Here is a 57,671-nt window from a genome sequence, read left to right on the forward strand (position 1 = left end):
AGACGGCCAGCCCGACGGCGGTGAACACCGGCGGCCAGATCCGGAGAGACGGGGCCGGCCCGAGCAGCGCCGCCACCCGGCGCGGCACCGGCCCGGCCGCGCCGGCGAAGTGTGCCAGCGTGGGAACGGGCGAACCCCGGGAGATCAGCGCCGACTTGCCGACCGCCCGTGCCACGGTCCGCCGACTCCCCACGGCCTGCGCCGCCTCCTCGTCCGCCCACCGCTCGGTGGAGTAGACGACGGCCGTACGTAGCGGCCGTAGGAAGGGATTGGCCCGGGCCGCGAGCTGGACGGCCAGCAGGAAGCGGTGATGGCGGCGCGCCAGATGCGCCCGCTCGTGCGCGAACAGCGCCCGCCGCTCACCCGCGTTCAGCCCGGCCAGCATGCCGGTGGTGACGACGATCCGGTCCCGCCTGGCGGGCAGCGCGTAGGCGTACGGGGTGGGGTCGGGCAGCACCGCCACCGGTGAACCCGGCAGCCCGGCGAGGGCCCGCTCGGCCCTCCGGCGCACCCGCAGGTGCCGCCAGGCGGTCCCCGCGCACGCGACCAGTACGGCGACGAGGGCGGGGATCGCGATCCGGCCGGCGACCTCGTCGTAGGGCACGGCCGCGCGGACCTCGGGATCCGACCAGCCGTCGGGCAGCGGGTTCCCGGGAAGCTGGGCGGTCCCCACCACCATGAGCAGCCCGAGGCACAGGGTGCTGCACACGGCGAGCACCGCCGCCACCGCGCTCAGCAGCCACGTCGCGGCCCTGGGGTGCAGATGGTGCTCGGCGAGTCGGGCGACGGGCCAGGCCGTCAACGGCAGTACCAGCGGCAGGAAGACGAAGACCCCCATGGCCCTAGTCTCCCTCCTCCGAGTCCTCCGTGGCGTCCAGCAGTGCACGCAACAGCCGCTCGTCGCCCGGAGACAGAGTGCTCACGAAACTCGCGAGCACGGCCTCGCGGTCGGCCTCGGAGTCGAGCACCCGCCGCATCCGCAGCGCGGCCAGCCCTGCCTCGTCCGCGACGGCGGTCCACTGGAACGAACGCCCCGACCGCTCCCGCGTGACCGCTCCCTTGACGTGAAGCCGGGTCAGGATGGTCACCACCGTGGTATAGGCGAGATCGCCGCCGAGCCGCTCCTGCACCCACCCGGCGGGGACCGGCCCCGGCGCCGCACGCAGCGCGGCCAGCACCTGAGTCTCCAGCTCCCCCTGCCCCCGCCTGCGCGGAGCCGCCCCGCCGGCGCCCCTGTGGTCCGTCATGCCATCGGCCTCCCACCGTCCAGGCGCCGCCTACCGCCGCGAGCGCGGTTCATCGTACTGACCACCCCGCGTTTCCCCGCCGTCCACGGACGACTCCGGAGGGGAGGCGACGCGTCGAGCCAGGCGACCTCCAAGGACCGGTTCGCCGACGGCGGACGAAGAACAACCCCACGGGCCTGGGGATCGCGGCCTGGCGATGTCGACGTGGACGACCGCCCAGCTCCCCGCCCCAGGAGGAACACCTGCACCCTGAGCACTCCCACGCTTCACCCGCCCCCGAACCGGCCTTCTGGGCCCCCTCGCTACCTGGCCGTCGACGACGACGCCCTCGCCGACCGAGTGGGCCGCACACTCGCCGCCATGGGCCGGCGGATGCGGCCGACCGCTCGCGACACCCTTCTCCACACGAGCCCCGACGGGCTGTGCGGCGCCGAATGAACACGCGCCGCCTGCTCCTTCGAACCGGGAGACCTACCGGTGGCCTGGCAGATCTCCGCGCGCTCGCATCCCGCCGATGTCCTGCCGGAGCGGAACGCGTACTTCACCACCTGCGTCCCCCACGAGGCGCCGACCGACTTCCTTCTCGCCCTCGACGCTCGCGTGGTACCCGCCTTCTCCTTCGGCAGCCCCGAGACCGTTCTCGCGGCGGTCTGTGCCCAGGGACGGGCCCGCGACATCGACCGTCCGCATACCGCCGCCCTCGCCCCCGGACTCTCCGCCGGCATCTCGCTGGAGGAAGCGCCCCGCTCGTTCGCGATGCCGACCCGGGGCCGGGGAGGTCCGGCCGGCAGGCGTGGGCCGAACCGGCCGTCGGTGATCCGTATCCGCGGTGTGCGACCTTCAGCGGCAGCACACCGCACGACCTGGTTGCGGTCTTCGCTTCCTCCCTCGCGTCGCCGCACCCCGTGCGGCGTTCCTGCCCGCCCTCTGGAGTCGAGGGGCAGCTCACTGCCATCCGTCCGGGAACCCGACGGCAGAGGAAAGCGCGCGGACCGGAGTCGAGGCAGGGCAGCGGGCGCCCCGAGGACTTCGGGAAGCTTTCGGGAGAACCAGCCGCCAGAGACCGCCTCCGACCGGATTCGACCGGACAGACCCAGCCATCGGGGTGGCCCCTCCGGCCCCCTGAACCCCGACCGAGAACCACCCCTGACCAGCAAAAAGGACCCTCCCGAAGGAGGGTCCTCGATCGTGCGCCCCCGGCAGGACTCGAACCTGCGGCCAAGTGCTTAGAAGGCACCTGCTCTATCCGCTGAGCTACGGGGGCCCGGTGGGCCTGGGGGCCCGGGTGGGTGGGGTGGGCTTGTGGGGACAAGGATAGGGGTCTTGTCGCCGCGGCCCGGTTGCTTCGCCTGCGTGGCACGATGTGGAGGTTCGGTGAAGCGAACCGATAATCGCAGGCAGGTGCGATTCGCGCAGCGCTTTTCGCATCGCTCACGGCGGGTGTTGTGCAGTCGTTATGCCCGGGGCTGCGAACGCCCTCCCCTTCTTCGGCGCGCAGGGTCCTCATACGCTTCAAAAATGCTCATAAATTGGGCATTCTTCGCATGTGGTGACCTTGGACGAACGGCCTCAGTTGATCGACGCACTCTCCGCCCTGCGCGACCGAGTCGCGGCCGTGCGTCTTCCGCTGCCCCTGCCCGACGCGCCGCGTGCCCGGCAGACCCGGGCGGAGTTGCTCGCCCAGCTCGACGACTACCTGGTGCCGCGGCTCAAGGACCCGGACGCGCCGTTGCTCGCCGTCGTCGGGGGGTCGACCGGGGCGGGGAAGTCCACGCTCGTGAACTCGCTCGTGGGGCGGCGGGTGAGCGAGGCGGGGGTGTTGCGGCCGACGACCCGGACGCCGGTGCTCGTCTGCCATCCCCAGGACCACCACTGGTTCGCGGGGCTGCGCGTGCTGCCGCAGCTCACCCGTGTCTGGCTGCCGCAGGCCGACGAGGCCGACGAGGATCATCCGGGCCGGGACGTCGACAGTGAGGACAACGCGTTGAGGGTGGAGACCGCCGGCACCTTGCCTCGTGGGCTCGCGCTTCTCGACGCTCCCGACATCGACTCCCTCGTCGTCGAGAACCGGCTGCTCGCCGCCGAGTTGATGTGCGCCGCCGACATCTGGGTGATGGTCACCACCGCGTCCCGGTACGCCGACGCCGTGCCCTGGCACCTGCTCCGTACCGCCAAGGAGTACGACGCCACCCTCGTCACCGTCCTCGACCGGGTGCCCCACCAGGTCATCGGCGAGGTCTCCCGGCAGTACGCGGCGCTGCTCGACAAGGCCGGGCTCGGGGACGTGCCGCGGTTCACCATCCCCGAGCTGCCCGAGTCGACCGGGGGCGGGAGCGGGCTGCTGCCCGAGAGCGCCGTCGCCGGGCTGCGGGGGTGGCTCGCGCACCGGGCCGAGGACCCCGCCGCGCGCCAGCAGGCCGTCTCCCGTACCGCCACGGGAGTCATCGACTCCCTCGACACCCGGCTCCCCGAACTCGCCGGGGCCGTCGCCGCGCAGTACGCCGCCGCCGTACGGCTCGGGACCGCCGTCGAGGACGCCTACCGCCGGCAGGGGGCACGCGTGCGCAAGGAGCTCGGGAGGGGGGCCGTCCTCGCGGGGGACGCCCGGGCCCGCTGGCGCGCCTATCCCCGCGACAGCACCGCCGACGAACTCCTCGACGCCCTCACCGAATCCCTCGCCGCCCTCCTCCACTGCGCCGTCTCCGCCGCCGAGGAGGCGATCCGCGAGGTCCACCGCCGCGAGCCCGCCGCCGGCGCCCTCCGTGCCGCCCCCGTCGTCGGCGACCGCGAGGTCGCCGAGCGGATCGGTCTGGAGGCACGGCGCTGGCGGCGGGTCCTGGAGGAGCTGGCCGAGGAGGAGGTGCGGAACGTGGAGAAGCCCGCGGGCCGCGGCGCCGCCCGTACCGCCCTGCCCGACGCCGAGACCGTCGCCGCCCTGCTCGCCGCCTCCCTCCTCGGCGGCCGCCGTGCCCGCCCCGCCGGCGAGCGCCTCGCCGAACTCCTCGGCGCCCAGGCCGCCCTGCGCCTGCGCGACAAGGGCGGCGACCTCGTCCTCACCCACGTCGACCGCGTCCTGCACGCCGAGCGCGACCGCCGTCTCGCGCCCCTCGACGCCCTCGACGTCACCCCCGAGCCGCAGGCGGAGCTGATCGCCGCGCTCTCCGTACTGCAGAAGGAGAAGTGACGTGGCCCTGAAGCCGGAGAAGGTCGCCCGGGAGCGCGAGCGGGACCGGGTGCGCGAGCGGGAGCGGGAGAAGGAGGGGGGTGGCGGGCCGGAGCGGTGGGACGACGGGCTGATCGCTCGGCGGGCCGCCCAGCGGGTCGTTCCGGAGGCTTCGCCCGTGGGGGAGAGCGGGGGAGGGGCGGAGGACTCCGAGGGGTTCGGGGGGAGTTACGGGGGCGGGCTGCGGACCCGGCTCGACGCCCTCCACGAGCTCGTCGGCCTCTCCCGTACGCGGGTCGAGAGCGACGCCCTCGCCGAGGCCGGGCGGGTGCTCGACGAGGCCGCCGCCCGCCAGCGGCTCTCCTCCCGGCACACCGTCGTCGCCCTCGCCGGCGCCACCGGCAGCGGCAAGTCCACCCTCTTCAACGCCCTCGCCGGCGTCGCCGTCTCCGAGACCGGGCTGCGCCGGCCCACCACCTCCGCGCCGCTCGCCCTCACCTGGTCCGAGGGGGCCGCGGGCCTCCTCGACCGGCTCGGCGTGCCCGGCCGGCTGCGACGGCGCCCCCTCGCCGGCGGGGCCGCCGACGCCGAGCTGCAGTCCCTGGTCCTCATCGACCTGCCCGACCACGACTCGGCCCTCACCGCCCACCGCGACCAGGTCGACCGGGCGCTCGGCCTGGTCGACGCCGTCATCTGGGTCGTCGACCCCGAGAAGTACGCCGACGCCGCCCTCCACGAGCGGTACCTGCGGCCGCTCGCCGGGCACGCCGAGGTCACCTTCGTCGTGCTCAACCAGATCGACCGGCTCGGCGCGGAGGCCGCCGAACTCGTCCTCGACGACCTGCGCCAGCTCCTCGACGAGGACGGCATGGCCCTCGGCGAGCACGGCGAACCCGGCGCCACCGTCCTGCCGGTCTCCGCCCTCACCGGCGAGGGCGTGCCCGAACTGCGCGAACTCCTCGCCCGGTTCGTCCAGGAACGCACCGCCCCCGAGCGGCGCATCGCCGCCGACATCGACGCCGCCGCGGCCAAGCTGCGGCCCTCCTACGTCGCCGACGGGCGGCCGGGCCTCGGGGAGCGGAGCCGCGAGCAGTTCGCGGCCCGGCTCGCCGTCGCCGTCGGCGCCCAGGCCGCAGGCGAGGCCGCCGAGCGGGTCTGGCGGCGGGGCGCCATCCGCGCCTGCGGCTCGCCCTGGCTGCGGCTCTACCGGTGGTACGAGCGCCGGCGCGCGCACGGCTCCACCGACCCCCGGCTCACCTCGCCCGTCGAGGACGAACTGACCGCCCGGCAGCGCGTCGAGCAGGCGGTGCGGATCGTGGCCGACGAGGCCTCGCGCGGCCTCCCCGCACCCTGGGCCCACGCCGTACGGGAGGCCGCCACGCGCGGCGCCGAGGGGCTGCCCGAGGCGCTCGACGAGCTGACCGTCACCCTCGGCGACCCGGCCGCCCGGCCGCCCCGCCCCGCCTGGTGGCCGGCCGCCGTCCTCGCCCAGGCCCTGATGACGCTCCTCCAGCTCTTCGGCGCCCTGTGGCTGGTGGGCCAGATCCTCGGCGTCGTGGAACCGGGGCTGCTGCCGCCGGTACTGATCATGGTGGCCGGGATCGCCGGCGGTCCGCTCATCGAATGGGCCTGCGAGAGCGCGGTGAAGGGACCGGCCAGGAGGTACGGGCAGGAGGCCGGGCGCAAGCTCGCGGAAGCGGCCGCCGCCTGCGGCCGGGCCCGGGTCCTCGACCCCGTCTCGGCCGAACTGCTGCGGTACCGCGAGGTGCGCGAGCAGTACGCGAAGGTGGCCGGGCCCCGGCCCTCGCCGCGGATCGTCGGCGTGGGCGGCCGGCGCTCCGGCGGTGCCCGGCTGGGGGCGACCAGGACCGGCGCCCGGCTGCGCTAGCACGGTCCGGCGCCCCTGCCGATCCCTCTGTCGGGTGGGCGAGTTGTCCACAGCCCGTCGGCCGTCCACAGGCGCCGGCGGGCTTTGCTTCGTCCCGTCAGCATGGGTCTCACGAAGAGGGGCCGCAGGAGTCGGAGAGGGGCACGGAGATGAACGACACGACGGTGACGCTGGTGGGGAACGTGGCGACGGCGGTGGAGTACCGGGACACGGTGGCCGGGGCCGTGGCCCGGTTCCGGTTCGCGGTGACCGCGCGGCGGTGGGACCGCGAGCGCGCGGTGTGGGTCGACGGGGCCACCAGTTTCTACACGGTCTCGGCCTGGCGGACGCTCGGCGCCAACCTGGCCGCCTCGGTCTCGGTGGGGGAACCCCTGGTGGTGCACGGACGGCTGAAGGTCCGTGAGGACGAGCGCGAAGGACAGCGCAAGACCTTCGTCGACATCGACGCGCTCGCCGTCGGCCACGACCTGACGCGCGGGACCTCGGCCTTCCGCCGGACGGTGCGGAACGAGACGGCGCGGAACGAACCGAGGCCCGCCGCGCAGGCTCCTCCGGGGGCGGGGGGAAGCGGCTTGGCGGAGGGTGACCTGACGGATCGCGAGGAGACGCCGGGACTCGTCCCGGCGGACGTGAAAGACCCCTGGACGGCCGCCGCTCACCAGCTGGTAACCGCTTCCTGACCTTGAGTTGTGGGGATTTGTCGACCAACTCGCCGGGGACATAACGATTCCGAGACGGAATGGTTGTCTCACCGCTGTACCGGAGACCGGGCTCTTCCGCCTCCCTAGGATTCCCGAATACTCATGAGGCACGTGAGAGGCACGTGAGCCCATCGAGTCAGTGAGTCTGCAGGCGGGCGCTCCCCCCACGCGAATCGACCACGTTCGCGGAGCGGCTCGCCCGGAGGGGAAAGCAATGTTTTCAGTTCGTGGGCGCGGTGCTGCCCGCTTGACCGCCGCGACGCTGGTGTCGGCTCTGGCCGTCTCCGGAGCGATAGCCTTCGCGGGCCCCGCGACGGCCGATGACGGCGGCGCCACCGCGACGCTGGGCGGCCTCAAGGAGTCCGGCAAGATCTGGATCGGGGACGAGAAGGGCAAGCCGATCAACGGCGGTCTCTTCGACCTGTCCGTGGACGGCGGCGGCTCGCTCCAGGCGTACTGCATCGACCTGCTGACGCCGACCGACGCGGGGACGAAGTACCGGGAGACCGACTGGGACAAGTCGACCCTCCACGACAACCCGAACGCCGGCAAGATCCGCTGGATCCTGCAGAACTCCTACCCCGAGGTGAACGACCTCAACATGCTGGCCGGCAAGGCCGGCGTCGCCGCCCTGACGGGCGACGAGGCCGCCACGGCGACCCAGGCCGCGATCTGGAAGTACTCGGACAACGTCAAGGCCACCCCGGTGGACCCGGAGGCCAAGGCGCTCGCCGAGTACCTGGTCGCCGAGGCCGCCAAGGCGCCCGACCAGGAGGAGCCGAAGGTCTCCCTGGCCGCCGCCCCGGCCTCCGTCGCGGGCAAGGCCGGCGACAGGCTCGGCCCGGTCAAGGTGAGCACCACGGCCGCCGACGGCGCCGTCAAGGTCTCCCTGCCCGCCGACGCCCCGGCGGACGTCAAGGTCGTGGACAAGGACGGCAAGGCCGTCACCTCCGCGAGCAACGACACCGAGCTCTTCCTGGACGTCCCGGCGGGCACCCCCGACGGCACGACCAAGATCAGCCTGCAGACCGAGACCGAGGTCGCGATCGGCCGCGTCTTCGGCAGCGTCGAGGGCCACGAGCAGACCCTGATCCTGGCCGGCAGCAGCAAGTCCACGGTCAACGCCGAGGTCACCGCCGCCTGGGCGAAGAAGGGCGCCATCCCGGCCGTCACCGTCACCGAGAACTGCGCCAAGGGCGGCCTGGACATCACCGCCTCCAACGAGGGCGACGAGGACTGGACCTTCGAGGTGAAGGGCGTGTCCTTCACGATCGCCGCCGGCGAGTCCAAGACGGTCACGGTCCCGGTCCCCGAGGACACGGCGTACGACTTCACCATCACCGGCCCGAACGGCTTCTCGAAGACCTTCGAGGGCGTCCTGGACTGCAAGACCGCCCCGAGCCCGGAGCCGTCCACCGCCACGCCGTCGGAGACCCCGGCCACGTCGGCCACCCCGTCTGAGACCCCCTCCACCGGCACCCCCTCGGAGACCCCCTCGGCGAGCCCCTCCACCCCGGCCCCCAGCACCACCACGGAGGCCGGCACCACCGGCACCACCGGCGGCGGCCTGGCCGAGACCGGCAGCTCCAACGCCACCCCGATGATCGCCGGCATCGCCGTCGCGCTCGTCCTGGCCGGTGGCGGCGCGGTGTTCTTCCTCCGCAAGAAGAAGGCCGCCGGTCAGTGACCACCCCGCGGCATGACGTCACGGGGTGACCACACCCCGTGACCCCGACGGCCCCGGACGCACCCGCGCCCGGGGCCGTCGTACGTCGGAGGGGCCTTCCGGGGGCGCCGGACGGCACTGGTTTCCGTCGGGGGGTGGCGGTGCGGCAAGATGGGTGTATCTGCCCACTCACTCTTTGCCGGACGGTTTCCTTTGGCTGAGTACATCTACACGATGCGCAAGACGCGCAAGGCGCACGGCGACAAGGTCATCCTCGATGACGTGACGCTGAGCTTCCTGCCCGGTGCGAAGATCGGTGTGGTCGGCCCGAACGGTGCCGGTAAGTCCACCGTTCTGAAGATCATGGCCGGTCTGGAGCAGCCGTCCAACGGCGACGCCTTCCTCACCCCCGGCTACTCGGTCGGCATCCTCATGCAGGAGCCGAAGCTCGACGAGTCCAAGACCGTCCTGCAGAACGTCGAGGACGGCGTCGCGGAGATCAAGGGCAAGCTCGACCGGTTCAACGCCATCGCCGAGGAGATGGCCACGAACTACACGGACGAGCTCATGGAGGAGATGGGCAAGCTCCAGGAGGCCCTGGACCACGCCGAGGCGTGGGACCTGGACGCCCAGCTGGAGCAGGCCATGGACGCCCTGGGCTGCCCGCCCGGCGACTGGCCGGTCAACAACCTCTCCGGTGGCGAGAAGCGCCGCGTGGCGCTCTGCAAGCTGCTCCTTGAGGCCCCCGACCTGCTCCTCCTCGACGAGCCCACCAACCACCTCGACGCCGAGTCGGTGAACTGGCTGGAGCAGCACCTCGCCAAGTACAAGGGCACCGTCGTGGCCATCACCCACGACCGGTACTTCCTCGACAACGTGGCCGAGTGGATCCTGGAGCTCGACCGCGGCCGCGCCCACCCGTACGAGGGCAACTACTCGACCTACCTCCAGAAGAAGGCCGAGCGCCTCAAGGTCGAGGGCAAGAAGGACGAGAAGCGCGCCAAGCGCCTCAAGGAAGAGCTCGAGTGGGTGCGGTCGAACGCCAAGGGGCGCCAGGCCAAGTCCAAGGCGCGTCTCGCCCGCTACGAGGAGATGGCCGCCGAGGCCGAGAAGATGCGGAAGCTGGACTTCGAGGAGATCCAGATCCCGCCGGGCCCGCGCCTGGGCTCCGTCGTCGTCGAGGTGAACAACCTCAACAAGGCGTTCGGCGAGAAGGTCCTCATCGAGGACCTGTCCTTCACCCTGCCCCGCAACGGCATCGTCGGCATCATCGGCCCGAACGGCGCCGGCAAGACCACGCTGTTCAAGATGATCCAGGGCCTGGAGACCCCCGACTCCGGCGAGATCAAGATCGGTGAGACGGTCAAGATCTCCTACGTCGACCAGGGCCGCGCCAACATCGACCCGAAGAAGACCCTCTGGGCGGTCGTCTCGGACGAGCTGGACTACATCAACGTCGGCCAGGTCGAGATGCCGTCCCGCGCCTACGTCTCCGCCTTCGGCTTCAAGGGCCCGGACCAGCAGAAGCCGGCCGGCGTGCTCTCCGGCGGTGAGCGCAACCGCCTCAACCTCGCGCTCACCCTCAAGCAGGGCGGCAACCTGCTGCTCCTCGACGAGCCCACCAACGACCTCGACGTCGAGACCCTCTCCTCGCTGGAGAACGCGCTCCTCGACTTCCCCGGCTGCGCCGTGGTCGTCTCCCACGACCGCTGGTTCCTCGACCGGGTCGCCACGCACATCCTGGCGTACGAGGGCGACTCCAAGTGGTTCTGGTTCGAGGGCAACTTCGAGTCCTACGAGAAGAACAAGATCGAGCGGCTCGGCCCGGACGCCACCCGTCCGCACCGCGCCACCCACAAGAAGCTCACCCGGGGCTGAGGTCGGTCGTGGCGAGGCACATCTACAGCTGTCCCCTCCGCTGGTCGGACATGGACGCCTTCGGGCACGTCAACAACGTGGTCTTCCTCCGCTACCTGGAGGAGGCGCGGATCGACTTCATGTTCCGTCTCGCGCCCGGGGACGGCAGCCCGTCCTTCTCCGGCGGGTCCGTCGTGGCCCGCCACGAGATCGACTACCTGCGCCCGCTGGTCCACCGGCACGAGCCGGTGACCATCGAGTCGTGGGTCACGAAGATCGGCGCGGCCTCGCTGACGATCGCGTACGAGATCAAGGACCCCGGCGTCACCTACGTCCGGGCGTCCACGGTCGTCGTGCCCTTCGACCTGGAGGCACAGCGGCCGCGCCGCATCAGCGAGGAGGAGCGCTCCTTCCTCCAGGAGTACGTCGACGACGGGATGACGTCCGCCGCATGACCGTGCTCGCCCCGCTGCACTTCGCCGACCCCAGGGAGGCGGCGGCTCTCGCCGCCTTCCTGACCCGGCTGGTGCACTACGACCGCGCCGCCGCCGTCCGCCTCCAGGCCGGGGGCGGCGCGCTCGCCGTGTTCGGACGCCCGCCGTCCTTCGAGGTGCTCGCGATCCGCACGGCCCGGCTGGTGGACGCCGTCGACCTCGACGTCACCGTCTCCGCCGGGGAACTCCTCGACGGCATCGAGGAGGCGGCCGGCAAGGCCGTCGTCCCCGCCGCCGTCACAGGCCCGCCCTGGGCCGGCGTCCTCCCGCCCCGCTCCGGCTGGCGGCCCGTCGAGGGCCTGCCGGGCGCCGGCGAACTGCGCGGGGCGGTCGCAGCGGCCGTCGCCGAGTTCCGCCGCCGCGACGGGGAGCTGCCCGAGGAGCGGCGCACCCGCGCCGAGCGCGACCGCATCGGCCGCGAGATCTGGTCCCGTACCCTCGGCGCCACCGGGCTGCCGCTGCGGGCCGTGCACGCCGCCCAGTCCCTGGGCTTCCTGCCCCCGGGGGACGCGCCGGTCGCCCTGATGGCCGCCGGACCGTGGCTGCGGCTGCGCACCCCGTACGGCTCCGTCGCCCTGCGTACGGCCCCGGCCTCGCTCCTGGTGACCCCCGCTTCCTAGAGCCGTCTCACCAGATCCGTCTGCCCGTCCCCTCGTACCGGACCGAGGCCGCCGAGAGGCCCGCCGCGAGCAGCAGCAGGCCCGCCGGGACGTAGGGGGCGCCCCGGGCGGTGTTCTCGTCGGCCGGGACCGGGTCCATCCGCCCCGCCGGGTCGTACGCGATCCGGACCGGCGACCCCGTGTCGCCGAGCCGCCGCTCCCAGGAGAACTCCTTCGGGCCGCCGTCCGGGCAGTCCAGCGTGTGGTGGTGGAGCCGTTTCGCCCGCGGGGCGCCCTCGCCGAAGGTCGGATGGTCGGTGACCCGTACCTTCCCCACCACCACACAGCTCGCCGTCGCCCCGCGCACCCGCGCGTCCCGGGCCTCGACCCACACCGCGCCCAGGCCCGCCAGCAGCACGAGCAGGGCCAGGATGCTGCCGCCCTCGCGGAAGAGCGCGTTGTGCGCCACCACCGCCAGGCCGGCGAGGAGCAGCCCGACGAGGACCGCGAGCGCCGTCGGCGTGCCCAGCGGGCTCCGCAGCGACCAGCCCGCCCACCAGTGCAGCAGGACGCCGGAGCCGAGCGGCACGGCCACCGCCCCGGCGTACGGGAGAGCCCTCCCGAACTTCCCGGTCCCCATCCCGACCACCCCCCTCGGAGGGGACGAGCCTGTCGCGCGCGCCGGTTCCTCAGCGCCCGGTGTCGTCCGGCCACACCCCGATGTGGTCCTGCTCCAGTTCGAGCGCCACCCGGTGCTCCATCCCCAGCGCCTTGGTGTAGTCCGCCGGGAGCTGGAGCCGGCCCGCGCGGTCGAGCATCGCGTACTCCCGCGCCACCAGCGACTCCCGGCCCGCCTCGTCCACCTCGGTGCGGCGCAGCACCTCGGAGGAGGTGCGGCCGTCGCGGATCGCGACCGTGCGGCGCACCTCGGTGGCGACCGCCTGGTCGTGGGTGACGATCACGATCGTCGTGCCCAGCTCCTCGTTGGCCCGGCGGAAGGCGGCGAAGACCTGCTCGGCGGTGACCGAGTCCAGCTCGCCGGTCGGCTCGTCGGCGAGGAGCACCGACGGCCCGTTGGCGAGCGCGACGGCGATGGCCACCCGCTGCTGCTGGCCGCCGGAGAGCTGGTGCGGCCGCCGGTCCGCCAGGTGCGCGATGTCCAGCATCGCGAGCAGCTCCCCGACCCGCTCCGCCTTCTTCCTCCGGCCGCCCGCCAACTGCATGGGCAGCGCCACGTTCTGGGCGGCCGTCAGATAGGGGAGGAGGTTGCGGGCGGTCTGCTGCCAGACGAAGCCGACCACCTCGCGCCGGTAGCGCAGCCGGTCCTTCCCGGTCATCGCGAGCAGATCGCAGCCCGCGACCCGGGCCGCGCCCGCCGTGGGCACGTCCAGACCGGCCAGGATGTTCATCAGGGTCGACTTGCCGGAACCGGACGCCCCGACCAGGGCCATCAACTCACCCTCCTCGACCAGGAGATCGAGCCCCTGGAGCGCCTGCACCTCCACCCCGTCAGCCGTGAAGATCCGTACGAGGCGGTCGCAGGCGATCAGGGCGTCATGGCCGTACGAGGGCCGGTCGCGGTGCGCGTTCGCCCGCCGCTCCAGCTCCTCCAGGGTCGTGTGCGCGGTCGTCGTCATCGTGCGTCTCCTGCCCTGAGTTCCTTCACCGAGCTCCTCCGCCCCGTCCACCACGCCTGCACGGCCGCCGCCACCCCCGTCAGGAGGACCACCGCCAGAGCGGGAAGGGCCAGCGACCACGGGTCGACCCGCAGCGGTACGCCGCCGAGGGCCGCACTGTTCTCCGCCGTGGCCAGCGCAAGCCGGCGCAGGTCGACGCCCGGCGCGAGCAGCGGCACCGTCGCCCATCCGGCCAGCACCCCGCCGAGTGCGGCGAACACCGCGGGCGGCAGTGCCTCAAGACCGAGCAGCCGCCGCCCCTGCTTCCGGGTCAGGCCCATGGTCCGCAGCCGGGCAAGGAGCGTCGTCCGCTCGGGCCCGCTCCGCGTCAGCGCCAGCAGCACGGCGACCACCGCGTAGACGGCGCCCGCGCCGATCGCCGCCGAGTAGAGCCGTTCGGCGCCGGACTGGAGCGGCGAGTCCACGTACGAGCCGCGCGCCTCGGTGCGCAGCGTCACCGCGAGCTCCTCGGACTTCGCGGCGACCGCCGCCCGCAGCGCCGTGCCGTCGGGCGCGCCGCTCACCAGGACGGTGCTCGGCCGCCGGTTGGTGAGGTCGGCGGCGTTGACCACGAGGAACTCCTCGCCGCGGACCGCCGGGGTGGACTCCCGCACCGCCACCACCTTCACCCGGAAGCTGCCGGCCGCCGCGGCCAGCGCCATCGGCCGGTCGCCGAGGCGCGCCGCGACCTTCGGGGAGGCGATCGCGGGCAGCACCCGCTCGGTGTCGCCGACCGCCTCCGGGCCGCCCTTCCCGGTGGAGGCGAGCAGCTCCGCGGGGAACGCGCCGTTGTCGGTCCGCCGCGCCAGCCCCGCGTAGGCGGCCGGGTCGACGGCGACGAGCGGGGCGCTCATCGGCCGGTCGGTGGCGACCGGGGACGGCAGCGCCACCCCGTACTCGATCTGCACCGGCTGCGCCTCCCGGACGCCCTTCACTCCGCGCACCGCCTCGACCGTCCCGGCCGGCACGGGCAGGCCCTCGATGCGGCCCTCGATCCGGGCGTCGGCGCCGGTGGCGAGCAGTGCCGCCCGGTCGCGGGCCCCGGCGACCCCGGCGAGGACCGAGCCGCCGAAGGCGGCCGTGGTCAGCGCGAGGACGAGCGCGAGCAGCGGCAGTACGCCGGTGGTCGAGGAGCGTCCGGCGCGGGCGATGGCCAGCGGGCCGACGACCCCGCGCATCCGGCGGGCCGGGCGGGCCAGCCACCGCAGCGGCAGCGGCTGGACCCGTACGAGCACGAGGGCGGCGATCACCCCGACGAGCACCGGGGCCGCACTGACCAGATGATCACCGGCGTCGGCGGTGCCGCGCAGCCGCAGCGAGCCGATCGCGCCCGCCGCCAGGATGAGCAGGGTCAGCTCGGCGACGAGACGGCGCCGGGACGGCTTGGCGTCCACCAGGTCCTCGCGGGCCCCGTGCAGCCGCGGCGCCCGGTGCCGCAGCACGGCCCGGACCGGCAGGACGAGCGACGCGACCAGCGCCACCAGGGCGGCGCCGAGAACCGAGGGGAGGAGCGGCGCGGAGCCGGTGAGGGCCGGGGCGCCGGGGGTGTCCGGGCCGCGGACCACGGCGACCGCGGCCACCAGGCCGAGCAGGGCCGCCGGGACGGCGACCGCGGCGGTCTCGCCGAGGAGCCGCAGGCCGATGCCGGGCAGGGAGGCGCCGCGGGCCCGCAGCAGGGTCAGCTCGCCGTCCCGGCGGGAGAGGAAGAGCCCGCCGGTCATGGCGACGACGACCGCCGCGACCGCGCCGACGCCGAAGACGGCTACGGCGACGACGGGGGAGATGGCGGCGCCGGTCGCCGCGTGGGCGGCGACGACGTCGTCGAGACCGGTGGCGAACCGGCCGGTGGAGCCCGTGATCCCGAGGACTTCCACCAGGGCGGGGCCGCCGGCCAGCGAGTCCAGGGCGGCGGCGAGCGGTCCGCCGTCCTGGGCGGTGAGGTGGTCGAAGGCCGGCGGGAAGCGCCAGAAGACCTCCGGCTGGCCCGTGGTGGAAGTGAGGGCGGAACCCGACTCCGGGGAGAGGAGGAGCGTCGCCCGCCAGTAGAACCTGACCTGGGCCGGGTCCCGCACCTGCACGAGCATCGGGGTCCCGAGGAGGGGCTCCACGGTCCAGTACGGCCGCTGGGGGTCGCGCGGCTCCACGACGCCCGTGACGGTGATCGCGACGGGGTCGCCGGTGATGCCGGGCACGTGCACGACGGACCCGGGCCTGATCCCGAGGGCCTCGGCCGTCATCGCCGTCACCGCGGCCTCCGGCCGCTTCGGGTCCCCGGCGGGCATCCGGCCCTGCCGCAGGGCCGCGTGCGCGGCGAGGTCCGAGGGCGAGGAGAGGGAGAACTGGACCGGTTCGTTGTCCGGTTGGGGCAGCCATGGGTCGAGGCCGGTGACCGGGACCGTCGTCCGGATGCCGTGCGTGGTCTGCTCCGGGACGGTGCGCAGCGGTGAGGGCAGCAGGGCCCGCAACTTCTCCTGGTCCTCCCGCAGCCCGGAGGCTCCGACTGTGGCGGCCTGTTCGAGCTGAGTGGTGATCTCCAGCTGCGCCTGGTGGGCGGGGGCGGTACGGACGCCGTGCCGCAGCCCCTCCGTCTCGTACGCGTCGACCACCCGCGGCAGCGCGGCGGCGAGCAGCGCGGTGACGAACACCAGCAGCGCGAGCCCGGCCGCGGCGCCCGGCGAGGCCCGCAGCCGGGTCCGCACCCAGGGGGCGACGGCCGGGGTGCGGGCCTTCCCGGACACGCCCGCCGCCGGGGCGGGCCGGTGGTCGGGGGACTCGCCTGCGGGCTGCATCGGGCGGGACTCCTCGCGCGGGACGTCGGACATCAGTTGTCTCCCTGGTGGCGCAGGGACACCGCCGGGTCGTTGCGGCGCAGGGCGATGGCCGCGACGACCGCGACCGGCAGGGCGGCGACCCCGGCGAGCAGCAGCGCCACCTCGCCGAGGGGCAGCTCGACCAGGACCGGCGGGACGGGCCGGGTGGCCCGGCTCGTGAGCACCACCAGCGGGACGACCACCCGTGCGAGCAGGGCGCCCAGGGCGACGCCCACCAGGAGCCCCACCCCGATCAGGACGCCTTGCTCGGCGGCGAGGAGCCGGGCGAGCCGGCGGCGCGGCGCGCCGAGGGCCCGCAGGATCGCGAACTCGGCGGACCGCTCCCGTACGGAACCGGCCGAGCCGACCGCGAAACCGACCGCGGCGAGCGTCGCGGCGGCGGCCGCCACCGCCATCAGGGCAGTGGCCGGGCCCGCGCCGAGCGGGTCGCCGAGCAGGTCGTCGGCGATCGTGTCGCGGACGACGACCTCGCCGGTCTCCTCGCCGGCGCGCTCGCGCAGCGCCGCCGCGACGGCGGCCGCCCGGCCGGACTCCGGGGTCAGCCACCACTCGGTGGGCGCCACCGGGTCCGCCACGTCGGCGGTCGACAGGTACCGGTTGACGGTGGTCAGGTCGACGAGCACGCCGCCGCCGTCCGCCGGGATGTTTCCGGCGGCCGCCGCGTCGGTGGTCCGGCCCGAGGTCCCGGTCGTCGGCAGGTCCGCCACGACCCGGGTGACGGTCACGTCGACCCGCCGTCCGCCGAGGGAGAGCTGGACCAGGTCGCCCTGCTTCGCCTTGGACGCCGCCATGAACGCCTCGGACGCGATCGCCGGCAGGTGTTCGGGCCGTTTCGGCACGGGCGCGGTCAGCCGCACCGCGTACTCCTCGGACCGGGTGGCGTGGACGCCGGTGAACTCGCCCTTCAGCGTGTACGGGACGGAGTACGGGGCCGGTTCGCCGCCCGCCGCGGGGGAGCCGGCCGAGCCCGACAGCCGCAGCGTCTCCCGCTCGCCGTGGTGGGTCTGTTCGGAGGCGGCGGACCAGCGGGACAGGGCGCCCGCCGGGTCGGCGGGGCGCGGGGACCCGTCCTTCCCGGTGGTGCCGAGCAGGTCGACGTGGAGGGACTGGGCGCGCTCGCCGCCCTCGGAGAAGCGGGCGGTGAGGTCGATGCCGGTGAGGACGAGGCCGGCGCCGGTACGGACGCCGACCGCGGTCAGCCGGCCCAGGTCGAGAGTGAACCGGTGGGTGCGGCCGTCGGCGGGCAGTCGGCCCATCGGCTGCCGGTGCGGGATCCCGTACGCGTCCTCCAGGGTGAGCGTGACCTGCCCGTCGGCGGTGCCGCGCGGGGCCGTGCTCCGCAGGCCGACGACGAGCGTGCGGCTGCCCTCCGGCACCGCGAAGCCGGGCCGCGCGCCGCTCTCCGGCGCGAGCGGGGCGAGCAGCTCGGCCGCCGTCCCGCCGGTCAGGTCCTCGCGCAGCAGCAGGCCGCCGGCGAGCCGGTCGGTCGCGGCGGCGAGCACGGTCGCGTTGCGGCCGGCGACGTCCATGCCGGCCCGGAAGACCGGCGCGACCTCGCGCACCCCGGGGACGGCGGCGAGCCGCGCGGCCCGGTCCGGGTCGCCGGGGCCGACCCCGATCACCCGCACCTCGGTGCCGGCCCGGAAGTCGGCCTGGTCGTGCTGCGACCGCTCCCAGGAACGGCTCTGACCGATCGCCAGCATCCCCATCGCCACCGCGAGGACGAGCAGCAGCACCGGGCCCGCGCCCCGCAGCGGGCGGCGGCTGAACTGCCAGCCGGCCAGCGCGGCCGACAGGCCCCGGCCGCCCGCGGCCCGCCGCTCGGCCAGCTTGGCGGCGGGCGGCAGCAGACGCAGCGTCAGGACGGTGCCGGCGAGCAGCGCGAGCGCGGGCGCCGCGACGAGCACCGGGTCGACCGAGGCGCCGTCGGCGGTGGCCTCCGGCTGCCGCTGGAGCTGCCAGAGCGCGATGCCCGCGACGAGCAGCAGCGCGAGGTCCGCGCCCGCCCGCACCGGCCACGGGAGCGTTCCGGCGCGTGCCTTGCGCAGTGAGACGGCGTCCCCGTCCCGGGCGGCGAGCGCGGGGGCGACGACCGCCGCCGCGCAGGCCAGCGCCACCCCGGCGGAGACCAGCCAGACCAGCGGCCCTGCCGAGGTGTCGAGCCGTACCCCGAGCGAGGAGAGCGCGGACCGCTCGGCGAAGAGCCGGGTCAGCGGCCCGGTGAGCAGCGGGGCGAGGAGCGCGGCGGGCACCGCGAGGAGCAGCGCCTCGGCGGCGGCGAGCCCGGCGATCCGGCGCCGGGAGCCGCCGCGGGCGCGCAGCAGCGCGGTCTCGCCGGAGCGCTCGGTGCTCAGCAGCCGGGCGACGAGCAGCAGCGCGTAGGCGGCGAGCATCACCAGCTGGACGGCGACGACGAGCAGCGTGGAGCGGGAGACGGCGAGGGCGCGTTCGGTCTGCGCCAGGACGGTCGGCAGGCCGGTGGAGGCGTCGAGCGTGGTCCCGAAGGTCGTGGTGTCGGCGAGGAGCCGCTCCGGCTCCCGGGTCGCCGCGTCCCGCAGGGAGGCGATCCCGCCGGTGTCGAGGCGGGAGAAGTCGGCGGCGGCGAGCCAGGAGGTCTCGCCGGGGGCGAGGGCGCCGGAGGCGAGGACCGACGGGTCGGCGAGCAGCGGCCCGTACGTGGTGAAGGAGACGGTCCGCACGCCGCGGCCGCCGGCGGGGTCGAGCTGCCAGTACGGGTCGGCGGTGTCGGCCGCTCGGTAGACGCCGGTGATCCGGGCCTTCACCTTCTTCTCGGTGAGCTGGTCGGTGAGTTCGAGGACGGCGCCGGGCCCGGTCCGCAGCCGGTTCGCCGCCTCCTCGGGCAGCGCCGCCTCCAGGACGCCGCCGGGGCGGGCGGCCGTCGGCCAGGCGCCGCGGACCAGGGTGAGCCGGGAGCGGTCGAGCGCCGCGAAGAGCGTCAGGTCGGGGTCGCCGGAGCGGGCGGCGGCGGCCTTGAGCGAGCGGGGCAGGGCGTACGACCCCGACTTCTCCAGGCGCTGTACGGTGACGGGCAGCCCGTCGAAGGCGCGCCGGGCGCTCTCCGCCACGGCCCGGTCGGCGGCGGCCCGCCGCTCGGCCGGTATCTGCCCGGAGACGCTCAGGGTCGCGGCGGCGGCCGAGCGGTCACGCAGTCCGGCCTGGAGCGCCGCGTTCCCGATGGAGCCGGAGAACCCGGCGAGGGTGGCGAGCACGGTCGTGGTCAGGACGACGGCGAGCAGCGCCGCGCCGAGCAGCAGCCGGTGAGCCCTGACGCGCAGAAGTACGAACCCCGTCACCCATCCCCCTGGCCGTTCCCCGCGCGTCCGCACCCCGCCGGACGCGGGCCGGACTTCCGCAACGTTCCGGGAATGCTTTCATCGGCCACGGGTCGTTCGGAACCGTTCGGAAGCGCTTGCGGGCCGACCTTGACGCGATCGTGACCGTTATCCGGCGAGCGATCCCCGGAATGTGTTCATCCGGTGGCGAGGAGTGGCCCGATCAGCCGGCGGTGTTGACCATCGAGGCGGCGGCGTACGTCAGATAGCGCCACAGCTGGGCCTCGTGCTCCGGCGCGAGACCGAGCCCGTCGAGCGCCGCGCGCATGTGGCGGAGCCAGGCGTCGTGCGCGGCCTGGTCGACGACGAAGGGTGCGTGCCGCATCCGCAGCCGGGGGTGGCCGCGGTGGTCGCTGTAGGTGCGGGGGCCGCCCCAGTACTGCATCAGGAAGAGCGCGAGCCGCTCCTCGGCGGGGCCGAGGTCCTCCTCGGGGTACATCGGGCGCAGCAGCGGGTCCTCGGCGACGCCCTCGTAGAAGTGCCGGACGAGACGGCGGAACGTCTCCTCGCCGCCGACCTGCTCGTAGAAGGTCTGCTCCTGCATCGTGTCGTCCCCGGGAATCTCGTTCACCGCTCCATCGTCTCAGACGGGGCGGACGAGGACCGGAGGTCTAGGACCTCCGGTCCCCGGGCGGGCGCGGGCTCAGCCGCGCCGGACGGTGATCGTCGTCCAGGCGCCGACGTGCACCCGGTCGCCGTCCTGGAGCTGGACGGGCACGTACGGCTGGATCGGCTCCTCGCCGCCGTTGACCGTGGTGCCGTTGGTGGAGTTCTGGTCCACCACCGCCCACGAGCCGTCGGGCTGCTGCACGAGCACCGCGTGCTGGTGCGAGACGCCCGGGTCCTCCGGCGGCACCGACAGGTCGATGTCGGGAGCCTCGCCGGTGGAGTGCCGGCGGCGCCCGATGGAGACCTGGTTGCCCTGGAGCGGCAGCTGCTTCGGCGGCGCGTACGCGGGCAGGTTGAGCCCGGCGGCCTCGGGCCCGCTGCGGCGCATCATCGCCATGAAGTAGTCGCGGTCCGGCCCGATGTGAGCGGTCCACCCCTGCGGCGCCGGTGGTGCCTGAGGCGCCTGAGGCGGCTGGGTCTGGGACGGCGGGGAGAGCACCCAGTCGTCGTCGGCCCGTCCCTGGGGGTACGCGGGCGGCTGCGGCCGCTGCGGCGGCGCCTGCTGATGCGTGGCCTCGGCCCCCAGCGGCTCCGCCGGCCGGTTCACCTGCGACGGCCGGGAGTCGTGGTACCCGAACGCGTCCTGCGCCGGAGGCGCCGTCTGGAACCCCGGCGGCAGGTTCGCCCCCGCCGACCGGTTCGGCTGCGGAGCGGGCGCGATCGGCGTGTACGAGGTCGCGGTCCCCGTCAGGAAGTTCCAGCGGCACTCCTCGCAGTACGGCGCCATGTGCTCCCGCGGCGTACGACACTGCGGACACAGCTCCGCCTGCGCGGTCGCGTGGGGATCGCCGCCGGGGCCGAAGCCGCGGGGAGCGCCGGGCGCGCCGGGGCCGCCCGGAGCGGCGGGGCTGCCGGGCGCGCCGGGGCCACTCGGAGCACCGGGACCGCCCGGGAACGGGGGGTTGCCCGAGCCGCTGGGCGCGCCCGGGCCACCGGGGAAGCCAGGACCGTTACCCGGGCCGGCGGGTGCACCGGGGCCACCCGGACCGCCGGACGTGCCGGGAGCATCGGGGAAGCCGGGCGCACCGGGGCCACCGGCTCGGCCGGATCCGCCAGGACCACCCTGGAACGAGGGGCCGTCCGAGCTGCCGGGGCCGCCCGGGCCGCCGGGGAAGCCAGGGCCGTTGCCCGGGCCGGGACCGTTCGGGCCGCCGGGGTGGCCGGGACCGGGGCCGGGCCCACCGGCCGGGGCACCCGGAGCACCGGGGCCTCCGGGAAAGGCCGGGCCACCGGATCCGCCGGGAGCGTCAGGGAACCCGGGGCCACCGGCTCGGCCGGGGCCTCCAGGGAAGTCGGGGCGGCCGGGGCCGCCCGGAGCACCAGGGCCGCCGGAGAACCCGGGACCACCCGGGGCACCACCAGGGCCACCGGCTCGGCCGGGGCCGTCAGGAAAACCGGGGCGGCCGGGGCCACCCGGGGCGCCGGGGCCGTTCGGGGCGCCGGGCGGGGGCGGGAAGCCTGGGATGTCGGCGTTGCCCGGGGCGCCGGGCGGGGGCGGGAAGCCCGGGGTGCCCGGGCCGTTCGGGGGGGCCGGGTGGGGGTAGCCGTACGCGGGGGGTGGGCCCGGAGGGGGTGGTGGGGGGCCGGGAGGGGGCGGTGTGGCACCCGCCGGCGCACCCGCCCCGGCCATGCGATGGCCGCAGACCTCGCACCAGTCGTCGGAGACCGACTGGTGTCCGTTCGGGCAGGTCGGCATGTCGGTGCTTCCCCCTCTCGTCGTCCGGCCCGGCGGACCGGGCTACCTCTTGACGCGAACGGTCTTGGTGGAACGGGTCTCGAGTGTCATCTCGTCCGCCTCCGCGACCTTCGCCTTCAACCGCACAGTACCCGCCGCCGCGTCGACCACGTCCACCACCTTCGAAAGGAGTTTCGCGGTGTCCGCGTTCCCGGAGGCCGCCGCGAGCTGCACCGCGCGGCCCAGTTTCGCCGTCGCCCCGTCCCGATCGCCCGATTTGCGGGCGTCCAGGCCCTGCTGGATGGCGTCCGCGAGCTCCGCCTGGCCCGTGTAGTGCGCGACCTGCGGATGGATCGCCGTGGTCATCGCCACGTCGTGCGTCCACACCGCCCGTATCAGCCCTTGGGACACCGGCCGGGCGTCGCCGCCCGCCGGGTCGGGGACGAGCAGGGAGGTCCGGGCGGCGAGCATCTCCTGTCCGACGGCGTTCGCCGGGACCCGGACGCGTATGTGGTAGTCGCGGGACTCGTCGCCCCAGGAGCCGGTGGGGTAGTCCCCGGTGCGCGGCCCGGTGTCGGTCCGCCGGCCGGTCAGGTCGGCGACCACCGGCGCGACCTGCTTGACGAAGACGAGCTCCGCGCCGACCGGCGTCCACAGCCGCAGCGCCACGTCGGCGACGCCCTTGCCCATGACGTTCTCCATCATGGCCGTGAAGTCGGCGGCGAGCCCGGCCGGGTCGGCGACGATGTCGGCGGAGCCGAGCAGCGCCGAGGCGATCCCGGTGACCTCCTTGACCTCCCAGTCGGTGCCGACGCCCCGCGCGTCGCAGGTGAAGCGGCCCGCGCAGGCGTCGAGCGCGGCCCGCAGCGCCTCGGGGGACTCGTGCTCGTTGCGCCCGTCGGTGAGGAGTACGCCGTGCCGGATGGCGAGGTCCTCGCCGTCGAGGAGGGCGGCGGCGAGCCGCAGCCAGGTGCCGATCGCGGTGCCGCCGTCGGGGGTGAGCCGGGCCAGCGCCTCCTTGGCCTCGGCGCGGGTCCCGGCGCCCGCGACGGCGAGCCGCCCGTGCGGAGGGTAGAGCGGGACGGCGGTGTGGTTGCCGGCGACGACGGCGAAGGAGGTGCCGTCGCGGAGGGTGTCGATCGCGGCGGCGGTGGCGGCCCGGGCGCCCTCCATCTTGGCCGGCGGGTGGGCCATGGAGCCCGAGCAGTCGACCATGATCACCACTCCGGCGGGTCCCCCGGCCGTCACGCCCGTCACGCCCGCCGTGCCGCTGGTGCCGCCGCCGGTCGCCGTGACGGTGACGACCGCGTCGACGTCCCGCCCGCCGGCCGGCAGGTACTCGTTCTGGTAGACGTCCACCGAGAACTGCGGCACGGACGGCTTGGCGAAGTTCGCCATCTGGTTTCGGCTCCTCTGGTTCCGGCTCCTCGGCGGCTGCGGCGGCGGCACGGATACGGCTGGTGACGGGGGGTCAGGAGGAGCCTGCCCCCGCGGGCGACGGGACGAACGGCGTCAGCGCGACCGTGACGTTGTCGTGTCCGCCGCCGTCGAGGGCGTGGCCGACGAGGACCCGCGCCGCGTGCAGCGGCCGGAGCGCCGCGTCGGCGGGGACGGTCCGCGCCATCGCCTCGGCGGCCTCCGCGTAGTTCCAGAGCCCGTCCGTGCAGACCACGACGACACCCGGCCGGTCCGGCTTGAACGCGGCGGTGTGCGGCTCCAGTTCGTACGCGTCGGCGCCGAGCCAGCCGGTGATGGCGTGGGCGCGCTCGTCCGCGTACGCCTGCTCCTCGTTCATCAGGCCCGCCTTGACCATCTGGGCGGCCCAGGAGTCGTCCTCGGTGAGCCGGGCGGCGGGCGCGGTGCGGTCGTCGGGCACCCAGTAGGCGCGGCTGTCGCCGACCCAGCCGACGACGAGCAGCCCGTCGGTGACGACGGAGCCGACGATGGTGCAGGCCGGGGAGTTGCCGCCGGGGGCGGGGTCGGCGCCCCCGCCGTCGGGACCGCCGGTGCGGGCCAGGGCGGTGACGGCCTCGGCGGCGGCGACGATCGCCTCGTGCATGGCCTGCTGCGGGTGGGTGCCGCGCGGCAGCGCCTCGTCGAGCACCTTCCCCGCGGCGCGGGCCGCGGCGGCGGACGCCTCGTCGGGGCGGTGGGCGGAGGAGACGCCGTCGCAGACGATCGCGACGGCGGCCGGCACCCCGCCGGGCAGGGTGGTCTCGCCGATCGCGAACGCGTCCTCGTTGCGGTGGTGGCGAAGCCCGCGGTCGCTGACCGCGGCGACGCCGCCGAGCTCCCGCTCCATGTGGTCGCGCTCCCGGGGCTGGGCGTGCCCGCAGTTCTCGCAGTAGCCGTCCCCGTCGACCCGCCCGGCCCGGCAGGCCACACAGGTCCCCTCGGGCACCTCCCCGGAAGCACCGGACCCGGCCGCGGGTTCCGCCCGCACGGCGGCCCGCGGATCCGGCGCGGCCAGCTCGAAGTCGCCCCCGCCCCCGCCCCGTACGGTCTCCCCGCCCGGCGGCACAGGACCGTCCGCCCGCCCGGGTACGGCCCCGGCGGCGTCCGCCCCGGCCGCCGGCACCGTCGGCAGCTCGTGCCCGCCCGAGTCCGTGCCCGGCAGCTCGCCGGGGTGCTGGGTCGCCGTCGACAGCGAGCCGGGGTCCCGGGGCGGGGCCTCGGGCCAGACGGGCGCGGCGATCGGCATGGTCGGCCGGTCCTGCCCGGCCGGCGGCTCCGCCGCGACCGACAGGTCGTATCCGCAGGCCCCGCAGTAGCGGTCCCTCGGGTCCACCGGTTCGCCGCACTCCGGGTTCGGGCAGGCGGCGAGTCCGTGTGACGGCGGCTGGGGCTTCTGGGACATCCTCACACCCACGTCCGGGGGCGGTAGCGGTTGGCCCGCTCCACCAGTTCGATCCTCTCCTCGCCCCGCTGGGCGAGCCGGGCCAGCGCCCGGTAGGCGCGCTCCAGGCCGGAGCGGAGCCCGCTCTCGTCCAGCGCGCTCCCGAGCAGCGGTTCGCCGCCGCCCGGCGCGGCACCGGGACTCCCGGAGAGTACCCAGTCAAGGGCCGTACCGAGCACCTCCGTCGCCAACCGCTCCCGGCGCACCGGGTCGAGGCCGAAGCCGCCGAGCGCCGAGACCTGCGCGGCGGCCGCGGTCAGGTCGGCGCCGAGTGGTTCGTGCGCCGGGCGCCGCCGCAGCCGCGCCCGGACGGCCGCGACCCGGGCCGCCGTGTAGTGGATGGAGGACTCCGGTACGGATTCGAGCGCGGCGACCGCCCCCGCCCGGTCCCCGGCGGCCAGCCGCACCCGGGCGAGCCCGAAGGCGGCGCTGACGAAACCGGGGTCGGCCGCCCACACCAGGTGGTAGTACTCGGCCGCGTTGTCCAACTGGCCGAGCACCTCCGCGCAGACGCCGAGCGCCAGCTTGGGCGCGGGCTCGCCGGGGAACGCGTCGTAGACGGCGTCGAAGGCGACCGCCGCGTGTGTCAGGTCGCCGCCCACGAGGGAGGCCACGCCCCGGTGCCACACCACCCGCCAGTCGTCCGCGTCCCACTGCTCCAGGGCGCCCAGCGTCTGCCCCGCGGAGACCAGGTCCCGCAGGTCGAGCTGGGCCCGCAGGGCGCGCAGCCGCAGCTCGGGGGTGTCGGCGGGCGCGGCCCGCAGCGCACCGAGGAGTTCGGCGGGGGCGGCGGCCTGCAGACCGGCGAGGAAACCGGCGTTGGCGTCCGCCGGGTCCACCCGCGGCACCGGCAGCGCGAGCGCGGTCGCCGCCACGTCGAGCGGGGCGAGCAGCGACCCGAGGCCCTGCCCGGCCGGGAGGCCCGTGGCCGCCGGGGGAGCGGAGCGCCGGGCCCGGCCGGTGCGGCGCGCGCCGAGCACCGAGACGTCCCCGGAGTCCTCGGCGAAGAGCACCGTGTCGGTGACCCGCGTCTCCGGGCCGAAGAGCGTGGACAGCGCGGGCCGGGGCCGCCCCGACTGGAGGGCGACGACCTCCCGCAGCACCCCGGTCAGCTGCTCCGCCATCTCCTCGGCGGAGGCGAAGCGGCGCGCCGGGTCCGGGTCGGTGGCCCGCACCAGGAACCGGTAGAACGACTCGTACCGCTGGAAGACCTCGATGTGCCGCGGGTCGGGCAGCGAGTCCGCGAAGACGGTGGTGTAGCCCTGGAAGTCGAAGGTGAGCACGGCGAGCGTGCGGGCCACCGTGTACAGGTCGCTGGCGACCGAGGGGCCGATCTCGGCGACCTCGGGCGCCTGGTAGCCGACCGTGCCGTAGATGGCCGACTCCTCGTCGTCCATCCGCCGGACCGCGCCCATGTCGATGAGCTTGAGCTGGTCCTCGGACTGGATCGCGTTGTCCACCTTGAAGTCGCAGTACAGCAGGTTGCGGCTGTGCAGGTGGCCCAGCGCCTCCAGGGCCTCGATGCCGTAGGCGCAGGCCTGTTCGACCGGCAGCGGGTCGCGCCGGCCCTCCGGCGTGCGCCGGGCGTTGGCGATCTCCTTGAGCGAGCTGCCGCCCACGTACTCCATGACGATGTAGCCGTCCAGGGAGCCGGTGCGCGGGTCGAGGTGCTCGACGAAGTTGTAGATCCGGACGATGTTGGCGTGCTCGATCTCGGCGAGGAAGCGGCGCTCCGAGATCGCCGCCGCCATGGCGTCCTGGTCGCCGGTGTCGAGCAGGCCCTTGAGGACCACCCACCGGTCCGAGACCGCCCGGTCGACGGCGAGGTAGATCCAGCCGAGGCCGCCGTGGGCGAGACACCCCGCCACCTCGTACTGCCCGTGCACCACGTCCCCGGCCCGCAGCTTCGGCACGAAGGAGTACGGGTGCCCGCACGAGGTGCAGAAGCCCTCGGTGCGGCCCGGCCGGTCACCGCGCGAACGGCCCACCGGCGCACCGCAGTCGGAACGGGAGCAGAATCGCTTCCGCTCGGGCACCTCGGGGTGCGCCATCACCGCGCCGCGCGGGTCGGGGCGCGGCACCTCCGGGATCGTGACGAGCCCCGCGCCGAGCCGCTTGCGGGCCGACTGCCCACTGGACGACCCGGAGCTGCGCACCGACACCGAACGGCCGGTGGCCCGCCCCGACAGCGACCGCGACAGCCGCCCGGACACCGAGCGGCGCGAGGACGAGGAGCGGGACGAGGCCCGCGAACCGCTGCGCGCCGACGCCGAGTCGGGCCCCCAGGCCGCCGCCTCCGACGGCGTCCCGAAGCCCGCGCCCGTCCCGGGACCCGTGCCGGTGCCGCGCTTCCCGGGCACCGCGACCCCGGTCGGATTGGCCTGGAGCCGCCCGCTGGGCGCCACCACCGGCGCGAGCCCGCACGTGTCGCAGTACAGCTCGCCGCCGCCCACGTCCTCGTACGCGCCCTCGCACGCGGGCCGCTGGCAGCTCGCCGCCGCCCCGGCCTGACCGCTCACCACTGTCGTCCTCCCGTCTCCGACGGACCGGACGCCAGGTCCGCCACCGCCCGCTGGTAGCGCAGCACGGCCTGCTCCGCGGCCCGCAGGTCGCAGGGCGCGCTCCACAGCATCCGGCGCGCCGTGTCGTACCGCTCGGCCAGGAACGGGTCCTCCGCCCCGCCGAGCCGGGCCGCCTTCGCCCGGTACGCGTCGAGCCGGCCGCGCAGCTCCGCCCGCACCGCGAGCGGCGCCGTCACCGCCGTCAGCGAGTCACGGGCTCGCAGCAGCTCCTCCTCCGCCTCCCGCTCCAGCGCGTCCAGCAGCGGCGAGAGCCGGTGCCACCGGGCGTGCCTGCGGTGCTCGGCGGCGGCCTGGAGCCGTTCCTGGAGCGCGGTCGGCGGCCCGCTGACGGCCGGCACCTCGGAGGCGGCGATCTTCGCCAGGACCTCGCCGCGCGCCGCCCGCGCCTCGGAGAGGGTCCGGTCCGCCCGGGACAGCACGTCCCGCAGCCGCAGCAGCCGCTCCTCGGAGTCCTGCCGCACCGCGAGGACCGCCTCGATCTCCCGCCGTACGTCCTCCAGGGCGAGCGCCGCCCGGTCGTACCGCGTGGTGTCGGGCCGGCCCCCGCCCGGCGCCGAACTGCCTTCGGCGGGACGCCAGAAGGCCAGCGGATCGGTCACCACCGACTCCCGCAGCTCCGCCAGTTCGGCCGTGATCGACTCCAGTTCGTCACCGGCCGGATGCTCGCCGGGCCGCACCCCGACCGAGTGCGCCAGCGAACGGGTCCTGCCCAGCTCGGCGGCGAGCAGGTCTATCCGGGCGGGCAGCGCCGACCACACGGCGTCCGCCGTCACCACCACGTCGAGCGAGGCCGCGTACAGCTCGTTCATCCGCCGCACGAGCCCGTCGAGGGTGAACCGCTCGGCGAGCAGCGCCTCCTCGCCGGAGCCGCCGGGCACGTGCACCGCCTCGCCGCGCAGCCGCTCGGTCAGCTCCGCCAGCTCCTCGCGGTTCGGCCACGTGCGCCGCGCCCGCACCTCCCGGGCCTCCCGCAGCGCCGCCGTGTACGCGTCGAAGCAGCTCCAGAGCACGGTGATGGTCCGCTCCGTCGACGCCCAGCGCTCCCGGGTGGTGCCGGTCAGCGCGGCCCCTTCGAGGAGCCGCCGCCCGGCGTGGTCCTGGAGTGCGAGGAGCGAGTCCTCGACCGCCTTGTGCTCCGCGCCGAGGCGCGCCAGCGCACGGTCCACCTCGTCCCGGTCCATCACCGGACCGGGGGGTCCCGCGACGCCCATCGCTCTCCCTCTTCTCCTCGCCCCCGGTACGGGGCGGCTCGTCCCTCGGCGCTGCTCGTGCCGCTGCTCGTCCAGCGGCCGTGCCGCTACCCGTCCAGCGGCCGTGCCGCTACTTGTACAGCGGGGCGGGCGGCCCTGCCTTTCCGAGCCCCGCCTCCAGCCAGATCCCGTACGCCTCCTGCCAGGGGCCCTTCCGGTAGTCCTCCAGGACCTTGTTGACCCGGCGCACCAGGTCGTCGTTGCCGAGCTTCGCCGCCACCCCGTAGTACTCCTCGGTGAACGGCTTCCCCTTCAGCTCCACCGCCGGATCCTGCGCGGCCTGTCCTGCCGCCAGCGCGTTGTCGGTGACGACGGCGTCGACCTCGCCCATCTGGAGCCGGGCCAGGCAGTCCAGCTGGTTGGGCACGGTCAGCAGGTCCCGGTCGGCGGGGGTGCCGTCGCCCTCGTCCTTGAACACCGCGCCGAACGAGTTCTCCTCCAGCGCCTCGTGGGCCGTGGAGCCCTCGGCGGTGCAGACCCGCCGGCCCTTCAGCGAGTCGTCGTAGCCGGTGACCGGGGAGTCCTTCGGCGCGAGGACCTGCTGTCCGGCCCGGAAGTAGGCGGTGGAGAACGCCACCTGCTCGATCCGCTTGCAGTTGATCGTCATCGTGCGGACCACGAGGTCGACGGAGCCGCTGTCGAGGGCCGCGATCCGCTGGTTGGTGGGCACGGCCCGGAAGACGACCGCCTCCTCGCTGCCGAGGAGGTCCTTGGCTATCGCCCGGGCGAGCGTGATGTCGAAGCCCTCCAGGGTGCCGGTCTCCGGGTCGCGGAAGCCCCAGCGGTAGCTGGACTGGTCGACGCCGACGACCAGCTTGCCCCGCTGCTTGATCGCCGTGACCGAGGGCCCGTCCTCCGTCGAGGGCCGCAGCGACGCCTCCGGGTGCTCGCAGCTGTCGGCGACGGCCTTGACCTGGATCCCGGTGCCCACGCCGGGGCCCGCCCCGAAGGGGCCGGCGGGCGCGGGCGTCCCGCCCGTGTCCCGGGCCAGTGGCAGCAGGGTCAGGGAAGCGGTGAGCGCGCAGGCCACGCCCATCGCGGCCACGCCGCCCCAGCCCCGCAGCCGCCGGACCGCCCGCCGGGCCGCCGGCTCGCCGTCGTGTGCCATTCCGCCTCCTCTCACCGGTACTCCGCCAGTCTTCGGTTGACGCCGAGCACCGCCCCGAGGGCGCCGAGCGCGCCGAGCGCGGCCGCGCCCAGCGGCAGCCCGGTCAACGCGTCCACCGCGCCCCGCGCGGAGCGGGTGAACTCGTCCTGCTCGTGCGCGAGCGCCCGCTCCAGGGCCGCGTCGACCTGGTCGAAGGAGTACCCCGCCGACTGCTCGGCCTCCTTCGGTCCCGCCCCCTTCGGGCCGATGATCCGGTCGAGGGCGCCCTGGTAGTCGCCCGCCTCGCCGAGCTTCCGTGCGGCGGCGTGCCGCTCGCGCCACTCGGCCACCCGGGCCGTGGCCTCGGCCAGCGGCGCCCGTCCCGCCTCGTCGTCGGCGAAGCGCGTCGCCCGGCCGAGCGCGTCGGCGAGCGCCGTCATGCCTCGCGCGTACTCCGCCTCGTACTTGTCGTCCTTCCCGTCCTCGGTGAGGACCGCGCCCCGGGCGACCTGCGTCAGGTTCTCGTTGGCGCGGGCCTTGAGGGAGCTGATCCGGGCCTCGTTGAGCAGCTGGAGCGACCGCTGGCCCTCCGCCTGCGCGGAGCCGAGCCCGGAGCGGGCCACGGTGTGGGCCCCGGCCAGCCACAGCAGCACCACCACGGTGGCGGCGGTGGCGGCGAGCAGCCCCCGGCTGAACACCCGGTTCGTCCGCCGGTACTCCCGCCGTTGCGCCCACACCAGGACGCCGAGGGCGAGCACCCCGGCGCCGAGTGCCAGGTAGGGCCAGGCGCGGGCCTCGTCGTCGTCCTGGTGGAGCCGGGCGGTCTCCGCCGCGTAGAGCCGCTCGGCGGCAGGCAGCAGGCGGGTCGTCATCTCCTGGTTCGCGTACCGCAGATAGGCGCCGCCCAGCGGCAGGCCCTGCCGGTTGGCGGCCCTGGCCCGCTCGACCAGGCCCGCGTAGCGCGGCAGCAGCTCGTTGAGGGCGGTGATCTCGCGGGCCGACTCGCCCGAACCGTCCGTGCTCGCCGCCGCCTTCACGAGCAGCCGGGAGGCGGTGGCGAGGTCCCGGTCGTAGCGGGCGCGGGACTCGGCCGGTTCCTGTATGCCGGCGAGGAAGCCGGTCGCGGCCGTCGAGTCGGCGTCGGCCAGCGAGCGGTAGATCGCGGCGGCGTCCGCGCTCAGCGGCTGGCTGCGCCCCACGACGTCCTCGGCGGAGGAGGCCCGGTCGGCCGCCTCCAGGCCCGCGACCGTGCCCAGGGCGAGGACGAGCAGTGCCAGTACGGCCCCCAGGACCCGCAGCCGCCCCGGCTCGGTGGTCGCGGCGGCCCGCAGCACCTCGCGCCCGGTGGCCCATGCCCCCCGCGCGGGCGGCGGAGCGGCACCGACGGCGGCGGCGCGCGAGACCTGCCCCGGCACCGCCGGCCGCGCGGGCGCGGGCGCCGGGCCCTGCGCCGCGGCGGGCGCGCTCGGCGGGTGTGTCACGTGACCTCCCCCTCGGTCTCGACGTCGATCGGCCCAGGCGAGCAGTATGGCCGCAGGCGGCCCGCCCGCACACCGGGAATGACACGATCTTGTGCCTATCGTGCCGTACGCCCACGGGACTTCCCCGGGCGAGCCCCCCTCACCGCCCCCTCACCGTCTCCTGCACCGTCTCTTCGAACAAGTGTCACTCTGAATACGACGGCCGCCCCCGATCGGTTCCACCCCGGGAGTCGCTCGAACAGGTGAACATGCCGGTGGGGCGCCTCCCCACCGGGAAGCGCCCCACCACGACGAAGCCTCAGCCCGCGTAGTGCCCCCGCAGCCGCTCCGCCGCCTCCGGCCCCGCCCCCGACTCGTCGAGGGCCAGCAGCCCCGCGCCGAGCACCGGCGGCGCGGTCACGAAGCGGACCACCGCCTTCGGCGCCCGCTCGGCGAGGAGTTCGCGGATCCGGGCCTCCAACTGCGGGTGCCGGGCGGCGAGGACGCTTCCGCCGAGGACCACCGGCGCCTCCTCGCCGAGGAGTCCGAGCCGCCGCAGCGCCACCGCCGCCAGCGCCACGACCTCCTCGGCCATCCGGTGCACCAGGGACAGCGCCACCGGGTCCCCCTCCGCCGCCACCCGGAACAGCACCGGCGTCAGCTCGTGCCGCCGCGCGTGCGGGATCCGGCCCAGGTGCACGGCCTCGATCAGCGCGTACATGGTCCCCAGGCCGAAGTGCGCGGGCAGCGCCCGGGCCAGCTCCGTCGGCTCGCCCCGGCCGTCCTCGGCGCGGGCCGCGAACCACATGGCCTCCTCGGCGAGGCCCCCGCCCCCGCCCCAGTCCCCGGAGATCCTCCCGATCGCCGGGAAGCGGGCCGTCCGCCCGTCCGGGGTCATGCCCACGCAGTTGACGCCCGCCCCGCAGACCACGGCCACCCCGCGCGGCTCGTCGAGCCCGGCCCGCAGGAGCGCGAAGGTGTCGTTGTGGACCCGTACCGAACGGCTCCACCCGCGCCCCAGCAACTCCCGCTCCAGACCGGCCTCCTCGACCGGCAGGTCGGCATTGGCGAGACAAGCGGTGACGTGCGCGAAGGAGAGGGGCACACCGGCGTCCGCCGCCGCCCGCCCCACGATCTCCGCGAGCCCGTCGACCGCCGCCGCCACCCCCGCCACCGGCGGCTGGAACCCCCCTCCGCGGGCCGCTCCCAGGACCTTCCCGTCCCGGGACAGCACGGCCACGTCGGTCTTGCTGTTGCCGGCGTCCACGGCGAGCAGGGCGTCGGCGGCCGGCAGCGCCCCGTTCACGCCCACGCGAGGTGCTCCCGGTTGTGCGCGATCAGCCGGTCCGCGAGCCCCTCGGCGTACGCGTACTGCCCGACCAGCGGGTGCGCGAGCAGCGCCTTGAAGACCCGCTCCCGGCCGCCCCGCAGCGCCGCGTCGAGCGCCAGGTCCTCGTACGCCGTCACGTTCGCGATCAGCCCGGCGTACAGCGGGTCCACCGGCGCGACCGGCAGCGGCACCGCCCCGCCGGGCCCGACCGCCGCCTGCGCCTCGATGACGGCGTCGTCCGGCAGGAACGGCAGCGTGCCCTGGTTGTACGTGTTCACCACCTGGTACGGCGAGCCCGCGCCCCCCAGCAGAGAAGCCGCGAGGTCCACGGCCGCCTCCGAGTAGAAGGCGCCGCCGCGCCTGCCGAGCAGCGCCGGCTTCTCGTCGAGCGCCGGGTCCCCGTACATCTCCAGGAGCTCCTTCTCCATCGCGGCGACCTCGGCGGCCCGCGACGGCTTGGTGCGCAGCTCCTCCACCACCTCGTCGTGCGCGTAGTAGTAGCGCAGGTAGTACGAGGGGACGACGCCGAAGCGGTCCATCACCAGGCGCGGCAGGCGCAGGTCGGCGGCGATCGTGTCGCCGTGCTCGGCGAGCAGCCGCGGCAGCACGTCCTCGCCGTCCGGCCCCCCGATCCGTACCCCGGTCTCCCAGGTGAGGTGGTTGAGGCCGAGGTGGTCGAGGTGCACGTCCGCCGGTGCCACGCCGAGGAGCCCGGCGAACTTCCGCTGGAAGCCGATGGCCACGTTGCACAGGCCGACGGCCTTGTGCCCGGCCTTCAGGAGCGCCCGGGTGACGATGCCGACGGGGTTGGTGAAGTCGATGATCCAGGCGTCCGGGTTGGCGCGGCGGACCCGTTCCGCGATGTCGAGGACGACGGGGACCGTGCGCAGCGCCTTGGCGAGGCCGCCGGCGCCGGTGGTCTCCTGGCCGACGCAGCCGCACTCCAGCGGCCAGGTCTCGTCCTGGTTCCTGGCGGCCTGGCCGCCGACCCGGAGCTGGAGGAGGACGGCGTCGGCGCCCTCGACGGCGGCGTCGAGGTCGGTCGTGGTGGTGATCGTCCCCTCGTGCCCCTGCCTGGCGAAGATCCGCCGGGCGAGCCCGCCGACGAGTTCGAGCCGGTCGGCGGCCGGGTCGACGAGGACGAGTTCGGTGAGGGGCAGGGTGTCGCGCAGCCGCGCGAATCCGTCGATCAGTTCGGGGGTGTAGGTGGATCCGCCCCCTACGACAGCAAGTTTCATGGATGCGTCAACCCTTTCGCTCTGGTTCGTGGTCGGGAGACCGGAGGCTGTGGTCCAGGGGGAACGGCTTCCCTGAGGTGGAGCCGCGAGGCTGTGGCTCTGTGGGGGTGCGCGGGCACGGCGATGTCTCCCCGGGACGGAGGCATGACGGGGGTGGAGCGGGACGTGCCGGTCAGCGGGAGGTGTCGAAGACCTCGTCGCGGGTGGTGGCCAGGGCGCTTTCGAGGGCGCCGCGCAGCACCGGGTCACGGGGGACGGCGGTGAGGACGAGCCGCGGGTGGGAGGCCGCGAGCTCGGCGAGCTCGGCCTGGACGCGGGCCCGCAGGGGTTCGCCGCCGGCGACCAGGACGTCGCCGGACAGCACGATCAGTTCGGGGTCGAGGACGGCGACGAGGGAGGCGAGACCGGTGGCGAGCCGCTCGGCGTACCGGTCGAGCAGCTCCGCGTACGGCCCCCCGTCCGGGGTCTCGGCGGCCCGGGCGAGCAGCCCGGTCGCCACCGGCACGAGGGGGTGGTCGGGGGTCTCGATGCCGGCCGCGCGGGCGATCCCGGCCACCGACCGGACGCCGGCGAGCTCCTGGAAGCCGCCGGAGTTGGCCTTGGTGACCTGGCGGACCAGCGGGGTGCCGGGGACCGGCAGGAAGCCGACCTCGCCGGCGCCGCCGGTGAAGCCGCGGTGCAGCCGGCCGCCGAGGACGAGGGCGGCGCCGATGCCCTCCTCGTTCCACAGCAGGACGAAGTCCTCGTGGCCGCGGGCCGCGCCGAGGGCCCGCTCGGCGACGGCCACCAGATTGACGTCGTTCTCGTACTCGAAGGGCATGGGCAGGACCGCGGCCAGCTCCTCCAGGAGGGTGGGGGAGTGCCAGCCGGGCAGGTGGGAGGCGTACCGGAGCCGTCCGGTGGCCGGGTCGAAGGCGCCGGGGGTGCCGATGACCAGGCGCCGCACGTCGGCGCGGGTGAGGCCGGCGGCCTTGACGGCCCCGTCGAGGGCGTCGGTGACCTGCCGGACCACGCCCTCCCCGGTACGGCCTCCGGTGCGGAGCTCGTACTCGCCGGCGACGGCTCCGGTGATGTCGGCGACGGCGGCGCGGATGCGGTGCTGGTTGACGTCGAGCCCGGCGGCGTACCCGGCGCCCGGGTCGAGGGCGTACAGCTGGGCGCCGGGGCCGGGGCGGCCCTCGGTGGTGCCGGTGACGCGGACCAGGCCCGCGGCTTCGAGGCGGGCGAGGAGCTGGGAGGCGGTCGGCTTGGAGAGGCCGGTGAGCTCGCCGATCCGGGTCCGCGAGAGGGTGCCGTGCTCCAGGAGGAGGTCGAGCGCGGCCCGGTCGTTCATGGCCCGCAGGACGCGCGGGGTGCCAGGGGTTCCCTGGGTACCTGCCATGACGCTCGCACCTGCCCTCATCACACCGCCGGGAAGACTGTAAGGAAAGTTTCCTGTCTGGTGGGGAGACGGTAGGACGGCCGCCGCCGGACCGTCAATACCGGGAACGCGAGACGCCCCCGTCGGCGACCGAAGCGTCACCGGCGAGGGCGTGGAGACCCGCGAAAGGGGAAGGGTCAGTGCTTGCCGAGGTCCGGCTTCGGCAGCGGGGTGGCCGCCACCGACTGCGGCGAGACCGTGCTCGCGAAGGCCGAGGGCGCCGCCATGCCCGCCGTCGGATCGGCCTTGCCCTCCTCCGCCTGCGGCGGCAGCCCGCCGACGATCCGGATGCCGGCCTCGTCCAGGCCCCGCTTGATCCGCCAGCGCAACTCGCGCTCCACGCCCAGCTTCTTGCCCGGCATGGTCTTCACCGAGACCCGGACCGTCATCGAGTCGAGCAGCACCTCGGTCAGGCCGAGCACCTCCACCGGACCCCACAGCCGCTCGTTCCACGGCTCGTCCTTGGACATCGACTCGCCCGCCGCGACGATCACCGACCGCACCTCGTCGAGGTCCTCCGTCGGCCGGACCGTCACGTCCACCGCCGCCGTCGCCCAGCCCTGGGAGAGGTTCCCTATCCGCTTGATCTCGCCGTTGCGCACATACCAGATCTCGCCGTCGACCCCGCGCAGCTTCGTCACCCGCAGCCCCACCTCGACGACCTCGCCGGAGGCCACGCCCGCGTCGACCGAGTCGCCGACGCCGTACTGGTCCTCCAGGATCATGAACACGCCGGAGAGGAAGTCCGTCACCAGGTTCCGCGCACCGAAACCGATCGCCACACCGGCCACACCGGCCGAGGCGAGCAGCGGCGCCAGATCGATGTCGAAGGCGCCCAGGACCATCAGCCCCGCCGTGCCCAGGATCAGGAAGGACGCCACCGACTTCAGCACCGAGCCGATCGCCTCGGACCGCTGCCGTCTGCGCTCCGCGTTGACGAGCAGCCCGCCGAGCGCCGTCCCCTCCACCGCCTGGGCTGAGCGGTTCATCCGCTCGATCAGCTTCGTCAGGGCGCGGCGCACGGCCATCCGCAGCAGCACGGCGACGACCACGATCAGCAGGATCCGCAGGCCGGTGTTCAGCCAGGTGGACCAGTTCTGCTCCACCCAGCTCGCCGCGTTGGTGGCCTTCTCCGCGGCCTCGTCCAGAGTCACCGGGATGGTATCGGGTTCGGTGGCGGCCGCCAGGACGGACCAGGACACGGGACAACCTCCAGGCATCGCGTACGCAGACCATCCACACTAACGGGGCAGCGGACCGGCACCCGTTGCCCTGTTCGAGGGAGAGACCGGTCTCACCCGGGCACATACCCGGCAGACATGCCGATGTGGTCGAGAACACGTCGGGCACCTCCCCGGAGATCGCGGGAACGTGGTGGCGCTCCGACCAGGCATGAGGAGAGACTGAGAGCAGTTCGTCCCGGCGCGAGCCACGCGCCGCCGGCGCCATAGGAGGCATCCGTGCCGCATGTCCTGGTCCTCAACGCGTCGTACGAGCCCCTGGGCGTCGTACCGCTCCGCCGCGCACTCGTCCTCGTACTGGAGAACAAGGCCCTCTGCATCGAGGAGTCCGGCGCCTTCCTGCACAGCGAACACCAGGTCGTCCCCGCGCCCAGCGTGGTACGCCTGAAGCGCTTCGTGCGGGTCCCCTACCGGGGGCCCGTTCCCCTCACCCGCAGGGCCCTCTTCGCACGCGACGGAGGGCGCTGCATGTACTGCGGGGGAGTGGCGACCAGCGTCGACCACGTCATCCCGCGCAGCCGGGGCGGGACCCACGCCTGGGAGAACGTGGTGGCGGCCTGCCGCCGCTGCAACCACCTCAAGGCCGACAAGCACCTGCGGGAGATCGGCTGGCGGCTGCGCCACCAGCCCGCGCCGCCGACCGGCCTGGCCTGGCGGATCATCGGGACCGGCCACCGGGACCCCCGATGGCTGCCCTACCTCAGACCGTACGGCGCCGAGGACGCGATGGCCCGGATCGACTCCGTCGCCGACACCCCCACACGGGCGTTGACGACCGGCTGAGAACCGGGCCTTCCGCGTCCCCGGGCCGGTGCGGACGGGGTACGGAGACGGGGGCGCCGCTCAGGGGGCGGCGTCCTCCTCCGGCGTGTCCTCCTCCGGGGCGGTCTCCGGCGTGGTCTCCTCCGCCGGGGCCTCCTCCTTCGGCTCCTGCGCCACCGCGTAGGTCTCCACCGACCAGAGCGAGTAGCCGTACGGGGTCGCCCGCTTCTCGCCCTGCACCCGCAGGAAGCGGGTGTCCGCCGCGTCCATCCGCACCGACTCGGTGCCGCCCCGGCCGTCCGCCACGGTCGCCGCCGTCCGCCAGTTCCGGCCGTCGGCCGAGACCTGCACCCGGTAGCGGGCGGCGTGCGCGTCCTGCCAGCGCAGCACCACCTGCCCTATCCGGGCGGGCTCGGCCAGCTCCAGCTGGAACCATGCCCCGTCCTCGGCCGGCGAGGACCAGCGGGTCGCCGGATCGCCGTCCACCGCGAGCGCCGCCGGGAAGTCCGGGGTCTCGTCGCCCGAGGAGGAGGCCGTCGCCGACCGGGCCAGGTCCGGGCCGTCCGTGCGCGGGAAGGCCCGCACCGTCAGGACCCGCTCCTCGCCCGCGAAGGAGACCGGCACCCGGTACTCACCGGACGCCGTGCCCGGTGCCACCGACACCTCCATCGGCACCGTCGTGGTGCCGCCGCGCTCCACCGCCGCCTCCTTCGGCAGCCGTACGGTGATCCCCTTCGGCGCCTTCGCGGTCAGCGGGCCCCGCACCTCGCCCGCCCGCCGCCCGGTCAGCTTCAGGTCCACCCGGCCCGCCGGGCCGCCGACCTCCAGGTCGGTCTCCGTGCGGGCCAGTTCCAGACCGGCCCGCGGCCCGTCCGCGAACCACGGCACCAGCGACCGCACGTCGGGCGCCGGCCCCTCGCCGTCCCAGACGATCCGCAGCGCCTCGGCGCGCAGCCCCTTCAGCTCGGTCTGCGTCCAGCCGGTGGAGGACAGCGGCCCCAGGGGCCGCCAGCCCTCGCCCGTCACATACGCCTCCACGCGCGCGTGCGCGGCCTCGCCCTCGTCCGGCTTCCCGCCGTCGGAAGGCTTGCCGGTCAGGACCGTCACCGCCTCCACCGGCCGCGCCCGGTCAAGCCGCAGCGTGTACGAGCCGGTGGCCCGGTCCACCGCGCGCTCCGGGTCCCGGTCGGTGCCCGTCCAGGCCGCAGCCTCCTTCACCGCCCGGTCCAGGAACGGGTCGAGGACCCCGGCGCCGACGGTCACCCCGCTCGCCGCGATCCGGGGCCGCAGCGGTTCGAGCCGCAGCTGCGCCTGCCAGGCGGCGGGGCCGTCGCCGCGCGCCTGCGCCAGGAGCATGTCCACGGCCGCCTCGCCCGCCGCCCCGTACCGGGACAACTGCTCCAGCCAGGGCCCCGACTCGGCCCGCAGGGCGCCGTCCGCCGTCTCCGCGAGGCGTTCCGGCGCCTCCCGCATCACGGTGAACGCGGCCCGCAGCTCGCGCCCCGCCTTCTCCCGCTCCGCCGCCCTGCCCGAGGCGCGGGCCGACCAGAAGGCGCTCATCAGCGGCTTCACCCCGGCCGACTCGGCGTCCGGGGCCAGGATCGACGAGGCCGCGTTCCCGGCCAGGGCACCGAGCGCCGTCCGCGCGGCCGGCTCGGGCCCCGCCAGGTCGGCGACCGCCGCCCGCCAGGACTCGCCCGGCCGGTAACCGCGCGGGTTCCAGGCGAAGTCGGCGGTGGTGAAGAGCGGGATCCGGGAGGCGGCGGGCTGCTCCATGGCGTGCGCCAGATAGGCGGCGGACCCCACCGCCACGGCCGGCTCCCGGCCCGTGGACGGGCCCAGGAAGAGCCGGTCCTGCGCGTAGTCGTTCACCGGGTAGTTGTCCATCGTGACCAGCGGGCGCTGCCCCAGGGCCGCCCGCACCCCGGCCAGTTCGGGGCCCGTGATGGTGCGCGGCACGACCCCGACACCGGTCCACGCCACCCGCACGCGCGCGTCGAGGGCCTCCGCGAGCGCCGACCGGTACTCGCTGGTGCCCTCCTGGTAGTACTCCGTCGGCAGCACGGTCAGCGGCTCCACGTCCGGATACCCGGCCAGGTGCCGGGCCACCGTGTTCGCCACGCGCGCGTGCGCCCGGGCCGCGCCCGCCGCGTCCCGCCCGAAGGCGTCCGCGTCCTCGTCGCAGGTCCACTCGCCGTACCCGGCGTCCGGGAACTGGAGCTGGAAGGAGCGGAAGCCGAGCTCCCGCATCGCGTCCAGCTTCCGGGTCAGCGCCGCCACGTCCGCGTCCGAGGACAGGCACATGGACTGGGCCGGCGCCACCGCCCAGCCCAGCGTCACGTGGTTGGCCCTGGCCCGCTCGGCCAGCGCCCGGAACCCGGCCCGCTGCGCCTCCGGGTAGGGCTCGCGCCACTGCGCCTTGCGGTACGGGTCGTCACCGGGCGCGTAGAGGTACCGGTTCTGCTTGGTGCGGCCCAGGAAGCCGACCATCGCCAGGCGCTGCTCCGTCGTCCACGGCGTGCCGTAGAAGGCCTCCGCGACGCCCCGCTCGGCGGTGCCGGGCCAGTCCCGGACGACGACGCCCGGCACCCGGCCGCCGACGCCGTCAGGACCCTCGCCGAGGAGCTGACGGAGCGTCTGCACCGCGTGGAACAGACCGTCCTCGCCCGTCCCGTCCAGGACCACGGTGTCCCGGCCGCCGAAGCGTCCGGTGGCCAGCCGGTAGCCGCCGTACGGCAGGTCGGCCCGCTCGGCCACCCCGAAGGAGGCGAGCGCCTCCTGCGCGGCCTCCCCGGACGGCCCCGAGGCCCGGACGACCGGGCCCGCGCCCGGCAGCCCCTCGTGCACGGTCCGCACCCCCGCGTCGGCGAGCAGCCTCCGCAGCGCGATCAGGGCGTACGGGTCGGCGTCCTCGTCCGCCACCAGGGTCACCCGCTCCCCGAGCCGCACGTCGGGCCCCGCGGCGGTCAGCGACTGCGGCCGGGGCCACACGGCGGGCACGGCGGGCGTCTCCGCGCGCGTGCCCCCGGTCCGGGGCGCGGGCACGGCGGGGAGCGCGAAGGGCCCCGCGGGGGCCGCGGGCGAGGCGGCCAGGTCGGGCACCGCGGCGGGCGGCGGGACGGCGGCCGCGGAGCCGGGCACGGCGCCGGCGAGGAATCCGCCGATGACGGCGGCGGCGACCGCGGTCGCCGTACGCGGTCCGCGTCCCGGACGCACGGGGGTCACGGAGGTCTCCCTTCACCAGGTCCGGGACCCGCCGGAACGTCAGGGGCGGGCCCTGCCCGGCCGATTGGTCACGGGCGGATCACGAGCCCACCACCCGTCGTACGGAGGTGTCAATGCGACAGGGCGAAGTGTCGGCTTTGCCCGGTGAACCACCGGCGAGCTGTCGTCCTTTCGCCGCGTTCCCCCGGTAAAAGGGGCAAAGTGCGGCGCGGTGGGTAGGGCTCACTCGTCGCACCCCGCGGCCGACGGCCACCAGCCGCCCGGCCGGCCACCCTGTCGAGACGAAACCGGGAGACCCCCGTGACCACGACCGCCCGTCACCCGTCCGGACGGATACGGATCCCGCGCCAGCCCACCGCCGGCGGCACGCCGCTGACCGGCGAGCCCGCGCAGGACGCCACCGCGCCGCTGACCAGCGAGCCGCCGCTCGCCACCGCCGCGCCCCTCATCAGCGAGCCGCCCCACACCGGCGCGGCCCCCCTCACCAGCGAGCCCACCGCCCCCGCCGCCTGGGGCGCCACGGAGCCCCCAGGAGTGTGAAGTGACCCTGGCCCGCCTCGCCGCCCGACACGGCGTCGCCACCGCGTTCAGCCCGTCCGAGGGCGTCACCGTGCCCGTGCCCGAGACCACCGTGATCGCGGTGCTCGGCGCCCTCGGGGTCGACGCCACCACCCCGGAGGCGGTCGCCGCCTCCCTCGGCGCGGCGGAGCGGGCCGAGCGGGAGCGGCTGCTCCCGCCCACCCTCGTCCGGCACACCGACGACGGGCCGCTCCGCCCGCCCGCGGGACTGCCCGACGGGACCCTGCTGCGGGTCGCCACCGAGACCGGCGAACTCCACGAGGGCGACGACTGGGCCCGGCTGCCGCTCGGCGTGCACACCGTGGACGCCGAGGCGCCCGACGGGCGCACCGGCCGCGCCACCCTGATCGTCGCCCCCGCGCGGGTCCCGGCCCCCGCCACGCGCGCGTACGGCCTGCTCGTCCAGCTCTACTCGCTGCTCTCCGAGCACTCCTGGGGCATGGGCGACCTCGGCGACCTGCGGGAGCTCGTCTCCTGGGCGGGCCGCGCGCACGGCGCCGGGTTCGTCCAGGTCAACCCGCTGCACGCGGGCGTGCCCGGCGCGCCCTCCGACCCGTCCCCGTACCGCCCCTCCTCGCGCCGCTTCCCCGACCCCGTCCACCTGCGGATCGAGCGGATCGCCGAGTACGCCCACCTGGACGCCGGGCCGCGCGAGGAGATGGACCGGCTCCTCACCGCCGCCGCCGAACTCCGGGAGGGCGTCCTCGCCAAGGGCGCCACCATCGACCTGGACGCCGTCCGGGCGCTCAAGCTCCGTGCCCTGGAGCTCGTCACCGCCGTCGACCTCGGCCCCGGCCGCCGCGCCGAGTACCACGACTTCCTCGCCGAGCGCGGCCGCGCCCTGGAGGACCACGCCACCTACCAGGCCCTCGCCGAACGGCACGGCCCCCGCTGGCGCTCCTGGCCCGAGGCGCTGCGCACCCCCGAGGGCGCCGCGGCGGCGGCCCGCGCCGACGCGGAGCTGGCCGCCCGGGTCGACTTCCACTGCCGGCTCGCCTGGCTGACGGACCGGCAGCTCGCCGAGGCCGCCGACGCGGCCCGGGAGGCCGGGATGACGGTCGGGATCGTCCACGACCTGGCCGTCGGCGTCCACCCGGAGGGCTCCGACGTCTGGGCCCGGCAGGGCGACTTCGCCGCCGGGATGTCGGTCGGCGCCCCGCCCGACGCCTTCAACTCCCGGGGCCAGGACTGGGGCCTGCCGCCGTGGCGCCCCGACGCCCTCGCCGCCGCCGGGTACGCCCCGTACCGCGGTCTGCTCCGCGAACTCCTGCGGCACGCCGGGGCCCTGCGCATCGACCACGTGATGGGCCTGTTCCGGCTCTGGTGGGTGCCGGAGGGCCGCGAGCCCACCGAGGGGACCTACGTCCGGTACGACGCCGAGGCGATGCTCGCCGTTCTCGTCCTGGAGGCACACCGGGCCGGCGCCCTCGTCGTCGGCGAGGACCTGGGCACCGTCGAGCCGGGCGTCCGCGAGGCCCTCGCGGGGCGCGGGGTGTTCGGCACCTCGGTGCTCTGGTTCGAGCGGGACTGGGCGGGCGGCGGCGCCCCGCTGCCGCCGGGGGCGTGGCGCACCGACTGCGTGGCCACCGCCACCACCCACGACCTGCCGTCCACCGCCGCCCGGCTCTCCGGCGACCACGTGCTGCTGCGCCACCGGCTCGGGCTGCTCGGCGGCGACCTGGAGCGCGAGCGGACCGCCGACGCGGCGGAGACCGCCGAGTGGCTCGGCCTCCTCCAGCGGCTCGGGCTGCTCCCGGAGGGGCCGGGGGACGAGGAGGCCGAGATCCGGGCCGTCCACCGCTTCCTGGCCCGCACCCCGGCCCGGATGGTCGGGGTGTGGCTGCCGGACCTGGTGGGCGACCGCCGGCCGCAGAACCTGCCGGGCACCTGGGACGAGTACCCCAACTGGCGGCTGCCGGTCGCGGGCCCCGGCGGGCAGCCGCTCACCCTGGAGCAGCTCGCCGCCTCGCCCCGGGCGCACGCCCTGCTGCGGACCGCCGCGGAGGGGGCCGGAGCCCGTACGGCACCCCCGGGCGCGCGGGCCGTCTAGGCGTTCGCTACTTTGGCACCGTGGACAAGAAGAACGCCCTGCGCGCCGGCGCCGTCGCGGCCGGTACGACGCTGATGATGCTGCTCATGTCGTCCCCCGCGCTCGCGCTGACCCGCGACGACGGTGACGACCCGGCCCCCAAGCTGGAGGTCATCGAGACCATCGGCCTGTTCGTGGCCCTCCCGCTGGCGCTGTTCCTGGGCATCGTCGGCCTGGTGATGGTCCTCGACAAGTCCCGCAAGAAGGCGTAAGCCCCGTGGGGAGGCGCACCCGCCTCCCCCCGTTCGTTCCCGAGGGCGCCGCACGGCCACGCAGGCCGTGCGGCGCCCTCGCGCGTCCGCGGGTGGGCGGCTCAGGCCGTGGTGGCGAGCAGCTTGCGCAGCAGTCCTTCGAGCTGGTGCGCCTCGTCGGGGGTGAGCGCCGCCTCCAGCGCGGCGCGCTGCCGCTCCAGACCGGCGCCGACGGCCTGGTCCACCAGGGAGCGGCCCTGCTCGGTGAGGGTGACCCTGAGCCCCCGCCGGTCGTTCGGGTCGGGGCTGCGGGTGAGCAGTCCGGCCTTCTCCAGCTTGTCGAGGCGGCCCGTCATCCCGCCGGTGGTGATCATCAGGGTGGCGGTCAGCTCGCGCGGCGAGAGCGTGTACGGCTCTCCTGACCGCCGCAGCGTGGCGAGCACGTCGAACTCGCCCAGCGACATCCCCCCGTACGGCGCGTAGGCCTTGTCCACCTTGGCGCGCATGGCGGCGGCGAGCCGGTAGATCCGCCCGAAGACCGCCATCGGCAGGGTGTCCAGGTCGGGGCGGACCGCGGCCCACTGGTCGGCGATGGCGTCGACGGCGTCGTGTCCGGGGCCGGGGACGTGTCCGGGACCGGGGATGTGCTTCTCCATGGCCCCAGTCTCCCGCTCCTCCGGCTCGACGACAAGCAAGCGACTTGAAAGTAAGCGACTCAGCAGCAAGCCTCTTGCCAATAATTAGCTTAGTGCTAAGTTAATTACTGCCAAGCCAGTCGGACTCCGGTCCACTGGCGCCGCACCGCTTCAGGGGGAGTCCCGCCATGTCCCGCAAGGCCGCCGTCGTCGCACTCACCGCCCTCGCCCCGGTCTCCTGGGGCTCGACCTACTTCGTGACCACCGAGTTCCTGCCGCCCGACCGGCCGCTGCTCACCGGCCTCCTGCGGGCCCTGCCGGCCGGTCTCCTGCTCCTCGCGCTGACCCGCAAGCTGCCGAGCGGCGCCTGGTGGTGGAAGTCGGCGGTCCTCGGCGCCCTCAACATCGGCGCCTTCTTCCCGCTGCTCTTCCTCGCCGCCTACCGGCTCCCCGGCGGGGTCGCCGCCGTCGTCGGCTCCGTCGGTCCGCTCCTCGTCGTCGGCCTCGCCGCCCTGCTCCTCGGCGACCGGCCCACCGTCAGGACCCTGACCACCGCCGTCGCCGCCGCCTTCGGCGTCAGCCTGGTCGTCCTCAAGGCCGGGGCCGCGTTCGACGCCGTCGGGGTGGCCGCAGGGCTGCTCTCCGCCCTCTCGATGTCCGTCGGCGTCGTCCTCACCAAGCGCTGGGGCCGCCCCGAGGGCGTCGGTGCCCTCGCGCTCACCGGCTGGCAGCTCACCGCGGGCGGCCTGGTCATCCTGCCGGTCGCCCTCCTCGTCGAAGGCCCCCCGCCCGCCCTCACCGGCACCCACCTGGCCGGCTACGCCTACCTCGCCTTCGGCAACACCGCGATCTCGTACTTCCTCTGGTTCCGCGGCATCGAGCGGCTGAGCGCCGCCTCGGTCACCCTCCTCGGCCCCCTCTCCCTGATCACCGCCGCCGTCATCGGCTGGGCCGCCCTCGGCCAGTCCCTCGGCCCCGTCCAGCTCCTCGGCATGGCCCTCGCCTTCGGCGCCACCCTCGCCGGCCAGCTCACCCCGAAGGCCCCGAAGGAACCGAAGGAACCGAAGGCATCCGAGGCCCTGAAGGCCCCCGCCGCGCCCGCCCCGGCACCCGCACACCGCTGACCGCCCCGCCCGCCCCGTACGACCGCCACCGGCCCCCGCCCCCCCCGGGGGCCGGTGCCGTAGGTTGCGCCCATGACCGAGTGGGACATCAAGAAGCTCCGGATCCTGCGTACCCTCCGGGACCGGGGCACCGTCACCGCCGCCGCCGAGGCGCTGCTCATGACCCCCTCGGCCGTCTCGCAGCAGCTCACCAACCTCGCGAAGCAGCTCGGGGTGCCGCTCCTGGAGGCGCACGGGCGGCGGGTGCGGCTCACGGGTGCCGCGCATCTGGTGCTGCGTCACGCCGAGGCCGTCTTCGCCCAGTTGGAGCGGGCCGACGCGGAGCTCGACGCGCAGCGGCGCGGGGAGGCCGGGCGGGTCAGGGTCGCCGCCTTCTCCACGGCCGTTCCCGCGCTCGTCGTCCCGGCCGTCCTCCGGCTCCGCGCCGAGCGCCCCGGGCTCGACCTGCGGGTCCGCGAGGCCGAGGCGGCGGAGGCGTACGAGCTCCTCGCGGCGGGTGACGTCGACCTCGCGCTCTCCCTCGCCGCCCACGCCCCCACCGCCGGGGACGCCCGCTTCACCCGGGTCCCGCTCCTCGCCGACCCCCTCGACCTCGCCCTCCCCGCCGGCCATCCGCTCGCCGACGCCCCCGGCCTCCGGCTCGCCGACCTCTCCGGGGAGCCCTGGATCTTCGGTGGCTCCGGGCCCTGGTCGGAGATCACCACCGCCGCCTGCGAGGCCGCCGGCTTCGTCCCCGAGCAGGCCCACAGCGCCGCCGGCTGGACCGCCATCCTCGCCCTCGTCGAGGCCGGCATGGGCGTCGCGCTCGTCCCCCGGATGGCCGCCGCCGAGCGCCGTACCGGCGTCGTCACCCGGGTCCTCTCCGCCGACCAGCCCCGCCGCCATGTGGTCGCCGCCGTCCGCCGGGGCGCCGAGGAAGGACCGGCGCTCGCCCCCGTCCTCGCCGCCCTCCACCGCGTCGCCGCCGACCGGGGGACCGGGGACCGGGAGGCCGGGGGCCGGGAGGCCGGGGACCGGTCGGCAATCATTCAGGAAAACTGAAAAGAACCGTCGAAAACATTCGATGGACCTGAGGCTTCCGGCGCGGGAGAGTCAGGACATGACCACTTTCGAGGACACCCAGGACCCGCACGCCAACGACGCCGCCCCCTACGCCGGAGGCGACCCGTACGCCGACTACCGCACCGGCGACTTCCCCTTCACCGAGCTCGTCGACCTCGCCGACCGCCGCCTCGGCGCCGGTGTCGTCGCCGCCAACGACGAGTTCTTCGCCGAGCGCGAGAACCTCCTCGTCCGCGAGCGGGCCGTCTTCGACCCGGAGCGCTTCGGCCACAAGGGCAAGATCATGGACGGCTGGGAGACCCGCCGCCGCCGCGGCACCGACGGGGACGACCCCTTCCCCGCGCCCGAGGACCACGACTGGGCGATCGTCCGCCTCGGCGCCCCCGGCGTCATCAGGGGCCTGATCGTCGACACCGCCCACTTCCGCGGCAACTACCCGCAGAGGATCAGCGTCCAGGCCACCGCCGTCGAGGGCAGCCCCGGCCCCGGGGAACTCCTCGCCGCCGAGTGGGAGGAGCTCGTCCCGCCCACCCCCGTCCGCGGCCACGCCGCCAACGGCTTCACCGTCGACAGCGACCGCCGCTGGACCCACGTACGCCTCTGCCAGCACCCGGACGGCGGCGTCGCCCGCTTCCGCGTCCACGGCGAGGTGCTGCCCGACCCCGCCTGGCTGGACCTCCTCGGCACGGTCGACCTGCTCTCCGTCCTCAACGGCGGGACGTACGAGGACGCCTCCGACCGGTTCTACTCCTCGCCGACGCAGATCATCCTGCCCGGCACCTCCCGCAAGATGGACGACGGCTGGGAGACCCGCCGCCGCCGCGTCCGCGGCACCCACGACTGGGTCCGCTTCCGCCTCCCCGCCCAGGGCGCCGTCCGCGCCGTCGAGATCGACACCGCCTACCTCAAGGGCAACGCGGCCGGCTGGATCGCCCTCCAGGGCCGCGACGGCGAGACGGGCGAGTGGTTCGAGATCCTCCCGCGCACCCGCCTCCAGCCCGACACCCTTCACCGCTTCCCGCTGCCCGCCCCGGCGGTCGTCACCCACGTCCGCCTCGACGCCTTCCCCGACGGCGGCGTCGCCCGCATGCGCCTGCACGGCTCCCTCACCGAGGAGGGTGCCGCCGACCTGCGCGCCCGCTTCGACAGCGCCAGTCGGTAAGTGCCCGGGGACAGGAGAAGGGGCGCCCTCACGGGGGAGGGCGCCCCTTCTCCGCACGCAGGGCCTTACCTGGCCGCCGCCGCGTCCGCCGCCTGGGCCTTCAGGGCCCGCTCGACGCCCGCGCGCGACTCCGTCACCAGGCGCCGCAGCGCCGGCACCGGGTCGTTCGCCGCGATCCACGCGTCCGTCGCGTCCAGCGTCTCCTGCGAGACCTGGAGCGTCGGGTAGAGACCGACCACGATCTGCTGGACGATCTCGTGGCTGCGGGTCTCCGAGATGCCCTTGATCGACGCGAAGTACTTCTCGGTGTACGGGGCGAGCAGCGCGCGCTGGTCGGCCTGGACGAAGCCGCCGATCACCGCCTCCTGCACCGCGTTGGCCAGCTTGTCGTCCTCGACGACCGACGCCCAGGCCTCCGCCTTCGCCGCCTCGGTCGGACGCGCCGCCCGGGCCGTCGCCGCGTGCCGCTCACCGGCGGCGGTGCGGTCCCGCTCCAGCTCGGCCGCGATCTCCGGCTCGTCGTAGACGCCGGTCGCGGCGAGCCGCTGCACGAACGCCCAGCGCAGCTCGGCGTCGACGGCCAGGCCCTCGATCGTCTCCCGGCCGTCCAGGAGCGCGGCGAGCAGGTCGAGCTGCTCCCGCGTCCGCGCGGTCGCGGCGAAGGCCCGCGCCCACGCCAGCTGGTGGTCGCTGCCCGGCTCGGCCGCCCTGAGGTGGTCGAGCGCCGCCTCGGTCCAGCGGGTCAGCCCCGTGTCCCGCCACTCCGGCGCCGCGTACAGCTCAAGAGCCGCCTTCACCTGGCCCTGGAGCGACTGCACCACGCCGATGTCCGACTCCTTGGCGATGCCCGACAGCACGAGGTCCAGGTAGTCGCGGGTGGCCAGCTCGCCGTCCCGGGTCATGTCCCAGGCCGAGGCCCAGCACAGCGCCCGCGGCAGCGACTCGGCGAAGTCGCCCAGGTGCGCCGTCACGTTCCGCAGCGACACCTCGTCGAGGCGGACCTTCGCGTACGACAGGTCGTCGTCGTTCAGGAGGACGACCGCCGGGCGGGACTTGCCGACCAGCGCCGGCACCTCGGTCCGCCCGGCCGCCTCGACGTCCAGCTCCAGGCGCTCGGTGCGGACAAGCCTGCCGGTGGCGTCCAGGTCGTAGAAGCCGATCGCGATCCGGTGCGGACGCAGCACGGCCTCGCCCTTGGCGCCGGCGGGCAGCGCCGGGGCCTCCTGGCGCACCGCGAAGGAGGTGATCGAGCCGTTCTCGTCGGTCTCGATCTCCGGGCGCAGGATGTTGATGCCGGCCGTCTCCAGCCACGCCTTCGACCAGGTCTTCAGGTCGCGGCCCGAGGTCTCCTCAAGGGCGCCGAGGAGGTCGCTCAGACGGGTGTTGCCGAAGGCGTGACGCTGGAAGTACGCCTGCACGCCCTTGAAGAACTCGTCCTGGCCGACGTAGGCGACGAGCTGCTTGAGGACCGAGGCGCCCTTGGCGTACGTGATCCCGTCGAAGTTGACGAGCACGTCCTCCAGGTCGTTGATGTCGGCCATGATCGGGTGCGTCGACGGCAGCTGGTCCTGGCGGTAGGCCCAGGTCTTCTCCGCGTTGGCGAAGGTGGTCCAGGCGTTCGGCCAGCGGGTGCCCTCGACGGCGGCCTGGCAGGCGACCGAGGTGTAGGTGGCGAACGACTCGTTCAGCCACAGGTCGTTCCACCACTCCATGGTCACGAGGTCGCCGAACCACATGTGGGCCAGCTCGTGGAGGATGGTCTCGGCGCGCCGCTCGTAGGCCGCGTCCGTCACCTTCGAGCGGAAGACGTACTGGTCGCGGATGGTGACCGCGCCCGCGTTCTCCATCGCGCCCGCGTTGAACTCCGGCACGAACAGCTGGTCGTACTTGGCGAACGGGTAGGCGTACGCGAACTTCTCCTGGAACCAGCCGAAGCCCTGCCGGGTCACGTCGAAGATGTGGTCCGCGTCCAGGAACTCCGCCAGCGACGGACGGCAGTAGATGCCCAGCGGCACGACCTGCCCGTCGGGGCCCTCGTACGTCGAGTGCACCGAGTGGTACGGGCCGACGATCAGGGCCGTGATGTACGTGGAGATCCGCGGGGTCGGCTCGAAGGCCCACACCCCGTCCTTCGGCTCCGGGGTCGGCGAGTTGGAGATCACGCTCCAGCCCTCCGGCGCCTTCACCGTGAACCGGAAGGTGGCCTTCAGGTCCGGCTGCTCGAAGGAGGCGAAGACCCGGCGCGCGTCCGGCACCTCGAACTGGGTGTAGAGGTACGCCTGGCCGTCGACCGGGTCGACGAAGCGGTGCAGGCCCTCGCCGGTGTTGGTGTACGCGCAGTCCGCGACGACCTTCAGCTCGTTGCGGCCCTGCGCCAGGTGCGGCAGCGCGATCCGCGAGTCGCGGAAGACGGCGGCGACGTCGAGGGCGTGCCCGTTCAGCACGACCTCGTGCACGGCGGGGGCGACGAGATCGATGAAGGTCTCGGCGCCCGCCTCGGCGGAATCGAAGCGGACGAGGGTGACCGACTTGTAGGTCCCACCCTCCTGCGCACCGGTGAGGTCGAGGTCGACCTCGTACGCGTCCACGGTCAGCAGCTTCGCCCGCTGCTGGGCCTCTTCACGGGTCAGGTTCGTCCCAGGCACCCGGTCAACTCCTCGGTTTCGTGACGTTTGGGCCATCCTTCCACGGGGCCCGCGGCCCGCGCATCGCGCATTTCCCAGGGCGAACACGGAAGAACGGCGGCCATCCGGGGGGACGGCCGCCGTTCTTCGCGCGTACGGGTGTCAGCCCCGCAGTTCGGCCGCCACCAGCTCCGCGATCTGCACCGCGTTCAGCGCGGCGCCCTTGCGGAGGTTGTCGTTGGAGAGGAAGAGCGCCAGGCCGTTGTCGACGGTCTCGTCGACGCGGATGCGGCCCACGTACGAGGCGTCCTTGCCGGCCGCCTGGAGCGGGGTCGGGATCTCGGACAGCTCGACGCCCTCGGCGTCCTTCAGCAGCTCGTAGGCGCGCTCGACGCTGATCGGACGCTCGAAGCGGGCGTTCACCTGGAGGGAGTGGCCGGAGAAGACCGGGACGCGGACACAGGTGCCGGAGACCTTGAGGTCCGGGATCTCCAGGATCTTGCGGGACTCGTTGCGGAGCTTCTGCTCCTCGTCGGTCTCGTGGGTGCCGTCGTCGACGATCGAGCCGGCCAGCGGCAGCACGTTGAAGGCGATCGGACGGCGGTAGACGCCGGGCTCGGGGAAGGCCACGGCCTCACCGTCGTGGGTCAGCTCGGTGGCGCGCTCGGCGACGGCCTTGACCTGGCCGTCCAGCTCGGCGACACCGGCCACGCCCGAGCCGGAGACGGCCTGGTAGGTGGTGGCGATCAGCGCGGTGAGGCCGGCCTCCTGGTGCAGCGGCTTGAGGACCGGCATGGCGGCCATCGTGGTGCAGTTCGGGTTGGCGATGATCCCCTTGGGGCGGTCCTTGACCGCGTGCGGGTTGACCTCGGAGACGACGAGCGGGACCTCGGGGTCGCGGCGCCAGGCGGAGGAGTTGTCGATCACGACGGCGCCCTGGGAGGCGACCTTCTCGGCGAGGGCCCTGGAGGTGGCGCCGCCGGCGGAGAAGAGCACGATGTCCAGGCCGGTGTAGTCGGCGGTCGAGGCGTCCTCGACGGTGACGCCGTCCACGACCGTGCCCGCGGACCGGGCGGAGGCGAAGAGCCGCAGCTCGTCGACCGGGAAGTTCCGCTCGGCCAGGATCTTGCGCATGACTGTGCCGACCTGACCGGTGGCTCCGACGATTCCGACCTTCACGGGGACTCCTCCGTACGTTTGTGCAGGGTGCTGCGTTCCATGATGCGTATCACCCGTGACGCTTTGTCCAATCCTTTGTCCGGGGATCGGGACGAGAAAGGGGCGGACGCCGGTTCCGGCGCCCGCCCCTTTCTCGTACCGCGGGTGTTACGGGGTGACGGAGCCGATCAGGACGCTGCCGGTGCCCGCGACGGTGCCGCGGGCGTTGAGCAGCTGGACCTGGCCGAAGAACTGGCGTCCCTCGGGGGCCGGACCGGCGACGACGACCTCGGCCGCGACCTTGGTGCTCGCGCCGTGGGCCAGCGGGTGGGTCTTCGCCTCGTCGACCTTCACGGTGCCGAGCGCCGCCGAGTAGTACACGTCCTTGTAGTCGTAGGTCGTGCCGCCCTCGGCGTGGACCGCGTAGCCCTCGATGACGACGGTGTAGGTGCCCGCCTTCGGCTTGACGAGTGAAACGCTCTCCTCCGAGTCGCCGTCGGCCGACTGGCCGACCCGGACACCGTCGAGGAGCACGGTCAGGTCGAGGTCGGCGGCCTTGTCGGAGGTGTTGCCGATCACGACGTCGAGCCGCTCGACGCCCTCACCGACGGTGACGGTCCTGGTCTGCGTCTCGTGGTGCTGGATGGTCGGGGTATCGGTCTTGGCCGAGCCCAGCGAGCCGCCCTTCAGCTTGCCGTCGATGCCGGCGAAGCCGTTGGTGACGGTCCACTCGACCGGGGCCGGGGTGCCGGTCTTCGCCTCGGCGACCGTCTGCACGGCCGGGTCGAAGGAGGCGCCGAGGACGGCGACGTCCAGCTTGTACGGGTTGTCCAGGTCCGGCGAGGTGCGGCGCGACTCGACCTCGATCTCCCACACGCCCGGCTGCGGGTTGGTGTAGGAACGCAGGTCCGGGCGGCAGGTGTTCGCCGGGTTGTAGTGCGGGTAGCAGTTGATGGTCGAGGTCGAGTCGACCGGGACGCCGTACGGGTGGATGGCGATGAACCGGGTCTGGCTCTTCTCCTTCAGGCCGCCGATCGCCACCTCCAGGGAGGTCGCGCCCTTCGGCACGGTCACGAAGTACGACTTCGTGCTGTTGCGCTGGACCGAGCCGGAGGCGGAGAAGGTGTAGCCGGGCGCGGTCAGGTCGCTCGCGGCGACGACCGTCGACATGATCTGCTTGTCGACGCCCTCGGTGAACCAGTCGTCGGCCTCCAGGATCACGCTGTGCACACCGGCGGTGCGCGGCTGGGCCTGGAGCTTGACGGTGACCGGCTTGTTCAGCGGCAGGGCGACCCAGTCGCTCCCGAGGATCCGGAACGTGCCGTCGTTGTACTTGAGGTCGAGCTCGTGCCAGAGGGTCCGGTTCGGGCCGCTGGTACGGGTGATGGTGACGTCGTAGACCTTCTTCTGGCCGACCTTGAGGCCGCCCTCGCGGTCGTACACGCCGGTGCCGGTGCGCGGGGCCGGGAAGATCACGGTGTCGACCGGGGCCTCGACCTTGTAGGAGTGGGCGGTGGCCCCGTCCCTGATCGACTCCCAGGCCTCGACGACGTCGACGAGACCGGCGCCCTGCTCGTGGGCCCCGACACCCGGGATCCGCTTCGCGGTCGAGGTGAGCGCGGTACGCAGGGTCAGCGGGGAGAGCTCGATGCCGCGCTGCTTGGCGGCGGAGAGCAGCAGCGCGCTCGCGCCCGCGACCTGCGGGGACGACATCGAGGTGCCGTTGAGCATGCCGTAGCCGGCGGGGAGCGTGTAGCCGGACTCGGCGACGCCGGCGCCGGCCTGCCAGGTCGGGATGGTGTTCACGGCCGCGCCCGGGCCGGTGACGGTCGGGGTGAAGCCGCCGTCCTCACGCGGGCCGCGCGAGGAGAACGGGAACATGGCGTACTTCTTCTCGACGGCGGAGCCGTAGTTGGCGGCCCAGGTCGCCTTGGAGACGCCGGCGCCGACCGAGACGACCTTGTCGGCCAGGCTGGGGTCGCCGATCGTGTTGGTGCCGGGACCGGAGTTGCCGGCCGAGATCACCAGCTGCACGCCGTACTCGTCGATGAGACGGGTGTAGAGGCGGGCGCGGACGTTGTCGCCGTCGTTCAGCGCGGGCAGACCGCCGATCGACATGTTGACGATGTCGACGCCGCGGTTGACGACGAGGTCGACCATGCCCTCGGTGAGGGCGGTGTTGGTGCAGCCGCCGGTCCAGGTGCACGCGCGCGAGGAGACGATCTTCGCGCCGGGCGCGGCGCCGTTCATCCGGCCGCCGAAGAGGCCCTTGGCGGCGGTGATGCCGGCGACGTGGGTGCCGTGCGAGGACTCGACGAGACCGATGTTGACGAAGTCGCGCTTCTGGCCGACCCAAGGGCCGCCGTACGGGTCCATCGGGACGTCCTTGCGGATCTCCACGACGAACGGGGTGCGCTCGGCGACCTCGGTGGCCGGGTCGTCGGTACCGAAGTAGCCGATCTGGTACCCGTCCTTGTACGGCTTCATCGGCTCGTTGTCCGTGAAGTCGCCGTTCTGGTCGGTGTCGACCCGGACGGTGCCGGCGGCGGGGTCGTACAGCATGCCGAAGACGTCGGTGGTGTCGCCGTCCCGGTTGATGTCGCCCTTGGGGTCGCCGCCCTCGGTGACGGACTCGGCGAACTGGCTGAACCGGAACGAGCCCTCGGGAGCCTTCCAGCTCTGGCCCGCACCCGTGAACACCGGGCCGGTGACCTCGGTGACCTGGGCGCGCCAGGTGCGGTCGCCCTCGGTGATGGGGTCGGTGGCGGTCACCCAGTCGACGATCTTGCGCTCGCCGGTGGTGGTCTTCTGGAGGGCCGGGTGGGCCAGGTCGACACCCGAGTCGAGAATGCCGATGGTCACGCCGCGGCCGTCGGCGCGCGGGTGGTCCTCGACGAACTCGACCGCGCCCGTCTCGTGGGACGGGTTGTACGGGTTCTTCGCCGGGGTGTACTTCGACGGCGCCGGGTAGGTCCGGCTGACCGTGGTGCCCTCGACGGCGCCGGCCGCGGTGTCCGCAGCGGGGGTCGGGTCGTCCAGCATGATCTCGGCCTGGAGGTCGACCGACTGGACGGAGGAGAGCTTGGTGGCGGCCTTGATCGCCGCTTTGGCCTTGCCGGTCGGCAGGGTCGCGCGGACGTAGCCGAGCTCGTCGTTGCGGTGGCCCACCGAGCCGCCGGGGACGGCGTCGAGCTGGCCGGCGACCTGCTCGGTCGCGCCGGGCGCGGTGGCGATCAGGACGGTGACGTTCTTCTCGCCGCTCGCCTCGGCCTCGGCGAGGCGCTGGGCGTCGGTGGCGCCGAGCTTGTCGGCGGGCTCCGCGGTCTTCACCGGGGGAGTCGTCGCCGGGTCGTCGGCGGCGAGGACCGGAGCGGCACCGGCCGCGACGAGCGCGGTCACCAGGCCGGCGGCGGCGGCGATCCGGGCCGCTCGTCCGGTCCCGGTCGAGCGCCCGGGTATGGAGCTCTGGGTTTCGGGGGTGGTCATTTACATCCCTGTTTGTGAAAGAAGAGGGTCCGGATTTCGGTACCGGATGACCGCTCAGCCTTTCGCAAGTGACAGGGCTTTGTGGAGAGTTCCCGGCGGGCGGGTTGCGCCGATGGCGTACATCCGCCACCGCGTCTCATACGCCACACGCGACGAATCGCCCTCAACGGGGGCGATTCGACGGGGGCTTCGCCAGGGGGCGAGGGCTACTGGTCCTTGGTGCGCGCGTAATGCCGGGACGCCTTGGCCCGGTTGCCGCACGTCGCCATCGAGTGCCAGCGCCGGGTGCCGTTCCGCGAGGTGTCGAAGAAGTGCAGGATGCACGCCTCGTGCGCGCAGATCCTGATCCGGTCCGGGGCGGTGCGCAGCAGGTCCAGGTAGTCGCGGGCGGCGGTCCAGGCCGGCCCCCACGACGGATCGGCGAACTCGGCCCGCTCGCCGGGACCTTCGGCGGTGAGCACCGCGCGGATCCGGCCGTGTTCCAGGACGGCGTCGACCCGCGCGATCGCGTCCGGGTCGCCGGGCCGGTCGACCAGACCCTTCAGGGCCTCCCGGGCGGTACGGGTGTGGCGGAGCGTGGCCTCGTCGGCGGCGAAGCGCCCGTCGAGCCCGTTGGCCGCGAGCCAGATCGCGAGCCCCTCGGTGCCGGCGAGGAGGTCCTGGCGCTCGCCCTCCTCCATCCAGTGGGTGTTGAGCAGGTCCAGGGAGACCGGCTCGCCGGTCAGCGGCCGCGGGTCGGTGGCGGTCATGGCGGGCGTCCTCCTCGATCCCCCGGGCGATCTAACCCCTTAAGCGTACGTGACGGGTTGCGTCCGAAGGCTTCTAACCTCTAAAGTCGAGTTAAGCGGTTAGCCCGAAGGGGGCGACCGACGACGAGGGGACCCTCATGTCCGCGATCGGCACGCTGAACACGGCGCACATCGGCATCAACGTCACCGACCTGGACCGCTCGCTCTCCTTCTACGGAGACGTCCTCGGGTTCGAAGTGATCGGCGCGGGCGACGCCGACGGCCGGCGCTACGCCTTCCTCGGCCAGGACGGCCGCCTCACCCTGACCCTCTGGCAGCAGGCCGAGGGCGGTTACGACGCGGGCCTGGCCGGCCTGCACCACCTGGCCTTCGAGGCCGAGTCCATCGAGAAGGTCCGCGAGGCCGAGACCGTCCTGAAGGAGCGGGGCGTCACCTTCGCCTACGACGGCGTCGTCGCCCACGGCGAGGGCGCGGCCTCCGGCGGCATCTTCTTCCACGACCCCGACGGCACCCGCCTGGAGATCTCCGTCCCCAAGGGTGCCGAAGAAGCCCCGGCCCCCGTCGCCGCGGCCCCGACCTGCGGGTTCTTCTAACCGCTCGGAACACGACCGTCCGGGGCGCCTCGGCGCCCGCACCTATCCGGAGGCCCGCCATGACGACCGCGTACCACCACGGCTCGCTCGCCGTCCAGGAGAGGCTCGGCGTCCAGCAGGCCGCCGCCCACATCGCCCCCAGCATCCGCCCCGGCATCCGTCCCGTCGCCGCCGCCTTCCTGGAGGCCCAGCCCATGCTGGTCCTCGGGGCGGCGGCCCCGGACGGGCGCGTCTGGGCGAGCCTGCTCACGGGCGAGCCCGGCTTCGCCCGCGCCACCGGACCCGACACGGTCTCGGTCGCGGGCGGGCCCGGGCCCGGCGACCCGCTCGCCGGTGCCCTCGCCGACGGCACCCCCGTCGGCACGATCGCCCTCGACCCCCGCACCCGCCGCCGCATGCGCCTCAACGGCACCGCCCGCCCCAGCGCCCGCGGCCTGCTGATCGAGGCCGAGCAGGTCTTCGCCAACTGCCCGAAGTACCTCCAGAAGCGCGAGCTGTACGGCTCCGAGCCCGCCGGCCCGCACCCCTCGCCCGCCCGCCGGGGCGAGGCCCTCACCGAGGCCCAGCTGGCCGCCGTCCGGGCGGCCGACACCTTCTTCGTCGCCACCACGGGACCGGACGGCGTCGACGCCAGCCACCGCGGCGGCAACCCCGGCTTCGTCCGCGCCGAGAACCCCCGCGAACTACTCTGGCGGGACTACCCGGGCAACGCGATGTTCCTCACGCTCGGGAACCTGGTGACCGACGACCGGGCCGGTCTCCTCTTCCTGGACTGGGAGAACGGCACGACCCTCCAGCTCAGCGGCCGGGCGGAAACGGCATACCACTCGGAGGAGCGGTTCGTCCGCTTCCGGGTCGACAGCGTCGTCGAGACCCCGGCCGCCAGCCCCCTGCGCTGGTCCGCGCCCGAGTACTCCCCGGCCAATCCGGCCACCCCGTGACGCCGCACCGCCCGCCGCCACCCCGCCTCCTGGCTCCGACCCCGAACCCGGCCGCTCCGGCGAACGGCTGAAAAACGCTCAACCGGTACGACCCCGCTCAACCCTCCCTCCCCGGCCCGTGGTCCTCCCCGCCGACCGCAGTACACATCAGGCACACAGGGGACCCACATGACCACCGCACGCACCGCCCGTACCGTCGTCGCCGCTGCCCTCGCCGCGGGACTCACCGTCACCGCGCTCGCCGCCCCCGCCCTCGCCGCGACCCCCGCCGCCCCCGCCAAGGCCGACCGCAAGACCCACACGGCCACCCAGGCCGCCCTTCAGGCCGCCGTCGACGCCGGCGTCCCCGGCGCCGTCGCCCAGGCCCGGGTCGACGGCCGCTCCTGGACCGGCACCGCCGGCGAGCGCGGCGGCGACGACCGCTTCCGCGTCGGCTCCATCACCAAGACCTTCGTCGCCACCGTCCTCCTCCAGCTCCAGGCCGAGGGCCGGATCGACCTCGACGACCCGGTCGAGAAGTGGCTCCCCGGCGTCGTCCGCGGCCACGGCCACGACGGCCGGAAGATCACCGTCCGGCAGCTCCTCAACCACACCAGCGGCATCTACAGCTACACCGCCGACCCCGACTTCCAGCAGAAGGCCTTCGGCCCCGGCTTCCTGGAGCACCGCTACGACACCTGGGCCCCGGGCGACCTCGTCGGCATCGCCATGACCCACGCCCCCGACTTCGCCCCCGGCACCGGCTGGAACTACTCCAACACCAACTTCGTGCTCGCCGGCATGGTGATCGAGAAGGTCACCGGACGCCCCTACGGCAAGGCCGTCGAGAACCGGATCGTCAAGCCCCTCAAGCTCCGCGCCACCAGCGTCCCCGGCACCGACCCGACCATGCCGACGCCCAGCTCCCCCGCCTACTCCAAGCTCTCCGCCGAGCAGGACGCACCCGTCCACGACGTCAGCGAGCTCAA

General features: G+C 74.6%; 41 protein-coding genes, 1 tRNA gene and 1 pseudogene (1 of these 43 running past the window's edge). 18 read left to right on the top strand and 25 right to left on the bottom strand.

What is annotated here, in order from left to right; genetic code table 11:
* Together QK442_RS27300 and QK442_RS27305 are read right to left on the bottom strand one after the other, a co-directional pair.
* The coding region (locus tag QK442_RS27300) for a M56 family metallopeptidase (protein ID WP_282696737.1) at positions 1-838 on the bottom strand (838 nt) is incomplete at its 3' end.
* A 4-nt stretch (positions 839-842) separates the two neighbouring features.
* Positions 843-1,247: a BlaI/MecI/CopY family transcriptional regulator gene (locus QK442_RS27305; RefSeq protein WP_282696738.1), complete on the bottom strand. Its 405-nt coding sequence runs from the start codon at positions 1,245-1,247 to the stop codon at positions 843-845.
* Positions 1,248-1,681: 434 nt separating this feature from the next.
* Between QK442_RS27305 and QK442_RS36415 the strand changes: the two are divergent.
* Positions 1,682-2,095 (top strand): annotated as a pseudogene (locus QK442_RS36415) (hypothetical protein); the annotation flags it as partial.
* A 343-nt stretch (positions 2,096-2,438) separates the two neighbouring features.
* On the opposite strand, the gene QK442_RS27315 reads toward QK442_RS36415, so the two are convergent.
* Positions 2,439-2,511 (bottom strand) — tRNA-Arg (locus QK442_RS27315).
* Between the two features lie 291 nt (positions 2,512-2,802).
* Here QK442_RS27315 and QK442_RS27320 point away from each other — a divergent pair.
* From QK442_RS27320 to QK442_RS27350, 7 genes are all read left to right on the top strand, one after another.
* Entirely contained in the window at positions 2,803-4,431 is a 1,629-nt protein-coding gene (locus QK442_RS27320) for a dynamin family protein (protein ID WP_282696739.1), read from the top strand.
* A gap of 49 nt (positions 4,432-4,480) precedes the next feature.
* Complete coding sequence (locus tag QK442_RS27325) at positions 4,481-6,298, top strand: YfjP family GTPase (protein ID WP_282696804.1); 1,818 nt, start codon at positions 4,481-4,483, stop codon at positions 6,296-6,298.
* 149 nt (positions 6,299-6,447) lie between these two features.
* Positions 6,448-6,978 (top strand): single-stranded DNA-binding protein, encoded by a 531-nt coding sequence (locus QK442_RS27330; RefSeq protein ID WP_282696740.1) that lies wholly within the window; start codon positions 6,448-6,450, stop codon positions 6,976-6,978.
* A 235-nt stretch (positions 6,979-7,213) separates the two neighbouring features.
* Positions 7,214-8,686 (top strand): Cys-Gln thioester bond-forming surface protein, encoded by a 1,473-nt coding sequence (locus tag QK442_RS27335; protein ID WP_282696741.1) that lies wholly within the window; start codon positions 7,214-7,216, stop codon positions 8,684-8,686.
* A gap of 192 nt (positions 8,687-8,878) precedes the next feature.
* Positions 8,879-10,543 carry an energy-dependent translational throttle protein EttA gene (ettA, locus tag QK442_RS27340; protein ID WP_282696742.1) on the top strand — a complete coding sequence of 555 codons (1,665 nt, stop codon included), beginning with the start codon at positions 8,879-8,881 and terminating at the stop codon, positions 10,541-10,543.
* Between the two features lie 8 nt (positions 10,544-10,551).
* The gene (locus QK442_RS27345) at positions 10,552-10,977 is read left to right on the top strand and encodes a thioesterase family protein (RefSeq protein ID WP_282696743.1); all 426 of its coding nucleotides are present in this window, start codon (positions 10,552-10,554) and stop codon (positions 10,975-10,977) included.
* A complete protein-coding gene (locus tag QK442_RS27350) occupies positions 10,974-11,636 on the top strand; it encodes a hypothetical protein (protein ID WP_282696744.1) in 663 nt (220 codons plus the stop codon). The genes QK442_RS27345 and QK442_RS27350 overlap by 4 nt, the downstream gene beginning before the upstream one ends.
* Before the next feature lie 7 nt (positions 11,637-11,643).
* On the opposite strand, the gene QK442_RS27355 is transcribed toward QK442_RS27350, so the two are convergent.
* From QK442_RS27355 to QK442_RS27430, 16 genes are all read right to left on the bottom strand, one after another.
* Positions 11,644-12,255 carry a hypothetical protein gene (locus QK442_RS27355; RefSeq protein ID WP_282696745.1) on the bottom strand — a complete coding sequence of 204 codons (612 nt, stop codon included), beginning with the start codon at positions 12,253-12,255 and terminating at the stop codon, positions 11,644-11,646.
* Positions 12,256-12,304: 49 nt separating this feature from the next.
* Positions 12,305-13,252 (bottom strand): ABC transporter ATP-binding protein, encoded by a 948-nt coding sequence (locus QK442_RS27360; RefSeq protein ID WP_282696746.1) that lies wholly within the window; start codon positions 13,250-13,252, stop codon positions 12,305-12,307.
* Positions 13,249-16,113 (bottom strand): ABC transporter permease, encoded by a 2,865-nt coding sequence (locus tag QK442_RS27365; protein ID WP_282696747.1) that lies wholly within the window; start codon positions 16,111-16,113, stop codon positions 13,249-13,251. Before QK442_RS27365 ends, QK442_RS27360 begins: the two co-directional genes overlap by 4 nt.
* Entirely contained in the window at positions 16,113-19,436 is a 3,324-nt protein-coding gene (locus QK442_RS27370) for an FtsX-like permease family protein (protein WP_282696748.1), read from the bottom strand. Before QK442_RS27370 ends, QK442_RS27365 begins: the two co-directional genes overlap by 1 nt.
* Positions 19,437-19,638: 202 nt before the next feature.
* Entirely contained in the window at positions 19,639-20,046 is a 408-nt protein-coding gene (locus tag QK442_RS27375) for a globin (protein ID WP_282696749.1), read from the bottom strand.
* Between the two features lie 72 nt (positions 20,047-20,118).
* A complete protein-coding gene (locus QK442_RS27380) occupies positions 20,119-21,840 on the bottom strand; it encodes an FHA domain-containing protein (protein ID WP_282696750.1) in 1,722 nt (573 codons plus the stop codon).
* A 42-nt stretch (positions 21,841-21,882) separates the two neighbouring features.
* Positions 21,883-23,217, bottom strand: coding sequence for a VWA domain-containing protein (locus tag QK442_RS27385; protein WP_282696751.1), 1,335 nt, complete (start codon positions 23,215-23,217; stop codon positions 21,883-21,885).
* 73 nt (positions 23,218-23,290) lie between these two features.
* On the bottom strand, positions 23,291-24,676 hold the full coding sequence (locus QK442_RS27390; RefSeq protein ID WP_282696752.1) for a PP2C family serine/threonine-protein phosphatase: 1,386 nt from the start codon (positions 24,674-24,676) through the stop codon (positions 23,291-23,293).
* Between the two features lie 2 nt (positions 24,677-24,678).
* The gene (locus tag QK442_RS27395; protein WP_282696753.1) at positions 24,679-27,234 is read right to left on the bottom strand and encodes a serine/threonine-protein kinase; all 2,556 of its coding nucleotides are present in this window, start codon (positions 27,232-27,234) and stop codon (positions 24,679-24,681) included.
* Positions 27,231-28,508 carry a hypothetical protein gene (locus tag QK442_RS27400; RefSeq protein WP_282696754.1) on the bottom strand — a complete coding sequence of 426 codons (1,278 nt, stop codon included), beginning with the start codon at positions 28,506-28,508 and terminating at the stop codon, positions 27,231-27,233. Before QK442_RS27400 ends, QK442_RS27395 begins: the two co-directional genes overlap by 4 nt.
* Positions 28,509-28,617: 109 nt before the next feature.
* Positions 28,618-29,655: a glutamate ABC transporter substrate-binding protein gene (locus QK442_RS27405; RefSeq protein WP_282696755.1), complete on the bottom strand. Its 1,038-nt coding sequence runs from the start codon at positions 29,653-29,655 to the stop codon at positions 28,618-28,620.
* An 11-nt stretch (positions 29,656-29,666) separates the two neighbouring features.
* Positions 29,667-30,968 carry a hypothetical protein gene (locus QK442_RS27410; RefSeq protein ID WP_282696805.1) on the bottom strand — a complete coding sequence of 434 codons (1,302 nt, stop codon included), beginning with the start codon at positions 30,966-30,968 and terminating at the stop codon, positions 29,667-29,669.
* Positions 30,969-31,413: 445 nt separating this feature from the next.
* Complete coding sequence (locus QK442_RS27415) at positions 31,414-32,406, bottom strand: BadF/BadG/BcrA/BcrD ATPase family protein (protein WP_282696756.1); 993 nt, start codon at positions 32,404-32,406, stop codon at positions 31,414-31,416.
* The gene (locus QK442_RS27420; RefSeq protein WP_282696757.1) at positions 32,397-33,662 is read right to left on the bottom strand and encodes a 6-phospho-beta-glucosidase; all 1,266 of its coding nucleotides are present in this window, start codon (positions 33,660-33,662) and stop codon (positions 32,397-32,399) included. Before QK442_RS27420 ends, QK442_RS27415 begins: the two co-directional genes overlap by 10 nt.
* A 172-nt stretch (positions 33,663-33,834) precedes the next feature.
* Positions 33,835-35,043, bottom strand: coding sequence for an ROK family transcriptional regulator (locus QK442_RS27425; RefSeq protein ID WP_282696758.1), 1,209 nt, complete (start codon positions 35,041-35,043; stop codon positions 33,835-33,837).
* 176 nt (positions 35,044-35,219) lie between these two features.
* The gene (locus QK442_RS27430; protein ID WP_282696759.1) at positions 35,220-36,284 is read right to left on the bottom strand and encodes a mechanosensitive ion channel family protein; all 1,065 of its coding nucleotides are present in this window, start codon (positions 36,282-36,284) and stop codon (positions 35,220-35,222) included.
* Between the two features lie 258 nt (positions 36,285-36,542).
* On the opposite strand from QK442_RS27430, the gene QK442_RS27435 reads away from it, so the two are divergent.
* Complete coding sequence (locus QK442_RS27435) at positions 36,543-37,106, top strand: HNH endonuclease (protein WP_282696760.1); 564 nt, start codon at positions 36,543-36,545, stop codon at positions 37,104-37,106.
* A 60-nt stretch (positions 37,107-37,166) separates the two neighbouring features.
* On the opposite strand, the gene QK442_RS27440 is transcribed toward QK442_RS27435, so the two are convergent.
* A complete protein-coding gene (locus QK442_RS27440; protein ID WP_282696806.1) occupies positions 37,167-40,301 on the bottom strand; it encodes a beta-N-acetylglucosaminidase domain-containing protein in 3,135 nt (1,044 codons plus the stop codon).
* A gap of 348 nt (positions 40,302-40,649) precedes the next feature.
* On the opposite strand from QK442_RS27440, the gene QK442_RS27445 reads away from it, so the two are divergent.
* Genes QK442_RS27445 through QK442_RS27455 form a run of 3 tightly spaced genes read left to right on the top strand, consistent with a single transcriptional unit; the run spans position 40,650 to position 43,190 of the window.
* Complete coding sequence (locus tag QK442_RS27445) at positions 40,650-40,850, top strand: hypothetical protein (protein WP_282696807.1); 201 nt, start codon at positions 40,650-40,652, stop codon at positions 40,848-40,850.
* 1 nt (position 40,851) lies between these two features.
* Entirely contained in the window at positions 40,852-42,939 is a 2,088-nt protein-coding gene (gene malQ / locus QK442_RS27450) for a 4-alpha-glucanotransferase (protein WP_282696761.1), read from the top strand.
* A gap of 20 nt (positions 42,940-42,959) precedes the next feature.
* Positions 42,960-43,190, top strand: coding sequence for a hypothetical protein (locus QK442_RS27455; RefSeq protein ID WP_282696762.1), 231 nt, complete (start codon positions 42,960-42,962; stop codon positions 43,188-43,190).
* Positions 43,191-43,291: 101 nt separating this feature from the next.
* On the opposite strand, the gene QK442_RS27460 is transcribed toward QK442_RS27455, so the two are convergent.
* Positions 43,292-43,825: a MarR family transcriptional regulator gene (locus tag QK442_RS27460; protein ID WP_282696763.1), complete on the bottom strand. Its 534-nt coding sequence runs from the start codon at positions 43,823-43,825 to the stop codon at positions 43,292-43,294.
* 167 nt (positions 43,826-43,992) lie between these two features.
* Here QK442_RS27460 and QK442_RS27465 point away from each other — a divergent pair, with 167 nt between their 5' ends.
* From QK442_RS27465 to alc, 3 genes are all read left to right on the top strand, one after another.
* The gene (locus QK442_RS27465) at positions 43,993-44,928 is read left to right on the top strand and encodes an EamA family transporter (RefSeq protein ID WP_282696764.1); all 936 of its coding nucleotides are present in this window, start codon (positions 43,993-43,995) and stop codon (positions 44,926-44,928) included.
* Between the two features lie 72 nt (positions 44,929-45,000).
* The gene (locus tag QK442_RS27470; protein ID WP_282696765.1) at positions 45,001-45,969 is read left to right on the top strand and encodes a LysR substrate-binding domain-containing protein; all 969 of its coding nucleotides are present in this window, start codon (positions 45,001-45,003) and stop codon (positions 45,967-45,969) included.
* A gap of 58 nt (positions 45,970-46,027) precedes the next feature.
* Positions 46,028-47,152 (top strand): allantoicase, encoded by a 1,125-nt coding sequence (gene alc / locus QK442_RS27475; RefSeq protein ID WP_282696766.1) that lies wholly within the window; start codon positions 46,028-46,030, stop codon positions 47,150-47,152.
* 65 nt (positions 47,153-47,217) lie between these two features.
* On the opposite strand, the gene pepN is transcribed toward alc, so the two are convergent.
* From pepN to QK442_RS27495, 4 genes are all read right to left on the bottom strand, one after another.
* Positions 47,218-49,797 carry an aminopeptidase N gene (pepN, locus tag QK442_RS27480; protein WP_282696767.1) on the bottom strand — a complete coding sequence of 860 codons (2,580 nt, stop codon included), beginning with the start codon at positions 49,795-49,797 and terminating at the stop codon, positions 47,218-47,220.
* A 141-nt stretch (positions 49,798-49,938) separates the two neighbouring features.
* Positions 49,939-50,955, bottom strand: a complete 1,017-nt coding sequence (locus QK442_RS27485) for an aspartate-semialdehyde dehydrogenase (protein WP_282696768.1) — start codon at positions 50,953-50,955, stop codon at positions 49,939-49,941.
* Positions 50,956-51,102: 147 nt separating this feature from the next.
* Complete coding sequence (locus QK442_RS27490; protein ID WP_282696769.1) at positions 51,103-54,420, bottom strand: S8 family serine peptidase; 3,318 nt, start codon at positions 54,418-54,420, stop codon at positions 51,103-51,105.
* A 206-nt stretch (positions 54,421-54,626) separates the two neighbouring features.
* On the bottom strand, positions 54,627-55,169 hold the full coding sequence (locus tag QK442_RS27495) for a CGNR zinc finger domain-containing protein (RefSeq protein ID WP_282696770.1): 543 nt from the start codon (positions 55,167-55,169) through the stop codon (positions 54,627-54,629).
* Between the two features lie 137 nt (positions 55,170-55,306).
* Between QK442_RS27495 and QK442_RS27500 the strand changes: the two genes are divergently transcribed.
* The 3 genes from QK442_RS27500 to QK442_RS27510 all read left to right on the top strand — a co-directional run.
* Positions 55,307-55,762, top strand: a complete 456-nt coding sequence (locus QK442_RS27500; RefSeq protein ID WP_282696771.1) for a VOC family protein — start codon at positions 55,307-55,309, stop codon at positions 55,760-55,762.
* 59 nt (positions 55,763-55,821) lie between these two features.
* Positions 55,822-56,703, top strand: coding sequence for a pyridoxamine 5'-phosphate oxidase family protein (locus QK442_RS27505; RefSeq protein WP_282696772.1), 882 nt, complete (start codon positions 55,822-55,824; stop codon positions 56,701-56,703).
* A gap of 168 nt (positions 56,704-56,871) precedes the next feature.
* Positions 56,872-57,671 carry the 5' portion of a serine hydrolase domain-containing protein gene (locus QK442_RS27510; RefSeq protein WP_282696773.1) on the top strand. It continues 361 nt past the right edge of the window, so only the first 800 of its 1,161 coding nucleotides appear in the window; it begins with the start codon at positions 56,872-56,874; its stop codon lies beyond the right edge, outside the window.

This window comes from Streptomyces sp. CC208A (assembly GCF_030010625.1).
Classification (GTDB): domain Bacteria; phylum Actinomycetota; class Actinomycetes; order Streptomycetales; family Streptomycetaceae; genus Streptomyces.

Coding starts and splice junctions, on each gene's coding strand:
- QK442_RS27330 (WP_282696740.1), top strand. CDS start 6,448: ATGAACGACACGACGGTGACGCTGGTGGGGAACGTGGCGACGGCGGTG.
- QK442_RS27400 (WP_282696754.1), bottom strand. CDS start 28,508: ATGGGCGTCGCGGGACCCCCCGGTCCGGTGATGGACCGGGACGAGGTG.
- alc (WP_282696766.1), top strand. CDS start 46,028: ATGACCACTTTCGAGGACACCCAGGACCCGCACGCCAACGACGCCGCC.
- QK442_RS27355 (WP_282696745.1), bottom strand. CDS start 12,255: ATGGGGACCGGGAAGTTCGGGAGGGCTCTCCCGTACGCCGGGGCGGTG.
- QK442_RS27420 (WP_282696757.1), bottom strand. CDS start 33,662: ATGAAACTTGCTGTCGTAGGGGGCGGATCCACCTACACCCCCGAACTG.
- QK442_RS27350 (WP_282696744.1), top strand. CDS start 10,974: ATGACCGTGCTCGCCCCGCTGCACTTCGCCGACCCCAGGGAGGCGGCG.
- QK442_RS27490 (WP_282696769.1), bottom strand. CDS start 54,420: ATGACCACCCCCGAAACCCAGAGCTCCATACCCGGGCGCTCGACCGGG.
- QK442_RS27380 (WP_282696750.1), bottom strand. CDS start 21,840: ATGCCGACCTGCCCGAACGGACACCAGTCGGTCTCCGACGACTGGTGC.
- QK442_RS27335 (WP_282696741.1), top strand. CDS start 7,214: ATGTTTTCAGTTCGTGGGCGCGGTGCTGCCCGCTTGACCGCCGCGACG.
- QK442_RS27465 (WP_282696764.1), top strand. CDS start 43,993: ATGTCCCGCAAGGCCGCCGTCGTCGCACTCACCGCCCTCGCCCCGGTC.
- QK442_RS27500 (WP_282696771.1), top strand. CDS start 55,307: ATGTCCGCGATCGGCACGCTGAACACGGCGCACATCGGCATCAACGTC.
- QK442_RS27505 (WP_282696772.1), top strand. CDS start 55,822: ATGACGACCGCGTACCACCACGGCTCGCTCGCCGTCCAGGAGAGGCTC.
- QK442_RS27425 (WP_282696758.1), bottom strand. CDS start 35,043: ATGGCAGGTACCCAGGGAACCCCTGGCACCCCGCGCGTCCTGCGGGCC.
- QK442_RS27385 (WP_282696751.1), bottom strand. CDS start 23,217: ATGGCGAACTTCGCCAAGCCGTCCGTGCCGCAGTTCTCGGTGGACGTC.
- QK442_RS27405 (WP_282696755.1), bottom strand. CDS start 29,655: ATGGCACACGACGGCGAGCCGGCGGCCCGGCGGGCGGTCCGGCGGCTG.
- QK442_RS27460 (WP_282696763.1), bottom strand. CDS start 43,825: ATGGAGAAGCACATCCCCGGTCCCGGACACGTCCCCGGCCCCGGACAC.
- QK442_RS27365 (WP_282696747.1), bottom strand. CDS start 16,113: ATGTCCGACGTCCCGCGCGAGGAGTCCCGCCCGATGCAGCCCGCAGGC.
- QK442_RS27305 (WP_282696738.1), bottom strand. CDS start 1,247: ATGACGGACCACAGGGGCGCCGGCGGGGCGGCTCCGCGCAGGCGGGGG.
- QK442_RS27360 (WP_282696746.1), bottom strand. CDS start 13,252: ATGACGACGACCGCGCACACGACCCTGGAGGAGCTGGAGCGGCGGGCG.
- QK442_RS27495 (WP_282696770.1), bottom strand. CDS start 55,169: ATGACCGCCACCGACCCGCGGCCGCTGACCGGCGAGCCGGTCTCCCTG.
- QK442_RS27470 (WP_282696765.1), top strand. CDS start 45,001: ATGACCGAGTGGGACATCAAGAAGCTCCGGATCCTGCGTACCCTCCGG.
- QK442_RS27390 (WP_282696752.1), bottom strand. CDS start 24,676: ATGTCCCAGAAGCCCCAGCCGCCGTCACACGGACTCGCCGCCTGCCCG.